Annotated in this window: 50 protein-coding genes and 3 tRNA genes; 15 read left to right on the top strand and 38 right to left on the bottom strand. The window is 69.8% G+C overall.

Going from position 1 to position 56,055, the window contains the following annotated elements; all coding sequences use genetic code 11:
- The first annotated feature begins 29 nt into the window (after positions 1 to 29).
- The 3 genes from thiD (at position 30) to ABKA19_RS13135 (ending at position 1,828) form a co-directional block, all read left to right on the top strand.
- The gene (gene thiD / locus ABKA19_RS13145) at positions 30 to 851 is read left to right on the top strand and encodes a bifunctional hydroxymethylpyrimidine kinase/phosphomethylpyrimidine kinase (protein ID WP_353689276.1); all 822 of its coding nucleotides are present in this window, start codon (positions 30 to 32) and stop codon (positions 849 to 851) included.
- Positions 848 to 1,711, top strand: a complete 864-nt coding sequence (locus tag ABKA19_RS13140; RefSeq protein WP_353689275.1) for an alpha/beta hydrolase family protein — start codon at positions 848 to 850, stop codon at positions 1,709 to 1,711. Before thiD ends, ABKA19_RS13140 begins: the two co-directional genes overlap by 4 nt.
- Positions 1,712 to 1,751: 40 nt before the next feature.
- A tRNA-Arg gene (locus ABKA19_RS13135) sits at positions 1,752 to 1,828 on the top strand.
- 62 nt (positions 1,829 to 1,890) lie between these two features.
- On the opposite strand, the gene ABKA19_RS13130 is transcribed toward ABKA19_RS13135, so the two are convergent.
- From ABKA19_RS13130 to ABKA19_RS13100, 7 genes are all read right to left on the bottom strand, one after another.
- Complete coding sequence (locus tag ABKA19_RS13130) at positions 1,891 to 2,448, bottom strand: DUF4136 domain-containing protein (RefSeq protein WP_353689274.1); 558 nt, start codon at positions 2,446 to 2,448, stop codon at positions 1,891 to 1,893.
- A 59-nt stretch (positions 2,449 to 2,507) separates the two neighbouring features.
- Positions 2,508 to 3,575: an HAD family hydrolase gene (locus ABKA19_RS13125; protein ID WP_353689273.1), complete on the bottom strand. Its 1,068-nt coding sequence runs from the start codon at positions 3,573 to 3,575 to the stop codon at positions 2,508 to 2,510.
- Positions 3,576 to 3,909: 334 nt separating this feature from the next.
- On the bottom strand, positions 3,910 to 4,293 hold the full coding sequence (locus tag ABKA19_RS13120; RefSeq protein ID WP_353689272.1) for a DUF1622 domain-containing protein: 384 nt from the start codon (positions 4,291 to 4,293) through the stop codon (positions 3,910 to 3,912).
- 3 nt (positions 4,294 to 4,296) lie between these two features.
- On the bottom strand, positions 4,297 to 5,220 hold the full coding sequence (locus ABKA19_RS13115) for a formylglycine-generating enzyme family protein (RefSeq protein WP_353689271.1): 924 nt from the start codon (positions 5,218 to 5,220) through the stop codon (positions 4,297 to 4,299).
- A 234-nt stretch (positions 5,221 to 5,454) separates the two neighbouring features.
- On the bottom strand, positions 5,455 to 7,068 hold the full coding sequence (locus ABKA19_RS13110; protein ID WP_353689270.1) for an arylsulfatase: 1,614 nt from the start codon (positions 7,066 to 7,068) through the stop codon (positions 5,455 to 5,457).
- A gap of 103 nt (positions 7,069 to 7,171) precedes the next feature.
- Positions 7,172 to 7,852 carry a YidH family protein gene (locus tag ABKA19_RS13105; protein WP_353689269.1) on the bottom strand — a complete coding sequence of 227 codons (681 nt, stop codon included), beginning with the start codon at positions 7,850 to 7,852 and terminating at the stop codon, positions 7,172 to 7,174.
- Positions 7,853 to 7,889: 37 nt separating this feature from the next.
- Positions 7,890 to 8,294: a hypothetical protein gene (locus ABKA19_RS13100; RefSeq protein ID WP_353689268.1), complete on the bottom strand. Its 405-nt coding sequence runs from the start codon at positions 8,292 to 8,294 to the stop codon at positions 7,890 to 7,892.
- Between the two features lie 418 nt (positions 8,295 to 8,712).
- Between ABKA19_RS13100 and ABKA19_RS13095 the strand changes: the two genes are divergently transcribed.
- A complete protein-coding gene (locus ABKA19_RS13095) occupies positions 8,713 to 8,901 on the top strand; it encodes a hypothetical protein (RefSeq protein ID WP_353689267.1) in 189 nt (62 codons plus the stop codon).
- Complete coding sequence (locus tag ABKA19_RS13090) at positions 8,898 to 9,878, top strand: hypothetical protein (RefSeq protein ID WP_353689266.1); 981 nt, start codon at positions 8,898 to 8,900, stop codon at positions 9,876 to 9,878. The genes ABKA19_RS13095 and ABKA19_RS13090 overlap by 4 nt, the downstream gene beginning before the upstream one ends.
- Before the next feature lie 295 nt (positions 9,879 to 10,173).
- Here the strand turns inward: ABKA19_RS13090 and ABKA19_RS13085 are convergent.
- The 6 genes from ABKA19_RS13085 to lexA all read right to left on the bottom strand — a co-directional run bounded on the left by ABKA19_RS13085 (position 10,174) and on the right by lexA (position 16,055).
- Positions 10,174 to 10,266, bottom strand: a tRNA-Ser gene (locus ABKA19_RS13085).
- Positions 10,267 to 10,346: 80 nt separating this feature from the next.
- Entirely contained in the window at positions 10,347 to 10,553 is a 207-nt protein-coding gene (gene csrA, locus ABKA19_RS13080; RefSeq protein ID WP_162377535.1) for a carbon storage regulator CsrA, read from the bottom strand.
- A gap of 180 nt (positions 10,554 to 10,733) precedes the next feature.
- Positions 10,734 to 13,382, bottom strand: a complete 2,649-nt coding sequence (alaS, locus tag ABKA19_RS13075; protein ID WP_353689265.1) for an alanine--tRNA ligase — start codon at positions 13,380 to 13,382, stop codon at positions 10,734 to 10,736.
- 136 nt (positions 13,383 to 13,518) lie between these two features.
- Positions 13,519 to 14,061, bottom strand: a complete 543-nt coding sequence (recX, locus tag ABKA19_RS13070) for a recombination regulator RecX (protein ID WP_353689264.1) — start codon at positions 14,059 to 14,061, stop codon at positions 13,519 to 13,521.
- A 127-nt stretch (positions 14,062 to 14,188) separates the two neighbouring features.
- A complete protein-coding gene (recA, locus tag ABKA19_RS13065; RefSeq protein ID WP_162377532.1) occupies positions 14,189 to 15,217 on the bottom strand; it encodes a recombinase RecA in 1,029 nt (342 codons plus the stop codon).
- Between the two features lie 184 nt (positions 15,218 to 15,401).
- On the bottom strand, positions 15,402 to 16,055 hold the full coding sequence (gene lexA / locus ABKA19_RS13060) for a transcriptional repressor LexA (RefSeq protein ID WP_162377531.1): 654 nt from the start codon (positions 16,053 to 16,055) through the stop codon (positions 15,402 to 15,404).
- Positions 16,056 to 16,164: 109 nt separating this feature from the next.
- On the opposite strand from lexA, the gene ABKA19_RS13055 reads away from it, so the two are divergent.
- Positions 16,165 to 16,746, top strand: a complete 582-nt coding sequence (locus tag ABKA19_RS13055) for a hypothetical protein (RefSeq protein ID WP_353689263.1) — start codon at positions 16,165 to 16,167, stop codon at positions 16,744 to 16,746.
- Complete coding sequence (locus ABKA19_RS13050) at positions 16,746 to 16,955, top strand: helix-turn-helix domain-containing protein (protein ID WP_353689262.1); 210 nt, start codon at positions 16,746 to 16,748, stop codon at positions 16,953 to 16,955. Before ABKA19_RS13055 ends, ABKA19_RS13050 begins: the two co-directional genes overlap by 1 nt.
- Positions 16,956 to 17,015: 60 nt before the next feature.
- Here the strand turns inward: ABKA19_RS13050 and ubiB are convergent, their stop codons facing one another.
- The 5 genes from ubiB to ABKA19_RS13025 form a co-directional block, all read right to left on the bottom strand.
- On the bottom strand, positions 17,016 to 18,698 hold the full coding sequence (gene ubiB, locus ABKA19_RS13045; RefSeq protein WP_353689261.1) for a 2-polyprenylphenol 6-hydroxylase: 1,683 nt from the start codon (positions 18,696 to 18,698) through the stop codon (positions 17,016 to 17,018).
- A 40-nt stretch (positions 18,699 to 18,738) separates the two neighbouring features.
- The gene (locus ABKA19_RS13040; RefSeq protein ID WP_353689260.1) at positions 18,739 to 19,236 is read right to left on the bottom strand and encodes a CinA family protein; all 498 of its coding nucleotides are present in this window, start codon (positions 19,234 to 19,236) and stop codon (positions 18,739 to 18,741) included.
- An 858-nt stretch (positions 19,237 to 20,094) separates the two neighbouring features.
- Positions 20,095 to 22,641, bottom strand: coding sequence for a TonB-dependent receptor (locus ABKA19_RS13035; protein ID WP_353689259.1), 2,547 nt, complete (start codon positions 22,639 to 22,641; stop codon positions 20,095 to 20,097).
- A 191-nt stretch (positions 22,642 to 22,832) separates the two neighbouring features.
- Positions 22,833 to 23,882: a cation diffusion facilitator family transporter gene (locus ABKA19_RS13030; protein ID WP_353689258.1), complete on the bottom strand. Its 1,050-nt coding sequence runs from the start codon at positions 23,880 to 23,882 to the stop codon at positions 22,833 to 22,835.
- Between the two features lie 78 nt (positions 23,883 to 23,960).
- Complete coding sequence (locus tag ABKA19_RS13025) at positions 23,961 to 25,172, bottom strand: dipeptidase (RefSeq protein WP_353689257.1); 1,212 nt, start codon at positions 25,170 to 25,172, stop codon at positions 23,961 to 23,963.
- Between the two features lie 361 nt (positions 25,173 to 25,533).
- On the opposite strand from ABKA19_RS13025, the gene ABKA19_RS13020 reads away from it, so the two are divergent.
- Complete coding sequence (locus ABKA19_RS13020; RefSeq protein ID WP_353689256.1) at positions 25,534 to 26,493, top strand: TerC family protein; 960 nt, start codon at positions 25,534 to 25,536, stop codon at positions 26,491 to 26,493.
- 406 nt (positions 26,494 to 26,899) lie between these two features.
- Positions 26,900 to 29,461: a DNA mismatch repair protein MutS gene (mutS, locus tag ABKA19_RS13015; protein WP_353689255.1), complete on the top strand. Its 2,562-nt coding sequence runs from the start codon at positions 26,900 to 26,902 to the stop codon at positions 29,459 to 29,461.
- Positions 29,462 to 29,942: 481 nt separating this feature from the next.
- Here mutS and ABKA19_RS13010 read toward each other — a convergent pair whose 3' ends face one another.
- The 3 genes from ABKA19_RS13010 to ABKA19_RS13000 form a co-directional block, all read right to left on the bottom strand.
- Complete coding sequence (locus tag ABKA19_RS13010) at positions 29,943 to 30,347, bottom strand: GFA family protein (RefSeq protein WP_353689254.1); 405 nt, start codon at positions 30,345 to 30,347, stop codon at positions 29,943 to 29,945.
- A gap of 14 nt (positions 30,348 to 30,361) precedes the next feature.
- Positions 30,362 to 31,006, bottom strand: coding sequence for a glutathione S-transferase family protein (locus tag ABKA19_RS13005; RefSeq protein WP_353689253.1), 645 nt, complete (start codon positions 31,004 to 31,006; stop codon positions 30,362 to 30,364).
- Positions 31,007 to 31,183: 177 nt separating this feature from the next.
- Complete coding sequence (locus ABKA19_RS13000) at positions 31,184 to 31,876, bottom strand: helix-turn-helix transcriptional regulator (RefSeq protein WP_353689252.1); 693 nt, start codon at positions 31,874 to 31,876, stop codon at positions 31,184 to 31,186.
- A 319-nt stretch (positions 31,877 to 32,195) separates the two neighbouring features.
- On the opposite strand from ABKA19_RS13000, the gene katG reads away from it, so the two are divergent.
- On the top strand, positions 32,196 to 34,436 hold the full coding sequence (gene katG, locus ABKA19_RS12995; RefSeq protein WP_353689251.1) for a catalase/peroxidase HPI: 2,241 nt from the start codon (positions 32,196 to 32,198) through the stop codon (positions 34,434 to 34,436).
- 169 nt (positions 34,437 to 34,605) lie between these two features.
- Entirely contained in the window at positions 34,606 to 35,211 is a 606-nt protein-coding gene (locus ABKA19_RS12990) for a DUF937 domain-containing protein (RefSeq protein ID WP_353689250.1), read from the top strand.
- 119 nt (positions 35,212 to 35,330) lie between these two features.
- Here ABKA19_RS12990 and ABKA19_RS12985 read toward each other — a convergent pair whose 3' ends face one another.
- The 7 genes from ABKA19_RS12985 to ffh form a co-directional block, all read right to left on the bottom strand.
- Positions 35,331 to 35,735, bottom strand: coding sequence for an RNA-binding S4 domain-containing protein (locus tag ABKA19_RS12985; RefSeq protein ID WP_353689249.1), 405 nt, complete (start codon positions 35,733 to 35,735; stop codon positions 35,331 to 35,333).
- 138 nt (positions 35,736 to 35,873) lie between these two features.
- Positions 35,874 to 36,281: a 50S ribosomal protein L19 gene (gene rplS / locus ABKA19_RS12980; RefSeq protein ID WP_162377517.1), complete on the bottom strand. Its 408-nt coding sequence runs from the start codon at positions 36,279 to 36,281 to the stop codon at positions 35,874 to 35,876.
- A 155-nt stretch (positions 36,282 to 36,436) separates the two neighbouring features.
- On the bottom strand, positions 36,437 to 37,204 hold the full coding sequence (gene trmD, locus ABKA19_RS12975; RefSeq protein ID WP_353689248.1) for a tRNA (guanosine(37)-N1)-methyltransferase TrmD: 768 nt from the start codon (positions 37,202 to 37,204) through the stop codon (positions 36,437 to 36,439).
- An 81-nt stretch (positions 37,205 to 37,285) separates the two neighbouring features.
- Positions 37,286 to 37,816 carry a ribosome maturation factor RimM gene (gene rimM, locus ABKA19_RS12970; protein WP_353689247.1) on the bottom strand — a complete coding sequence of 177 codons (531 nt, stop codon included), beginning with the start codon at positions 37,814 to 37,816 and terminating at the stop codon, positions 37,286 to 37,288.
- Between the two features lie 53 nt (positions 37,817 to 37,869).
- Positions 37,870 to 38,130: a 30S ribosomal protein S16 gene (rpsP, locus tag ABKA19_RS12965; RefSeq protein ID WP_162377514.1), complete on the bottom strand. Its 261-nt coding sequence runs from the start codon at positions 38,128 to 38,130 to the stop codon at positions 37,870 to 37,872.
- A 122-nt stretch (positions 38,131 to 38,252) separates the two neighbouring features.
- Positions 38,253 to 39,077, bottom strand: a complete 825-nt coding sequence (locus ABKA19_RS12960; RefSeq protein WP_353689246.1) for an aminotransferase class IV family protein — start codon at positions 39,075 to 39,077, stop codon at positions 38,253 to 38,255.
- Positions 39,078 to 39,120: 43 nt separating this feature from the next.
- On the bottom strand, positions 39,121 to 40,494 hold the full coding sequence (gene ffh, locus ABKA19_RS12955; RefSeq protein WP_353689245.1) for a signal recognition particle protein: 1,374 nt from the start codon (positions 40,492 to 40,494) through the stop codon (positions 39,121 to 39,123).
- Between the two features lie 232 nt (positions 40,495 to 40,726).
- Between ffh and ABKA19_RS12950 the strand changes: the two genes are divergently transcribed.
- Positions 40,727 to 41,515: a cytochrome C assembly family protein gene (locus ABKA19_RS12950; RefSeq protein WP_353689244.1), complete on the top strand. Its 789-nt coding sequence runs from the start codon at positions 40,727 to 40,729 to the stop codon at positions 41,513 to 41,515.
- Between the two features lie 48 nt (positions 41,516 to 41,563).
- On the opposite strand, the gene ABKA19_RS12945 is transcribed toward ABKA19_RS12950, so the two are convergent.
- Positions 41,564 to 42,145, bottom strand: coding sequence for a phosphatase PAP2 family protein (locus tag ABKA19_RS12945; protein WP_353689243.1), 582 nt, complete (start codon positions 42,143 to 42,145; stop codon positions 41,564 to 41,566).
- Complete coding sequence (gene radA, locus ABKA19_RS12940) at positions 42,142 to 43,590, bottom strand: DNA repair protein RadA (protein WP_353689242.1); 1,449 nt, start codon at positions 43,588 to 43,590, stop codon at positions 42,142 to 42,144. Before radA ends, ABKA19_RS12945 begins: the two co-directional genes overlap by 4 nt.
- Positions 43,591 to 43,695: 105 nt before the next feature.
- Between radA and ABKA19_RS12935 the strand changes: the two genes are divergently transcribed.
- Both ABKA19_RS12935 and ABKA19_RS12930 read left to right on the top strand, forming a co-directional pair.
- Positions 43,696 to 43,771: transfer RNA gene (locus tag ABKA19_RS12935), tRNA-Thr, on the top strand.
- Between the two features lie 167 nt (positions 43,772 to 43,938).
- A complete protein-coding gene (locus tag ABKA19_RS12930) occupies positions 43,939 to 46,281 on the top strand; it encodes a DUF3772 domain-containing protein (RefSeq protein WP_353689241.1) in 2,343 nt (780 codons plus the stop codon).
- Between the two features lie 113 nt (positions 46,282 to 46,394).
- Here ABKA19_RS12930 and ispH read toward each other — a convergent pair whose 3' ends face one another.
- The 5 genes from ispH to murJ all read right to left on the bottom strand — a co-directional run bounded on the left by ispH (position 46,395) and on the right by murJ (position 53,706).
- Positions 46,395 to 47,345, bottom strand: a complete 951-nt coding sequence (gene ispH, locus ABKA19_RS12925; protein ID WP_353689240.1) for a 4-hydroxy-3-methylbut-2-enyl diphosphate reductase — start codon at positions 47,343 to 47,345, stop codon at positions 46,395 to 46,397.
- Positions 47,346 to 47,533: 188 nt separating this feature from the next.
- Positions 47,534 to 48,055 (bottom strand): signal peptidase II, encoded by a 522-nt coding sequence (lspA, locus tag ABKA19_RS12920; protein WP_353689239.1) that lies wholly within the window; start codon positions 48,053 to 48,055, stop codon positions 47,534 to 47,536.
- Between the two features lie 2 nt (positions 48,056 to 48,057).
- On the bottom strand, positions 48,058 to 50,904 hold the full coding sequence (gene ileS, locus ABKA19_RS12915; RefSeq protein ID WP_353689238.1) for an isoleucine--tRNA ligase: 2,847 nt from the start codon (positions 50,902 to 50,904) through the stop codon (positions 48,058 to 48,060).
- A gap of 5 nt (positions 50,905 to 50,909) precedes the next feature.
- Positions 50,910 to 51,995: a bifunctional riboflavin kinase/FAD synthetase gene (locus ABKA19_RS12910; protein WP_353689237.1), complete on the bottom strand. Its 1,086-nt coding sequence runs from the start codon at positions 51,993 to 51,995 to the stop codon at positions 50,910 to 50,912.
- A 100-nt stretch (positions 51,996 to 52,095) separates the two neighbouring features.
- Positions 52,096 to 53,706 (bottom strand): murein biosynthesis integral membrane protein MurJ, encoded by a 1,611-nt coding sequence (murJ, locus tag ABKA19_RS12905; RefSeq protein WP_353689236.1) that lies wholly within the window; start codon positions 53,704 to 53,706, stop codon positions 52,096 to 52,098.
- Between the two features lie 131 nt (positions 53,707 to 53,837).
- On the opposite strand from murJ, the gene rpsT reads away from it, so the two are divergent.
- Positions 53,838 to 54,107 (top strand): 30S ribosomal protein S20, encoded by a 270-nt coding sequence (rpsT, locus tag ABKA19_RS12900; RefSeq protein WP_052633033.1) that lies wholly within the window; start codon positions 53,838 to 53,840, stop codon positions 54,105 to 54,107.
- 109 nt (positions 54,108 to 54,216) lie between these two features.
- On the opposite strand, the gene obgE is transcribed toward rpsT, so the two are convergent.
- The 3 genes from obgE to rplU form a co-directional block, all read right to left on the bottom strand.
- A complete protein-coding gene (gene obgE / locus ABKA19_RS12895; protein ID WP_353689235.1) occupies positions 54,217 to 55,272 on the bottom strand; it encodes a GTPase ObgE in 1,056 nt (351 codons plus the stop codon).
- 173 nt (positions 55,273 to 55,445) lie between these two features.
- Positions 55,446 to 55,706 (bottom strand): 50S ribosomal protein L27, encoded by a 261-nt coding sequence (rpmA, locus tag ABKA19_RS12890; protein WP_052633028.1) that lies wholly within the window; start codon positions 55,704 to 55,706, stop codon positions 55,446 to 55,448.
- Positions 55,707 to 55,725: 19 nt separating this feature from the next.
- Entirely contained in the window at positions 55,726 to 56,034 is a 309-nt protein-coding gene (gene rplU, locus ABKA19_RS12885) for a 50S ribosomal protein L21 (RefSeq protein ID WP_162377501.1), read from the bottom strand.
- Positions 56,035 to 56,055: the final 21 nt, after the last annotated feature.

The raw sequence follows: 56,055 nt of genomic DNA, 5'->3' as shown, positions 1-56,055 counted from the left end.
TCGCAGTGGCGGCGGTGCACAATAGCCGCATGAACGATCATCGCGCCGATTCGCGCCCGGTTTCCGTCCTGACCATCGCCGGCTCCGATTCCGGTGGCGGAGCGGGCATCCAGGCCGACCTGAAGACCTTCGCCGCCCATGGCGTGCACGGGCTGTCGGCGATCGCCGCGCTGACCGCGCAGCACACCCGGGGGGTCACCGCGGTGGAGGTGCCGAACGTGGCGTTCCTCGACGCGCAGATCGATGCATGCTTCGACGACTTCCGCATCGGCGCGGTCAAGCTGGGCATGCTCGCCAGCACCGCGGTGATCGAGACCGTCGCCCGTGCCCTGGCGCGGCATCGACCCGCGCAGGTGGTGGTCGACCCGGTGATGATCGCCACCAGCGGCGCGCGGCTGCTCGCCGAAGATGCGCTGGACGCACTGCGCACGCGCCTGCTGCCGATGGCCACGGTGATCACGCCCAACCTTCCGGAAGCCGAACTGCTGCTGGGCTGGCGGATCGACAGCCTTGCGTCGATGTCGCAGGCCGCCACGGCGCTGCGCGCGCTGGGCGCTCCGGCGGTCCTGCTCAAGGGCGGCCACCTGGCCGGGCCGGGCGAGGTGGTCGACATCCTCGCCGACGCCGACGGCGAACAGCGCACGGCCCATCCGCGCCTGCGCCTGGAGGCGCACGGTACCGGCTGCACGCTGGCGTCGGCGGTCGCGGCCAACCTGGCACGCGGCCTGGCCCTGCGCGCGGCCTGCACGGCGGCGGCCGACTACGTGCACGCCGCGCTGCGTGGCGGTTACCGCCCCGGCCGCGGCGAAGTGGAAGTACTCGATCACTTCGCGGCGATGCCCGGCCGATGACGTCCACGCCCACCGAGACGACCGCCACCGCGACCGACGGACACCGCTGGACCCTGTTGGCGCATGAACCGGTGCGGCCGCGCGCGCGCCTGCTGTGGCTGCCGGCGCTGGGCGTGGCGGCGCGCCATTACCTGCCGCTGGCCGAGGCGCTGGCCACGCACGGCGTCGCCACCCACCTGCACGAATGGCGCGGCAACGGCAGCAGCACGCTGCGTCCCTCGCGAACGCAGGACTGGGGCTATCGCGAACTGCTGGCGCTGGACCTGCCGGCCAGCATGGCCGCCCTCGGTGGCGACGACGTGCCGTTGCTGCTCGGTGGCCACAGCCTGGGCGGGCAGCTGGCGTGCTGCTTCGCCGGCCAGAATCCCGACGCGGTGTCCGGCCTGTGGCTGGTCGCCAGCGGCACGCCCTACTGGCGCACCTTCCCGGCACCGCGCGGCTGGCTCCTGCCGCTGGTGTACCGCTTCCTGCCGTGGCTGGCCCGGCAGCAAGGCACCCTGCCCGGCCGGACGCTGGGCTTCGGCGGCACCGAGGCGCGGGGCCTGATCGCCGACTGGGCCCGGGTCGGCCTCAGCAACCGCTACCGCGCCGCCGGCTTCGATGCGGACCTGGACGCGGACATGGCACGCGTGCGTGCACCGGCCTGCGGAGTGGTCCTGGCCTCGGACTGGCTGGCCCCGGCCACTTCGATGCAAGCGCTGCTGGCCAAGCTGCCGTATGCGCCGGCCCGGGTCGTGCAGCTGGATTCGGTCGCCCTGCAGGCCCCGGCCGACCACTTCGGCTGGATGAAACAACCGGCGACGGTGGCCGCAACCCTCGCCACGACAGGCTTGCCGAAAGAATCCGCGGACAAGCGTTGACGGCCGCCAGCGGCTCACGCATAATTCCGCGCCTTGAAACGCGCCCGTAGCTCAGCTGGATAGAGTACCTGGCTACGAACCAGGCGGTCGGGAGTTCGAATCTCTCCGGGCGCGCCATTTCAGAGGGCCTGCGACTTGTCGCAGGCCCTTTTTTTTCGTCCGCGTCGTTCAGGCCGCGATCACCTGGCCGCCGGCGCACTGCCCGGCGGAAAGCCCTCGAACATCTCGGCGATGCCGGCGCGCAACAGGGCATCGCCCTTGGCCGGGTCGTCGGGCACGGTGTCGCTGGCGGTGCCGCGCCAGATCGCCTGCTTGGTCTTGGTATCGAACAGGTCCACCACCAGCGTGCCGACCGTATAGGTGCGCACCCGCGTGGTCGCGCTGCCCATGCCCATTCCGCCATACCAGCCCGGCCCCCAACCCCAGCCGCCATACATCGGGCCCGAATACATCGTGTCCAGGCTCTGCTGCTGCTGGGTGGCGACGTGGGCGACCACGGCCACGTCGCCATTGGGCGACTCCGTCCAGCCCTTGGCATTGAGCTGGGCATTGACGTAGTCCACGATCCGCTGCGCGGCCAGCGGCGGCACGCCCTGCTTGTCCGGCTTGTTGAGCCAGGTATAGGTCCGGTAGCCGCTGAAGTTGGCCGACGGGTCGGCGTCGGTATGCACCGTGGGCGTGCTGGCGCAGGACGCCAGCAGCAACGCGGCAAGGATGACGGGGATCAGGCGTGTCATGGGTCTCTCCTCTGTTGTACGGGGGTGGGTGGAAAAAGGGCGGCGCCCAGGCGCTGCGGTCACGGCCCGGGCTCCGGGAAGACGCGCTCCCAGTCGTTCCTGATGCTCACCACGTGCCAACGCCCGGCCTTCGCGGCAGCCAGCGAGGCGCCATCGGCCTCGCCGTAGGCAAACTCGCGCTCCCCGTCGTCGTGGTTGACCAGCAGCTGGAACGAGGGATACGGCGACGCCTGCGAATAGGCGAGCTGGGCGATGTCGCCGCCGCTGCGCACGTTGCCGGCGACGAACACGGGGACCTTGCCGGCATGGGCCAGCACGCCTGCGACCTTGCCTTCATGGTCGTTGACAGCACCCAGCCGCGCCGCCTTGAGCACGGCGACCTTGCCGTCGACCAGGCTGACGTCGTACTGGCCGCTGGATCCGATCACCTGCTGCGGCGGGATACCGTAGAACGGCCCGCTTATCGGACGCATGAAGTCGATGCCGCCGCCGCTGCCGATCCAGGTCTCGAAACCGTTGGCGCGCAGGTACCCGAGCAGTTCCAGCATCGGCTGGTAGGTGGTCTGCCGGTACGGTACGCCCAGGGTCGGATGCCTGGTGGTGGCGAAGAAGGCTTCGACCTCGCGCGCGTACTCGTCCGGCGACATGCCGGTGGAGGACAGGGCCAGCAGCTGCATCGCATGCTTCTCGCCGTCCTTGCCCTGGAAGAACGCCGTGTCCTTGGCCAGCAACGCCTTCACCGCGGGGTTGGCGGCCAGTTCGGGCTTTTCCTTCGCCATCGCCGCGATGCGCGTTCCGACGAACTCCAGCTGCACGATCGGCTGCTCCGCCCAGAGCGTGCCGTCGTTGTCGAAGATCGCGAAGCGCGCTTCCGGCGGAACGAAGCCCGGTCCACCCCCGGTGGTCGCCGCCTGCACGTAGTCGATGATCGCCTGCTTGTTGGCGCCCGTGCGCCAGGAGGGCAGCGGATCGGCCCTGGCCGCGTCTGCCGGCGCCGTCGTGGCACCGGCTTCGGCAGCGGGTGGCGCCGGTTGCGCTGCCGACGGCGGCCTGCAGCCCGCAACGGCCAGCACCAGCACCGACGCCAGCAGCAGCCAGCCGGGCCGAGCGGGCTTCACCGAAAGCATGTTCCCCATTTCCCACCTCGTCCGGTTCGGGGACCGCCGCCGGCTGGCGGCGGTCCGATGGTCCGGCCCGCTTCAGCGGGGCGGATTGACCACTACGTACTGCACCGTGGTTCCGGCGTACTGCGGCTGGTACCAGGTCGAACCGCATTGCACCGCGCAGAGTACGGCAAGGGACCGCCATTTGCGTTGCACGTGCATGCTCACTCTCCTGCTGCTGGGTTGGGCTTCGGGATCGAGCGGATCGGGTGTGGGGCCCTGCGGCCAGCCCGGCGAAGCGGCCGCCTTCGTGGCCCGCTGTCGGCCGGATGCCACGGGCTGGCGGGCTCGCCATGCGTCAGTCCTTGTGCGCGCCTTCGGCCGGATGGCGGAATGCCACGTCGCGCTCGCGGATCTCGACCACGTCGCGCTCCAGGAAGTAGTTGAGGAAGGTCCGGATCACCGCCACCGCGCCGAGCTGGCCGATCGCTTCCCAGGACGGTGCGATCGAGGATTCGATGATGTCCGCCGCGAGCTGGAAGGTCAGTCCCGCCACCAGCCAGCGTGCGTAGCCCAGCCACAGCACCCGCCGCCGGTGGCCATCCCTGGCCCTGCCCGACAGGACCAGCGCGATCACGGTGACGAAGGTATACACCGTGGCGCCTGCGATCAGCACCAGGGCCATCAGGTCGATCGCGGCGATCACCGGTTCGCTGAGCGCATAAAGCCATTGCCTGAGCATCGCCTACGCTCCTGGCTGCCCGCGCACGACGCAACGGAAGCCCACGTGGCTGGTCGACGTGTCCACCGGCTGCGCCATCCGCGCGGCCGGCCGGTATCGGCGGCAGTAATTCGGGGCGCAGGCATGGGAGCCACCCTTGGTCACCCGCCTGGGGATGGACGCCTGCTCGCGCGGATCGATGCTGGCGGCCTCCTCGCCGCCGCGTGGATTGTCCAGCGTGCAGCAGCTGTGCTGGATGCGGCCATGCTCCTGGTACCAGTCGCAGGTCCACTCCCAGACGTTGCCAATCATGTCGTGCAGGCCGTAACCGTTCGCCGGGAAGGAGCCGACCGGGGCGGTGAACATGAAGCCATCGAGCTGCTGGTTTTCCCAGGGGAACTCGCCCTGCCAGGTGTTGGCCATGTAGCGCCCCCCGGGCACCAGTTCATCCCCCCAGGCGAACTCCGTGCCCTCGCTGCCGCCCTTGCTCGCGTATTCCCATTCGGCCTCCGTCGGCAGTTCCTTGCCTGCCCACAAGGCGTAGGCCAGCGCATCCTCGTAGGCGACATGGACCACCGGATGCTCGTCCATGCCTTCGATCGAGCTGCCGGGGCCGCGCGGATGGCGCCAGTCGGCGCCGGCCACGTACTGCCACCAGTTGTAGTGGTTGCGCAGGTCGACCCGCGCAGGCGGCGGCACCAGTACCACCGAGGAGGGCACCAGCAACGCGGGGTCCGCGCTGGGATAGTCGGCCGGGTCGGCCGGCCTCTCCGCCAGCGTGACATGGCCGGTCGCGGCCACGAACCGTCCGAACTGGCGGTTGGTCACCGCATGGCGATCGATCCAGAACCCGTCCACCCGAACCTGATGCGCCGGCTTCTCTTCCGGGTAGTGCGCGTCCGAGCCCATGGTGAAGACGCCGCCCTCGACGCGGGCCATATCTTCCATCGACGGCGTCATTCCGGTCTCCCTGCCCATCGTCACTCCCCGAGTTCCATGTTCCCGTCGACAGGCGGGCCAGCGCCTCCAGCGCGGCAGCGGGCGACAGCACCACTGCCGGCCTTCGCGGCGCGCCCGGAGCCTCCCCGCGTGGCGGCGGCATGTCGCCCCCGCCTGCGCCGCGCCGTGAACGTGGCCATGCAGGCGGCTTCGCCGCCTGCATGGAATTCGTGCAGCACGTAATCAGCCACCGCCCGCCGCCTCGCTCATCTTCGCCATCGCATCGTCGATGGTGAAGCTGTTGGGCTTCTGCACCGCCGGGAAATCCCTGAAGGTCTCGGCGAACTTTCCGGCCACCGCCTGCACGGCATAGATCAGGTAGGCATGCTGCATCATCCAGTCGTCATAGGTATTCGACGTCACCGGCGCGAACTCGTACGGGTCCGTCCGCAGGTTGTAGATGACTGGCGCCCTCAGGCGCACGAATGGATCGCGCCAAACCGCTAGCCGCCCGGCCGTGCGCTGTTCCATGAACGTGATCTTCCAGTTGTCCATCCGCACGGCCAGCACGTCTCCGTCGTCGCTGAAGTAGAAGAAGAAGTTGCGCGGACTCTTCTTCTCCTTGCCGGTGAGGTAACCCGCGAGGCTATACCCGTCGATGTGGTTCTTGTAGGTCCGCCCAATCGCCTTGTAGCCCTTCTTGAGCTTGTCGACCACATCCGGCGCCCCGGCGATGTCCAGGAAGGTCGGCAGCCAGTCGTGGTGCTGGACGATCTCGTTGCTGATCGAACCGGCCTCGATGCGCCCGGGCCAGCGCACGATCATCGGGATCCGGAACGCGCCTTCCCAGTTGGTGTTCTTCTCGCTGCGGAACGGCGTGGTGCCCGCGTCCGGCCAGGAGTTGCGGTGCGGACCGTTGTCGGTGGAGTACTGGACGAAGGTATCGTCGGCGATGCCGAGTTCGTCCAGGAAATCGAGCATCTGACCCACGTTCTTGTCGTGGTCGACCATCGTGTCGTGGTATGGCGACTGCCAGCGTCCCGCCTGACCCCGGCTCTCCGGCTTGGTGTGGGTGTACAGGTGCATGTGCGTGGTGTTTATCCATACAAACCAGGGCTTTCCGGCCTTTTCCTGGCGCTTGATGAAGTCCTTGGCGGCGGCGACGAACTCGTCGTCGCAGGTCTCCATCCGCTTGCGGTTGAGCGGCCCGGTGTCCTCGATCTTCTGCTTGCCGACCCGGCCCCAGCGCGGGTGGGTGGTCGGGTCGTCCTTGTCGGTGGCCCAGGTATGGAGCACGCCGCGCGGGCCGAAGGTCTCGCGGAACTTCGGGAAGTCCTCCGGCGACGGATAGTCGTCCATCTCCGGCTCTTCCTCGGCATTGAGGTGGTAGAGATTTCCGAAGAACTCGTCGAAGCCGTGGTTGGTGGGCAGCATGTGGTTGAGGTCGCCGAGGTGGTTCTTGCCGAACTGGCCGGTGGCGTAGCCCTGTTCCTTGAGCAGCGCGGCGATGGTCACCAGCTTCTCGTTCATGCCGATCGGCGCACCCGGCAGGCCCACCTTCGAGAGGCCGGTGCGGTACACGCTCTGCCCGGTGATGAAGGCCGAACGCCCGGCCGTGCAGCTCTGCTCGCCGTAGCTGTCGGTGAACATCATGCCTTCCTCGGCGAGGCGATCGATGTTCGGGGTGCGGTAGCCCATCAGCCCGTGCGAGTAGCAGCTCAGGTTCGAGATGCCGATGTCGTCGCCCCAGATCACCAGGATGTTGGGCTGCTTGCCCGGACTTCCGCCTTTGCCCTTTGCGGCGGCTTTCGTTGCCGGCTTCGCGGCCGCCTTCGGTGCCTCTTTCACCTTTGCCATTTCGCTTTCTCCTTGAACACGGTTGCATGCGTCTGGAAATTCCACCGGGGGTTGGTGGACGCGGCAAGGTCGTCCCGGCTTGGGGCGGCCAGGTTGGTACCTCCTATCCGAACGGCGCCACGCCGAACACCATGCTGACGATGGCCAGCAGGCCCAGCATCAGCAGCGCCGTTGCGGTCAACAGGGTGAAGGAGACGGGATAGCCGGTCTGGCCGTGGACCAGGCCCGCGCCCATCATCGCGTTGCGCTCTGCGCGCAGTTCCTTCATGTAGTTGACGTGGTAGACCATGCCCAGTACCAGCATGGCGATCCCCAGGGCCACCAGCGCGATGCCGAAGTTGCGGGGGGCGTGGCTTCCCAGCTGCACCCCGGGCGCCTGCAGCAGCTTGCCTAGCACCTGGTAGATGGTGAAACCGAAGCCGATCAACGACAGCGACGTGCGGATCACCGACATCAGGGTGCGCTCCGCGCTCAGGCGCGTTCGCTGGAACGACATGCCGGTACGCCGCATCGACATGTCGGTGCGGTCGGTGGACAGGTCGGTGCGGTGTTCCGACAGCGAGGTGCGGTACTCGGACAGGTCGGTGCGATGGTCCGACAAGCCGGTGCGGTGGTGCGAGAGCTGGGTACGGTAGGCCGAGTACTGGACCGAGGCCACGTCGGGACTGGATGCATCGACCGACGGGATAGGCGGCAGCTGCCAGGCTGGCAGCGCCTGCGGGCGCTTGGGGAGTGCGTCGTGGTCGACCGGGTTCCGTTCGAACGCTTTCGTACTGGGGGCCATGCTGCATCCTCTGGAAAGAATGGCAACCGACAGGTACTCAGTGCTGCGTGCTGCGTCGCTGCACCAGGCGCGTGAACAATCCACGCAGGAGCAGGTAGGGGACCAGCGCCAGGAGCAAGGCGATGACGAAGGTCTCGACCGGATACTTGAACGCGCCGAACACCTTGAACTGGTAGATCACGTCCATCGCCACGCCCAGCAGCAGGATGCGGGCCACTGCCGTCACCGCTTGCCGCCATGCCGCCAGCCGCTCCACGCGGTCGGCGTGACGAATGCGCACCCAGTACGGTTCGCGGCCGATGCGCGCGTCCCTGGTTCCATCGCGCCATGCCATCAGCGCAGCCATGATCGGCTGCAGGAAGAACCGGAACGTCATCGGCCCGTCGGACCGTGCGATCAGGTCCGACCAGAATCGGTGCAGGTACTCCAGAAACGCATCCATGGCGTCCTCCTGGTGCAACGATAGGTGCAGCGTCAGCCGCCCGTCCCATCGCCGTCCAGGCCGCCTCCGATGGCGTCCAACAGGCCGGGAGCCGAACTATGCTCCGCCGATGGGCATGGCGCAACGTATGATCGACGCCGCCGCGCCTGCCACCCCGCGCTGCCTTCACGCGATCTTTACGGCCAAGGCATGGGAGGAACCATGCAGTGCTCTGCCGATCCCTCCACCGGTTCCAGGCGACCATCGCCTCTGGCAGTACCGGGTCGCGTCACTCCCCCGACGCACGTCCGTGGCCCCGCCCAGGCAAGGCGGATAAATCGTTCATGCCGGACCCGACGCGGGCGGGCCGCCGGGACATCGGGCGGCCCACCGGGCGATGCGATAGCGGCGAAGGCCTGTATCAACGAGGAGCGGATCGATGATCGATGACGGCCTTTCGCTGATGCGTGGCGGCCCGGTTTACCGGCTGCTGCGGGCCCTGGGCCTGATCGGTCCCCACCGGCGCACCTCCCGCCTGGTCGCCGTCCTGTTGACCACCATCGCCGTGGGCCCGCTGCTGGCGCTGACCGCACGCGACGGCAACTGCTCCCGGGATTCAGCCGGGTGACGATGCCGCTGCTGGGCGACTACGCATTGATCGCCCGGTTCCTGATCGCCATGCCACTGCTGGTGCTGGCCGCGCCGGCATGCGACGCGTTCGTGCGCCAGGCCCTGATCCATTTCTCGCAGTCGCGCATCGTCCAGCCGGACCAGCGCGTGCGGTTCGACGCGGCGCTGGCGCGGATGAAACGCCTGCGCGATTCCAATGTGCCGGAGTTCGCCTGCTTCGTCCTGGCGGTGGCGCCGGTGTTCTTCGATGCGATGCCGGTGGGATTGCTGCGTGGCGTCAGCGATTGGGCCCATGTCGGCGGCCAGGCCACGCCAGCCGGCCACTGGCTGGCGTTCGTGTCGACGTCGATCTTCCGCTTCGTCAGCGCAATCTGGCTGTGGCGGTTCGTGTTATGGGCCTGGCTGCTGTGGCGTTTCTCGCGCCTGGACCTGGACATCCGCGCCGCGCATCCGGACAACGCCGGCGGGCTGGGCTTTTTCGGCGTGATCCAGCAGCGCTTCGGCATCGTCGCGTTCGCCGGCGGCATGTTGCTGACCGGGTACTGCATGAACCACATGATCTACCTTGACGCCGGCATCGCCGCCTTCAAGCACCTGCTGATCGGCTACGTGTTCACGGCCATGGCCTTGATCCTGGCGCCGCTGCTGGTGATGAGCCCCCTGCTGGCCAGAGCCAAGCGCAACGGGATCCTTCTGTACGGCATGCTGGGTCACGAGGCTGCCCACGCCTTCGATCGCCGCTGGCTCGCTGCCGGCCGCTCCGATGCGCACACGCTGCTGGACGTCGGCGACGCGTCTGCGATCTGCGATTTCACCAGCGTGTATGCCACGGTACGGGGCATGGCGATCGTGCCTGTATCGCGCTGGAGCGTTGCCTGGATCGGCCTGTGCGCGGCCTTGCCGCTTGCGCCCCTGGCGTTCGTGGCGCTGTCCTTCGATGAAGTCCTGCAGCACCTGGCTTCGATCCTGGCGTAATGCCTCCCGGGTTCAGGGCGCGCGCGGGCCGGACCAGGGCGCAATGCGTCCCCGGATCGCGCGTTGTCGATCGGCCGGCGTCGGTGGAGTCGGCCAGACGAATGCGTAGTGGCTGCAGGCGTGCCCCGTGACCAGCAGCAGTGCTCCGCCGCGGGCTGGAAGGAGCAGGACCTACTCGCCGCTGCGTGGCCCCCCTGCGGCCGCGCCGCGCAAGCCCCACGCGGCTGTCGACTCCGGGGTTCGCATGTGCACCGCCAGATACGAAAAAACCCCCTTGCGGGGGTCGTTTCGCGTCTGGCGGAGTGAGAGGGATTCGAACCCTCGATAGAGCTTTTGACCCTATACTCCCTTAGCAGGGGAGCCCCTTCGGCCTCTCGGGCATCACTCCGTTCGACCCGCACCGCACCTCGGTGCCCGCGGGCCGCGAAAGGATACCGTCTGCGCCGTTTCGCGGCAAACGTTTTGCCGTCATCCGGCCGGATCGCCCTCGCCGCCTGCGTTCCCGGGAGCTTCGCCCCGCTGGATCCGCTGGTAAATTTCCTCCCGGTGCACCGACACGTCCTTCGGCGCGGTGATGCCGATGCGCACCTGGTTGCCCTTGACCCCGAGCACGGTGACGGTGATCGAATCACCGATCATCAGGGTTTCGCCTACGCGGCGGGTCAGAATCAGCATTGTCTTTCTCCATGGCGCCGGCATGCCTTCGCCGGCCCGCGTGGCCTTCCGGAAAAGGCCACGCGCGTCCACTCAGCAGCGTATGGAAGGGTCAAACGGCTTCGGATCGTACTTCTCCCGGCTGTGGGCCGGCAAGGGCCCGATCAGCGGGGGCCGGGGCCAGCCGGGCGACCCTGCCAGTCATTGCAGGCGCTGGCCGACCCATGCCGGGACCTCGTCGAGGGCAAGGGCAAGGGCGGGCCCGTCCTCGCCACCACCCTGGGCGAGGTCCGGGCGACCGCCGCCCTTGCCTCCAATACGACCGGCCACGTGGGCCAGAAGTTCGCCCGCCTTGACCCGACCCGTTGCGCTGCCGTTCACGCCTGCGACCAGGGCGGCCTTGCCGTCCTGGGCACCGGCCAGCAGGACCACGGTATCGCCCAGCTGCTGCTTGAGCCGGTCCACCGCTTCGCGCAGGCCCTTGGCATCGATGCCCTCCAGGCGGGCGGCAAGCACCTTGATTCCGGCCACGTCGACGGCGGCCGCGGCCAGGTCGGCGGCCGCGCTGCTGGCGGCCTTGGCCTTGAACGACTCGATCTCGCGCTCGAGCCGGCGGATGCGGTCGGCCAGGGCGCGGGCCTTGTCGGCCACGTCGCCACGGTTTCCGCCCAGCACGGCGGCGGCTTCGTCCAGGCTGCGCTCCTCGGCGGCGATGTAATCCAGCGCACCCTGTCCGGTCACCGCCTCGATCCGGCGCACGCCGGCCGACACGCCGCCTTCGCTGGTGATCTTGAACACGCCGATGTCGCCGGTACGGCCCACATGGGTACCGCCGCACAGCTCGGTGGAGGTGTCGCCCATGCGCAGCACGCGCACGTGTTCTCCGTACTTTTCGCCGAACAGGGCCATCGCGCCGAAGTCCAGCGCTTCCTGCATCGCCATGTGGTGCACTTCGGCCGCGTGGTTGGCGCGTACCTGCGCGTTCACGCGGCGCTCGACCTCGGCCAGCTCGGCCGCCGTCATCGGCTGGAAGTGGGAGAAGTCGAAGCGCAGGCGATCCGGCGCGACCAGCGAGCCCTTCTGCTGCACATGGGTGCCCAGCACCTCGCGCAGCGCGGCGTGCAGCAGGTGGGTGGCCGAATGGTTGAGCACGGTCGCCGCGCGGCGCTGGCCATCGGCCGTGGCCGACAGCGTGTCGCCGACCGCGATGCGCCCCTGCTCCAGCCGGCCCACGTGGCCGTGGAACTGGCCGGCGAACTTCTGCGTGTCGGCGACGGCGAAGCGGGTTTCTGCCTCGGCCAATACGCCGGTGTCGCCCACCTGGCCACCGGACTCGGCATAGAACGGAGTACGGTCGAGGAACACGATGCCCTCCTCGCCGGCCTCCAGTGCGCCGGCCGGCCGGCCATCGCGCAGGATCGCCACGACCTGCAGGCCATCGGACTCCAGGCGGTCATAGCCGAGGAAGGCCGTCGGCTGCAGCTGGGCGACCAGCTCGGCCGGCAACGTGGTGCCGCCGCCGAACTTGCCGGCCGCGCGCGCGGTCTCGCGCTGCTGCTCCATCGCCGCCTCGAAGCCGTCCATGTCCACCGTCATGCCACGCTCGCGGGCCATGTCCGCGGTCAGGTCCACCGGGAAGCCGTAGGTGTCGTACAGGCGGAACACGTCCACGCCCGGGATCATTCCGCCGGTGGCGCGCGTGGCGACGTCGTTGAAGATGCGCATGCCCGAGTCCAGCGTCTCGGCGAAGCGCTCTTCTTCGGCCTTGAGCGCGCGTTCGACCAGCTCGCGGGCGGCCGGCAGTTCCGGATAGGCCTCGCCCATCAGGTCCGACAGGGTTCCGACCAGCTGGTGGAAGAACGGCTGGCGTACGCCCAGCATCCAGCCGTGGCGCAGCGCGCGGCGGATGATCCGGCGCAACACGTAGCCACGGCCTTCGTTGGACGGCAGCACACCGTCGACGATCAGGAAGGCGCTGGCGCGGATGTGGTCGGCGATCACGCGCAGCGACTTGTTCTCCAGGTCGGCGGTGCCGGTCAGCGCGGCGGCCTTGCCGATCAGCGCCTGGAAGATGTCGATCTCGTAGTTGCTGTGCACGTGCTGCAGGATCGCCGCCAAGCGCTCCAGCCCCATGCCGGTGTCCACGCACGGGGCCGGCAGCGGCACCAGGGTGCCGTCGGGCTGGCGGTCGAACTGCATGAACACCAGGTTCCAGATCTCGATGTAGCGGTCGCCGTCCTCGTCCGGCGAGCCCGGGGGGCCGCCGGCGATGTGGGCGCCGTGGTCGTAGAAGATCTCGGTGCACGGCCCGCAGGGGCCGGTGTCGGCCATCTGCCAGAAGTTGTCGGAGGCGAACGGCGCACCCTTGTTGTCGCCGATGCGGACGATGCGCTCTTCCGGCACGCCGACCATGTCGCGCCACAGCGCGTAGGCCTCGTCGTCGGTGTGGTAGACGGTGACCAGCAGGCGCTCGGCGGGCAGCTTCCACACGCCGGTCAACAGCTCCCAGGCCCAGGCGATGGCGTCCTTCTTGAAGTAGTCGCCGAAGGACCAGTTGCCCAGCATCTCGAAGAAGGTGTGGTGGCGCGCGGTGTAGCCGACCGAGTCGAGGTCGTTGTGCTTGCCGCCGGCACGCAGGCAGCGCTGGACGTCGGCCGCGCGCACGTAGCTGCGCTTCTCGGCGCCCAGGAATACGTCCTTGAACTGGACCATGCCCGAGTTGGTGAACAGCAGGGTCGGATCGTTGCCCGGCACCAGCGGGGCCGACGGGACGATGGTGTGCCCCTTGCCCTGGAAGAATTCGAGGAAATCGCTGCGGATGCGGGCGGTGCTGAACGGTGTGGAGGTCATCGGGCTTCGCTGGCGGACGGGTCCGGGCCGGGAAGGCGCGCTAGCGGCCCGGCAGGACGGGGATGGGACCCGCAAAGGGTAGCAGAGCCGGGGGATGGGACGGCTGGCTCGACGCCAGGGGTCCGGGAACGTGCGCTCAGTCGTCCGGGTCCCAGCGGGTCGCCCGGCGGATGGTGTCGCCGTCGAATCCACGCCGGGCCAGCAGGTCGGCGGCCTTGCGTCGCCGGGCCAGGTCCAGGGAGTCGGCCGGACCGAAGCGGCGCCGCACGAGATCCCGGGCCACCTCCAGCCAGTCGCCCTCGAAGGTCGCCAGGGCAGTCGCTATCGCATCACTCCCCAGACCGTGGGTGCCCAGTTCGGCCCGGATGAACAGCGGACCGTAGCTGTTGGCGGCACGGCTGCGCACCAGGAACTCGGCGAAACGCGCGTCGTCCTGCCAGCCCTCGCCCGCGAGCCGGTCGACGGTGGCCGTCGCCTCGCCGGAGTCCACGCCCTTGGCTGCCAGCTTGCGGGCCAGTTCCTTGCGCGAATGCTCGCGCCGGACCAGCAGGCCCATCGCGCGCTGCGCCGGGGTGGGTTCCGGGCGACGCTTGCGGCCAGCCGGAGCGGGCCCATCAATCTGCGCGCCATCGCCGTCGCCCGATGGACCGCCCTTCGGATCGCGGAACTCCTGACTCATTGTTCGCCCGGGAAATATGCGCCATCCATGGCGCCTGCCCTCCTGGCTTTCAAAGACCGCTCCCCGCCATCGCGCCACTGACAGCACTCCGGCGGGGAACGGTTACCCGTTGCACCCTCGTGGATGCTCAGTCCTCGCCGCCGTCTTCGCTGCGCGGGGCCTCGCCCGGCTGGAACTTCTCGCGCAGCTCGGCCTCGAGCTTGGCCGCCACCGCCGGATTCTCGCGCAGGTACTGGCGCGAGTTGTCCTTGCCCTGGCCGATGCGCTCGCCGCCGTAGCCGTACCAGGCACCGGACTTGTCGACCAGCTTGGCTTCCACGCCCATGTCGATCAGCTCGCCCTCGCGGCTGATGCCTTCGCCGTACAGGATCTCGGTGACGATCTGCTTGAAGGGGGGCGCCAGCTTGTTCTTGACCACCTTGATCTTGGTCTGGTTGCCGATGATCTCGTCGCCCTTCTTGATCGCGCCGATGCGGCGGATGTCCAGGCGCACCGAGGCGTAGAACTTCAGCGCGTTGCCGCCGGTGGTGGTCTCCGGGCTCTGGCCGGGCATCATCACTCCGATCTTCATGCGCAGCTGGTTGATGAAGACCACCAGGGTGTTGGAGCGCTTGATGTTGCCGGTCAGCTTGCGCAGGGCCTGGCTCATCAGGCGGGCCTGCAGGCCCGGCAGCTGGTCGCCCATCTCGCCTTCGATCTCGGCCTTGGGGGTCAGCGCGGCGACCGAGTCGACCACCACGATGTCCACCGAGCCGGACCGGACCAGCATGTCGGCGATTTCCAGCGCCTGCTCGCCGGTATCCGGCTGCGAAACCAGCAGGTCGTCGACATTGACGCCCAGCTTGGCCGCGTAGATCGGGTCGAGCGCGTGCTCGGCGTCGATGAAGGCCGCCGTGCCGCCCTGCTTCTGGCATTCGGCGATCGCCTGCAGGGTCAGGGTGGTCTTGCCCGAGGACTCCGGACCGTAGATCTCGACCACGCGCCCCTTGGGCAGGCCGCCGATGCCCAGGGCGATGTCCAGCATCAGCGAACCGGTCGGAATGACCTCGGTCGGCTCGATGACCTTGTCGCCCATGCGCATCACCGAGCCCTTGCCGAACTGCTTGTCGATCTGGCTCAGGGCCGCAGCGAGTGCGCGCTTCTTGTTCTCGTCCATCGTGGAATCCTCGGTGTCAGTGGTGTGGCGTGAAGTCTGGCGGGCCGTGGTCGCACAGGCTGCGACGGTGGCCGGGGAACACAAAACTAGGCGAGCCGATGCGGACTTCCCATCGCCCGGCGACGCGCCCGGCTGTGGGAAAACGCCGCGCCGCCGGCCGGATTGCGGGCAGCCGGCGCGGCCATCAGCGGTTGGGCCGGACCAGGCCGCAATACAGGCCCTCGATGGCGAAATCCTGGTCCGGCAGGACCTCGATCGGCGCGTAGTCCGGGTTGCGCGGCAGCAGGCGGATGCGGTCCTTGCCGACCTTGAGCAGCTTGACCGTGATCTCGTCATCCACCCGCGCCACCACGATCTGGCCCGAGCGCGCGTCGCGGGTACGGTGCACGCCGATCAGGTCGCCGTCGAAGATCCCCTCGTCGCGCATCGAGTCGCCCTGCACCTTGAGCAGGTAATCGGGCGAGGGCGAGAACAGCACCCGGTCCAACACCAGGAAACTCTCGGCCATGTCGGCCGGCACGTCGGCGCCGATCGGCGCGCCGGCGGCGACCCGGCCTAGCACCGGCAGGCGCAGCGCGTCGTCGTTCATGGCCGGCGGCAGGGCCAGCTCGCCCTGCGGCAGTTGCGGTGCGACCTTGACCCGGATGCCACGGGCCCGTCCCGGCAGGCGCTCGATCGCCCCGGCCGCCTCCAGCGCCTCCAGGTGGTACTGCGCCGCGCGCACGCCCTTGAAGCCGAAGGCACGGGCGATCTCGGCCTGCGAAGGCGGCATGCCCTCCGCTTCGATCCGCTCGGCGATCAGGGCGAGGATGGCTTGCTGGGTGTCGGTCAGGTCCATGGTTAGTAGTAATACTACTAACTGCGTGCGCGTGCAACGTCCCTCGCACTCGGACCACTTGCAGTTTACGTCAATTGATTTATGTTTTACGTAAACATGGAGGTGCGACATGCAGCAGATCTATGCCATCAGCGAAGAACAGATCCGCCGCGGCGGCGGGCGATTGAAGGGGCTCGCCCTCCTAGGGCAGGCCGTCGCTACCGCAATCGCAACTGTCGTTGTCTTCCTCGCGTTCTGCTGGACATATTTGCGCGGCGGCGCAGAGCTCTTCGGCATTGCAGCGCCGCCCACGCCTTGGGAATTCCTCGCCAGCGACGACGTCATCCTCTACCTGTTCTACTGCTTCGGCCAGCTCGCTGGCTTCTACCTACTGCTGGAGGGCGTCCGCCGCCTGGGCGCCTCCCTCGCAGGCAACAACCCACTGGGCGCATCGACCCTTCGATGTCTGCGCCTGCTGCGCTGGGGCTGCATCGCCCTCGCACTGCTGATGAGCGTCGAGCCGACGCTGGTGAGTACATCGGAAGTTGACGTCGACATGGATCTAGAGCAATGGGTGCCCCCCAGCCTGGCTATCGGCGTGAGCCTCTGGCCGCTCTATTTCAGTGCACTCGCAATGATCGGCATATCGATCTTGCAGCGGATCGTCGGCCAGGCGGTCGCGCTGCGGATGGAAAGCGAGAGCTTCGTCTGATGCCCATCATCGTCAACCTCGACGTGATGCTGGCGCGGCGCAAGATGAAGTCGAAGGAGCTGGCCGATGCCATCGGCATCAGCGAGACCAACCTCTCGCTGCTCAAGCAGGGGCACGTCAAGGGCGTGCGCTTCGGCACGCTGGAGTCGATCTGCAAGGTACTGGAGTGCCAACCCGGGGATCTTCTGGAGTATCGAGCGGAGGACTAGCGGAAACAGCGCAGGAACGCGAAGCAGCGGGGCAAGCCCCGCTCTACGCAAGAAGTGAGCCTACCGCCGCCCGCTCCGCCAGATCGACAGCAGGATCCACAACCCGGTCAGCGCGGCGCCGACGAAGCCGGCCACGCCCAGCGCCAGCAGCCAGCGGCTGGGAACCCCACCCCCCGCACTGTTCATCACGATCGACGAGCCGATTACCAGGGCGGCGGTGACCACGCCCATGGTCAGGCGGTTGGCGGCGCGGTCGACCTGCTCGCCGAAGGCCTTCAGCGAGGTGACCTCGATCTGCATGTTCAACCGCCCGCGGCGCGCGGCGCGCAGCAGGCGGCGCAGCTCGCGCGGCAAATCGCCGGCCAGCTCCAGCGCGTCGATAGCACCGCGCCGCCCGCGCCGCAGCAGTGCGCGCGGCGAGTAGCGGGCCAGCAGCACCTTTTCCACGTACGGGCGAGCGGCGCCGGCCATGTCGAAGTCCGGGTCGAGCTGGCGACCGAAGCCTTCCAGGGTCAGGAACGCCTTGATCATCAACGCCAAGTCGGGCGGAAGGCTCAGGCCGTGGTCGCGCAGGATCGTGGTCACGTCCAGCAGCATCGCGCCCATGCGCAGGTCTTTCAGCGGCACGCCGCGGTACTGGTCGACGAAGGCGCCGATGTCGGCCTGCAGGCGCGTCTCATCCGCTTCCCAGGCGCCCTCGCCCCATTCCATGAGCACGTCGGTGACCGCTTCGGCTTCGCGCTCCACCAGCCCGTGCAGCAGCTGCACGATCTGGATGCGGCGCTGCTCCGAGACCCGCCCGACCATGCCGAAGTCGATCACGCCGATGCGCTCGCCCGGCAGGTAGAAGATGTTCCCCGGATGCGGGTCGGCGTGGAAGAAGCCGTCCTCCAGCACCATCTTCAGAACGATGCCGGCCCCGACCTGGGCCAGGTGTTTCCGGTCCATGCCCGAGGCATCGACCGCGGCCAGGTCCGGGCCGGGGATGCCGGCGACGAAGTCCTGCACGTTGAGCCGCTCGCAGGTCCACTGCCAGTGCACGCGCGGCACCACGATCTCGTCGTGGCCGGCGAAGTTGGCGGCGATGCGTTCGGCGTTGCGGCATTCGGCGGCGAAATCCAGCTCGCGGCGCAGCGACTGGGCGAACTGCTGGACCACCTCGCGCGGGCGGTAGCGGTGCAGGTCCGGCGCCTGGGCCTCGACGATCTCGGCCAGCCGCGCCAGCAGCCTCAGGTCGGCCTCGACGGTGTCGCGGATGCCGGGGCGGCGGATCTTCAGCACCACCGCGGTGCCGTCGGCCAGCCAGGCGCGATGGGTCTGGGCCAGCGAGGCGGCGGCGATCGGTGCTTCATCCAGCTGCGCGAATACCGCCTCCGGTTCGGCGCCCAGGTCCTCGACCAGTTGCGGCCGCACGCGCTCGAAGGGCAGCGGCGGCACCGCGTTCTGCAGCTTCCCGAGTTCGGCGATCCACTCCGGGCCGAACAGGTCCACGCGCGTGGCCAGCACCTGGCCGAGCTTGACGAAGGTCGGGCCGAGGTCTTCCAGCGCGCGTCGCACGCGCTCGGGCGGGGCCATGTGCGCCATCGCCTGCGGGTCCTGCCAGTGCAGCAGGCGGCCGGCGCGTTCGAGCGCGCCAGCCAGGCCAATGCGGCGGACCATGTCGCCGAAGCCATACCCGACCAGGACCGAGGCGATCTGCTGCAGGCGGCCGAGGTCGCGGACGGTGCCCAGGGTCTCCCACATCAGCGCGCACTCCGCGCGCCGGCAACGGCACCGGGCGTGGTCATGGCAGCAGCTCCGCGATCCCGGCCAGCGCCTGGCCCACGGTCTGCCGCCGCACCGCCTCGCGGTCGCCGTCGAAATGGAACACCTGCGCGCGCGCGTACCCGCCGCGGCGCTTCCAGGCGATCCACACCGTGCCCACCGGCTTGTCGAGACTGCCGCCACCGGGCCCGGCGATGCCGGTCACCGCCACCGCCACGCTGGCGCCGGAGTGGACCAGCGCGCCGGAGACCATCTCGATCGCGGTTTCGCGGCTGACCGCGCCGTGCTCTTCCAGGGTCTGCGGCCGCACCCCGAGCAGGCCCTGCTTGGCTTCGTAGCTGTAGACGACCATGCCGCAGTCAAACCAGTCCGAGGATCCGGCGATGTCGGTCAGGCTCTTGGCGATCCAGCCGCCGGTGCAGCTTTCGGCGGTGACCAGGTGGTCGCGGGTGGCGCGCAGGCGCTCGCCGAGGGCATCGGCCTGTTCGCGCAGCTGCGCATCGGAAGGAATCGGCATTGTCCGGGGTACCACGGGGGAATGCCCCACCTTTTAGCCCAAACGCCGTCGCGTGTCTGCCGGTGCGGCGGCGGTTCCGGCGATCGCGCGCGGAAGCACTTGCTTCGGGTCGGCAGGTGGAAGCATCGGCCTCAAGGCTGGCTGGTCGAGGCATCGACTTCAGGGCTGGCTGGCTGAAGCTCGGGCTTGGGAGCTGGCGGGCCGGAGCCGCGGCCTCGGTGCTGGCTGGTTGGAGCGGCGGCTTCGGAAGGGGCCGCCGTGCCCTGGGGAGAGGGCCCATCCCTCGGGACGACATCCTGTCTTTACTCGGGTCGTGGCACATCCATGTGCCACTTGGGCCCTCTCCCCAGGACACGGCGTCCTCGGTGAGCTTCAGGGTCGTGGCTTCGATCGACGAGGGGACGTCGGGAGGGGACAGGGCGTTGCCATAAGCAGTTGGCAGTTGGCAGTTGGCAGTTGGCAGTTGGCAGTTGGCCGCTTGCCTCGTTCCTTGCGCAAAGCCCGATCGCTCCAAGCGGCGGAAACGATCGAACCCACGCACCTGACGCGCCAGAAGGCCGCCGTTCTGTCGCCATGGGGGGCGAGCGGCACAGGGATGTGCCGCGGTCGCGAGCTGAGGCAGGGATGCCGGCGCGAGCGACTACCCCCATGGCGGCAGAACGGCGGCCCCGTCCGGAGCCGGCGCCGCTCCCAAGCGGCTCCGATTCGATCTGACGACCGAAGAACCGGCTACTCCTCGTCCAGCTTGGTACTGGCCGCGGGCCGCCCTTAAAGGGGTCCTGTTCGGCAAACGGGAGAAGCACATCGACAAAAAGGGGCCGCCAATGGCGGCCCCTCCTTTTCCCTCCCCGCCTGCGCTCAGTAGCGCACGCGCAGGGTCACGCCGTACAGCCGCGGCGAGCCGAGGAAGGCGTTCCACGAACCGGTCTGGATCGGCGCGTCGATGCCCACCTGCTTGTAGGTCTCGTCGGTGAGGTTCTGGCCCCACAGCTCGACCGTCCAGCGCCCGCCCTGGTCGCCCAGCACCACGCGCGCGTTGAGCAGGGTGTAGGCATCCTGCAGCTTCTCCGGGTCCAGGTCCGAGCCGGTGTTGTACTCGGACATGTACTTGGCGCCGATGTTGAACCGGCCCACCAGGCTGGCGCCGATGTCCCACTCGTAGGTCATGTTGACGTTGCCCGACCACTCCGGCGCGAAGCTCATCTGGCTGCCCGGCAGCAGCACCAGGCCGGCGTCCGGCAGCGGGTCGTCGCCGTACTTGGTGTCGGCGTAGACCAGGCCGGCCTGCAGCGAGAGGCCGTCGATGCGGGTATTCCACAGCAGCTCGGCGTCCACGCCCTGCGAGGTGACCTCCGGGATCGAGCGCACCACGAAACTGGTGCCCAGGAAGCTGTTGAGCTGGAAGTCGGTGTACTCCTGGTAGAACAACGCAGCGTTCAGCAGCAGGTTGCCGTCGGCCCAGGTGGTCTTGGTGCCCAGCTCGTAGCTGTCGACGAACTCGCCCGGGAACGAGGTGTCGTCCACCGGGATGATGCCCTGGGTTCCGCTGGACAGGCCGTTGGATGACTGCACGCGGTCCAGGTTGAAGCCGCCGGCCTTGTACCCGCGCGCGTACGAGGCGTAGGTCATCACGTCGTCGGTCCAGTTGTAGGACAGCTTGAGCGTGCCGGACCATTCCTTCTCGTCGCGCTCCTGCTCGGTGGAGCGGCCGTTGTGGGCCACGTTCGCCCACGGCAGGCAGGTGAAGCCGATCACCTGCGGGGCGATCGCCGGCACCGCCGCGGCCGGCACGCCGCGCGAAACCAGGGCCGCGCCGATGCGCTGCAGCGCGGCCGGGTTGACCTGGCCGTTGGGCAGGAAGTACGAGGCGCAGGCCTGGCTGCCGTTGGGGTTGGTGTAGTCCGACTCCAGCGTCTTCTTCTCGCTGGTGTAGCGCAGGCCGACGGTGACGTCGAACGCGTCGGTGGCATGCCAGGTGTTATTGGTGAAGATCGCGGTACTTTCGGCGTTCTGCTTGTAGGTGTCCAGCGTGGCCAGCCCCGGGAACAGCGTGCCGAACGGCCGGCCGGTGGCCTGCGACAGGAACAGCGGCGCATCCGGGCGCGCGGCCAGCGCCGGGCTGATCTGGCCGATCAGCGCGGTCGACAGGTACGGCTCGTAGGCCGCGCCGTAGCGGTAGGTCTCGTTGCGGTCCAGGTCCTCGTTCGAGTAGAACAGGCCGACCATCCAGTCGATCGTCTCGCTCGAACCGGTCAGGCGGAACTCCTGGCTGAACGTCTCGAACTTGGTCAGCGACTCGTCCTCGTCCGGCGCGCGGTACAGCACGTCGGCGGCGCTGTAGTCGAAGTCCAGGCCGTTGATCGCCTGCCACTCGCGCCAGCCTGTGATCGACGTCAGCACCGCGTCGTTGGCCCACGGCGTGGTCCAGTTCACTTCCGCCTGGAAGCCCTTGTCCTTGATGTCCTGTTCGGTGCTGCGGTTGCTGTAGGCCAGGCGGCGGTCGGGGTCGGCCACCGGGATCACCGCTTCGCCGCCCGGGGTCAGGGCATTGAGGATCGCCGCGGTGGGGCCGCGCACCGTGGTCACGGTAACGCAGCAGTTCTCCTCGCGGCTGGTGTAGTCGGCGGCGAAGTTCACCTCCACGGTATCGGCCGGCTCCCAAAGCAGCTGGCCGCGCAGCGTGTGCATGTTCTGGTCGCCGTCGTCCGTCTCCCGGCGCGGGCCGTTGGCGACGCGCACGTCATCGACGCCGTCGCGGGTGCGCTGGGCCGCATAGATGCGGAACGCGCTGTTCTCGCCGAGCGCGTCGTTGTACGCGCCGGACACGCCCACCGCGCCGTAGTTGCCGACGGTGAGCTCGCCCTCCGCGCTCTGGGTGTAGCTCGGGCGGCGGGTGACGACGCTGATCACGCCGGCGGATGTGTTCTTGCCGAACACCGTGCCCTGCGGGCCCTTGAGCACCTCGATCCGCTCCAGTTCACCCAGGTCGGTGAAGCCGACGCTGTTGCGCGCCCGGTAGACGCCGTCGATGACGATGCCCACCGACGACTCCAGGCCGGCGTTGTCGCCTACCGTGCCGATGCCGCGGATGCGGGCCACGGTCTGCGCCGCGCTCTGCGTGCTGGTCACGGTCAGGCCCGGCACCAGCACCTGCATGTCCTTGATGTCGCGCACGCCGGTGTCCTGCAGCAGCTGCTCGCTGAGCACGTTGACCGTGATCGGCACTTCCTGCAGCGCCTGCTCGCGCTTCTGCGCGGTGACGGTGAGCGCCGAGAGCGTGACCGGTTCCTCGTCCTCCGCCGTCGGCGTGGCCGCCGCCTGTTGCGCGTGCGCGGCGGGAACGACCGCCAGCGCGGCGAGCACCGCGATCGAAAGTCCGGTGTGTTTCAGGGTTGCGCAGGCCATGGTTCCCTCCCCAGGGTGGTGTGATGGCGATGTATCGTCGATGTCGATGCTGCAGGCGCCCTTCCCAGGCGGCGGCCCGGCGTCCATTCGGACCGGTATCCACGTCACGGACGTTAAACCCGCTTTACAAATACCGCATTTTGCGCTGCGACGATACGGCTACGCCCTTTTTGGGATGGAACCTGCGACGCTCAGGGGTGGCCGCAGCGCACCCCGGCGCAAGCCGCTTCCCCGGGCCGTTCCATCTGCAGGGTCACGTGCGCGACCCCATGCCGGGCCAGCAGGCCCGCCAGTTCCTGCCGCACGACGGCCGGGTCGCTCCCGTGCGCGACCACCACGTGCGCGGTCATGGCCGGGGTGCGCGAGGCCAGCGCCCAGACGTGCAGGTCGTGGATGCCGGCCACCTGCGGGTGCGCGCCGAGATCGGCGCGCAGGCGGGCCAGGTCCACGCCATGCGGCACCCCTTCCATCAGCACGTTGAGCGCCTCGCGCACCAGTACCCAGGTCCGCGGCAGCACCCACAGGCCGATCAGCACGGCCAGCAACGGGTCCACCCACAGCCAGCCGGTGAATCGGATCACCAGCGCGGCGATGACCACGGCCAACGAGCCGAGCATGTCGCTCCACACTTCCAGGTAGGCGCCCTTGAGGTTCAGGCTCTGGCCGCTACCGGCATGCAGCAGGCGCATCGCCACCAGGTTGCAGGCCAGGCCGACCACCGCCACCACCAGCATGCCCAGGCTCGCCACCGGCAACGGCACCCGGAAGCGCTGCCACGCCTCCCAGAGGATGTAGCCGGCCAGGGCGAACAGCAGCATGCCGTTGGCCAGCGCGCCCAGTGCTTCGAAACGCGCATAGCCGTAGGTACGCCGCGCGTCCGGCGGGCGCCGCGCGAGGCGTACCGCGACCAGGGCGATGGCCAGCGCCAGGGTATCGGTGGCCATGTGCGCCGCGTCGGAAAGCAGGGCCAGGCTGTTGGTCAGCCAGGCGCCGGCGATCTCCACCAGCAGGACCGTGGCCGTCAGCCCCAGCGCCCACCACAGCGGTCGCTCGAAGCGGATCTCCGTGGGCACGTGGCTGTGCCCGCCGGGGCCGTGGTGGTGGCCGTGGCCATGGGAGTGCGTGGGACCGCACTCGGCGGGATGGGCGTGGCCACCATGGCCGTCGCCATGGGCATGGCCGCTGTCGTGGCCGGCCCGCGCGGGCGGCGTTGCAGGGTGGGCGTCGTGCTCGTGCGTCATGCCGACACTATTCCGGGCCGCCGCGCCGGAGACTATTACACCGCCGGGGCATGCGACCCGCGGCCGCCATGCCGGCGATCAATCCCGCCGACGCGCACTGCCCGCTTCCACCGCGGACCAGACGCGCAGCAGGTTGCCGCCCAGGATCTTGCCCAAGTCCTCGTCCGAGTAGCCGCGCGCCTGCAGCGCGGCGACGAGGTTGGGGTAGTCGGCGACGTTGCGCAGGCCTTCGGGCAGGTTGCCCGAGACGCCGTCGAAGTCCGAGCCCAGGCCGACGTGGTCGATGCCCAGCAGCTTGACCCCGTAGTCGATCTGGTCGGCCACCGCGTCGATCGCCGTCGGGCGCGGGGGATGGGTGCGTTCCCATTCGTCCTCGAACGCGGCCTTGTCCTCCTCCGGCCTGCCGGCCGCGCGCGCGGCGGCATTGCGCTGCTCCAGCGCAGCGGCGGCGACGAAGTAGGCCTGGGTGTCGGCGGCCATCTGCGGATTGACGAACGCGCTGCCGAAGGTGACCTGGACCACGCCGCCGCGGGCGGCGATGGCCTTGGCCAGTTCGTCGCTCAGGTTGCGCTCGAACCCCGGGGTGAAGTGGCGGAAGCCGGAGTGGCTGGCGATCACCGGCACCCGGCTGAGCGCGACCGCCTGGCGCACCGCGTCGTCGGACAGGTGCGAGACGTCGACCATGATCCCGAGCCGGTTCATCTCCGCGACCACCTGCCGGCCGAACGGGCTCAGCCCCTGCCACTGGCGCTGCCGGCCGTAGGACGAATCGCTGATCCGGTTGCTCTCGCTGTGGGCCAGGGTGATGTAGCGCACCCCGCGCGCGTGGAAGCGCTCCAGTTCGGCCAGGTCGTCGCCCACCGGCGCGCCGTTCTCCATGCCCAGCGCCAGCAGCACCCGGCCACCCTCCTGCAGGCGGCCGACGTCGCCGGGCGAGGCCAGCAGCGCGAACTTGTCCGGATGGCGGCCGACCATAGCCTCCACCGCGTCGATCTGCTTGTGCGCGATTTCGCGCGCGGTTCCGGCCCGGTCCTGCCCGGGCGAGGTGTAGATCGACATGAAGGCCACGTCCAGCCCGCCTTCGCGCGCCCGCGGGTAGTCGAACTCGCGGTCCGGGGTGAGCGCGCCCAGGTCCCGCCAGCCATCCATCAGTTCGCCCGGCGCATCGATGTGGGTGTCGACGATCAGAGCCTCGCGGGCCAGCTGGCGCGGATCGGTGCGAGCGTCGGCGGCGAACAGGTTTCCCGTGGCCAACAGCACGGCCAGGCAGACGGGGAGGCGATGGGGCATGGGTCTTCCTGCGGATATGCGGGGTCCCGATGCTATCGCCTATCCGGCCTGCCGATCGAGGCCGCCGGTCACGGGCTGCGCGGCAGCCCGAGCTGCCGGCAGCGCGGCCAGGCCAGTGAACCCCGGGATCGCCCCGGTTGACCGGACCGCGCCGGCGATGAACAATCGTTGCCGAAGGGGAGTAGCTCCCGACGTGTCGACCGTCATTTCGAGCCTGCGTGCTCCGGTCCCACGGCAGCCCGACGGGCTGTGAGCGAGACCTTCGCCGCGACGGCGAAGGCATGTCCCCGGATCCCCGTTCCCACGGTTCCCGAGATGTCCGCGCCCGCGGCCGTCCTCCACTTCATGCGCGGGAATCTCGATGGAAACGATTGGCAATCCCTGGTTGTGGGCCAGCTTCGGCGGCCTGGTGGTGGTCGCCTTGATGGTCGACCTGGTGCTGATGCGCCACGGCGGCGCACACAAGGTGACGTTCAAGGAGGCGATGTGGTGGAGCCTGGGCTGGGTGGCGCTCGCGCTGGCCTTCAACGGCGGACTGTGGTGGTACGTCCACGAGACAGCGGGGCTGGCCCAGGCCAACCGCGTGGGCCTGGAGTTCCTGACCGGCTACCTGGTCGAGAAGTCGCTGGCGGTCGACAACATCTTCGTGTTCCTGATGCTGTTCACCTACTTCGCGGTGCCGGAGGAGCAGCGCCAGCGCGTGCTCGTGATCGGCATCCTGCTGGCGATCGTGCTGCGCGCGATCCTGATCTTCGCCGGCGCGGCGCTGCTGGCGAAGTTCCACTGGATGCTCTACGTGTTCGGCGCGTTCCTGCTGCTGACCGGGGTGAAGATGTGGTTCGCCGCCGGCAAGGAACCGAGCCTGGAGAACAACCCGGTGCTGCGCTGGCTGACCGCGCACGTGCCGTTCGTGCGCCGCTACCACGGCGGCGCGCTGTGGCTGGGCAGCGGCCGCCGGCGCAAGTTCACTCCCTTGTTCATCGTGCTGGTGATGATCGGCATCACCGACGTGATCTTCGCGGTGGACAGCATCCCGGCGATCTTCGCGATCACCTACGACCCGTTCATCGTGCTGACATCGAACGTGTTCGCGGTGCTGGGCCTGCGCGCGATGTTCTTCCTGCTGGCCGGCATGGCCGACCGCTTCCACCTGCTGCCGTACGGGCTGGCGGTGGTGCTGGGCTTCATCGGCGCCAAGATGCTGCTGGTGGACGTCTACAAGATTCCCGTGCTGTGGTCACTCGGCGTGGTGGCGCTGATCCTGGGGACGACCATCGCCTTGAGCCTGGCCCGCCCGGCCCGGCGCACCGCGGACGGGTGACGCCCGGACAGGCAGCGCCTGCCCTGCCGGCGCGTGGGTCCACGACCTCGTGCCGGCAGGCGGTCGATGCGTGCCGGGCAGCGCCGGGCAAGGGCGGCGCCTGGCGGGCGCCGCATGCCGTCGGGATCGGGTCGACCGACCATGCCGCCACTCCGGTGGCCTGGCCGGCGTGCGCTGCGCATGCACGCAGCCGGCCAGCGTCGGCGATACTTCCATCCTTGGCGTTCGACCTCGCCACGCGCGACCTGCGCCGGCCAGCGAGGCTCGATCTTCCGACCGTCGAGATCGCCTCCAGATCGCTCACGCCCACTTCGAGCCCGTAATGCAAGACCCAAGACAGCCGCAAGTCGTTGAAAAGGAACAAGGCGCGCGGAAGCCGCCGGGCGCGCCCGAACACACGCCGCTGATGAAGCAGTTCTTCGCGGCCAAGTCCGAGTATCCGGACCTGCTGCTGTTCTTCCGCATGGGCGACTTCTACGAACTGTTCTACGACGACGCACGCAAGGCCGCGCGCCTGCTCGACATCACCCTGACCCAGCGCGGCAGCTCGGGCGGCGCGCCGATCCCGATGGCGGGCGTGCCGGTGCATGCCTACGAGGGCTACCTGGCGCGCCTGGTCGCGCTGGGCGAATCGGTGGCCATCTGCGAACAGATCGGCGACCCGGCGCTGGCCAAGGGCCTGGTCGAGCGCAAGGTGGTGCGGATCGTCACGCCCGGCACGGTCACCGACGAGGCGCTGCTGGACGAACGCCGCGACACCCTGCTGATGGCGGTGTCGCGCGGCAAGAGCGGCTACGGCCTGGCCTGGGCCGACCTGGCCGGCGGCCGCTTCCTGGTCAACCAGGTCGACGGCGAGGACCAGCTGCTGGCCGAACTGGCGCGGCTGGAACCGGCCGAATTGCTGGTCCCCGACGAGGAGGGCCTGCCGTCGATGAGCGCCGGCGCGCTGCGCCGCCGCCCGCCCTGGCTGTTCGACCCCGACAGCGGCCGGCGCCAGCTGCTGCGCTTCTTCGGCCTGCACGACCTCACCGGTTTCGGCATCGAGGACAAGCCGCTGGCCGTGGCCGCCGCCGGCGCCCTGCTCGGCTATGTCGAGGAGACCCAGAAGCAGCAGCTGCCGCACCTGACCGCGATCTCGGTGGAGACCGCGGGCGATGCGATCGCGATGAACGCGGCCACCCGCCGCCACCTGGAACTGGACAGCCGGGTCGACGGCGACACCCGCCACACCCTGCTCGGCGTGCTCGATTCGACGATCACGCCGATGGGCGGGCGCCTGCTGCGGCGCTGGCTGCACCGGCCGCTGCGCGATCGCGCGGTCCTGGGCGGGCGCCACCACGCGGTGGCGACGCTCGTCGAACGTGGCGCCGACCGCGACCTGCGCGAAAGCTTCCGCGGCCTCGGCGACGTCGAGCGCATCCTCACCCGCGTCGCCCTGCGCTCGGCGCGGCCGCGCGACCTGTCCACCCTGCGCGATGGGCTGGCGATGCTGCCGGCGCTGCGCGAGGCGCTGGCGCCGCTGGATTCGCCGCGGCTGCAGGCGCTGGCCGACGAGATGGGCCGCCACGACGAGACCGCGCACCTGCTGGCTTCGGCGATCGCGCCGCAGCCGCCGATGAAACTGGTCGACGGCGGCGTCATCGCCGAAGGCCATGACGCCGAGCTCGACGAACTGCGCCGGCTGTCCACCCACGCCGACCAGTTCCTGGTCGACCTGGAGGCGCGCGAACGCGAGAGCAGCGGGATCGCGACCCTCAAGGTCGGCTACAACCGCGTCCACGGCTACTACATCGAGATCAGCAAGGGCCAGGCCGACAAGGCGCCGGTGCACTACACCCGTCGCCAGACCCTGACCGGCGCCGAGCGCTATATCACCGAAGAGTTGAAGGCGTTCGAGGACAAGGTGCTGTCGGCGCGCGACCGTTCGCTGTCGCGCGAGAAGTTCCTGTACGAGGCGCTGCTCGATTCGCTCAACGGCGTGCTCGAGCCGCTCAAGCGCTGCGCCGCCGCACTCAGCGAACTGGACGTGCTGGCCGGCTTCGCCGAGCGCGCGCAGGCGCTGGACTGGTCGCGCCCGGAACTGGTCGAGGCGCCCTGCCTGCGGATCGAGCGCGGCCGCCATCCGGTGGTCGAGGCGGTACGCGACGAGCCATTCGAGCCGAACGATCTCATCCTGCACGCCGAAAGCGTGGACAACCCCGAGCTGGCGCCGCGGCGGATGCTGGTGATCACCGGCCCGAACATGGGCGGCAAGAGCACTTACATGCGCCAGAACGCGCTGATCGTGCTGCTGGCCCATATCGGCAGCTTCGTGCCCGCGGCGCGCGCGCAGATCGGACCGATCGACCGCATCCTCACCCGCATCGGCGCCGGCGACGACCTCGCCCGCGGCCAGTCGACCTTCATGGTCGAGATGGCCGAGACCAGCTACATCCTGCATCACGCCACCAGCCAGTCGCTGGTGCTGATGGACGAGATCGGCCGCGGCACCTCCACCTACGACGGCCTGGCCCTGGCCGACGCGGTGGCCCGGCACCTGGCGTCGGTCAACCGCTGCTGGACCCTGTTCGCCACCCACTACTTCGAGCTGACCGCGCTGGCCACGCCCGACAGCGGCATCGCCAACGTGCACCTGGACGCGGTGGAGCACGGCGACGCGCTGGTGTTCATGCACGCGGTCAAGGACGGCGCGGCCGACCGCAGCTTCGGCCTGCAGGTGGCGGCGCTGGCCGGCCTGCCGAAGGCGACCCTGCAGCAGGCGCGCCGCCGGCTGGCCGAGCTGGAACAGCGCGGTCGCGAAAGCCACGCCTCTGAGATGGCGCCACAGGCGCTCGACGCACCGCAGCAGTTCGGCCTGTTCGCCGCAGCGCCCTCGGCGGCGCAGGAAGCGCTGGCCGCGCTGGACCCGGACGAGCTGACGCCGAAGCAGGCATTGGAAGCGCTGTACCGGCTAAAGTCGCTGCTGTAACGACGCCGGAGCACGGCGTGGCGTAGCGACCGCAAATGCCCTGCCCCGTAGAGCCGGGCTTGCCCGGCTGCTTCCTCGGATAGAGCCGGTTTGCCCGGCTGCGCACTTCCGTGGAGCGACGTCGCGTCAAAGCAGCGGGGCAAGCCCCGCTCTACGACAGCACGGGCTACCGCCGTCGTGGCGCTTGCCAGAGCCGACGGCTCTCATCCCGAAGAAGCGACGACCCTCGAGCCGCGCGGAGACGTGGCGGGTCGGGTGGGTCGTGGCAGCGGACATGGATGTCCGCGGTAGCGAGTGCGCACATGGATGTGCCCCGAGCGGCCACGACCCACCCGGCCCGCCGCGGCTCCCGCCGGAGCCGACGCTTTCCATACGCCCTGCCGCCATCGCGCCTTCCACCAGAGCCGACGCTTTCCGCGCGCCCTGCCGCCATCGCGGCTCGCAGCTGACCGACGCCTTTCATCCCCGTGCCACTGGGCGATCACATCGCGCGCGTGTCCGCCGGCGGATTCATCCAGTTGTCGTGGCGGCCATCGGCATGGTGGACCGGGCCCGACACCAGGTCGTCGATGCTGGCATCGTCGAGCGTGTTGACCAGCACCGAGACGAACCCGCCGCCGGCTTCGGCGATGTAGCCGTGGCCGTAGAGGTTGACCCCGCAGCGGCTGCAGAAGCGGTGGTGGATGTTGCCCTCGCCCCAGTCCTTGCCGTAGTCGCCGAGCAGCGCTTCGCCATCGAGCAGTTCGAAGTCGGTCGCCCGCGTGCTCCAGCTGCGGATCTTGCTGCAGTAGGTGCAGTTGCACTTGCCGGTGCCGGCGGCCAGGTCGAGCGTCGCCCGGTAGCGGATCGCTCCGCAGTGGCAGCTGCCGTGGTAGGTCTTTTCCATGTCGTCGACCCCCGTCAGTTCCCGGCGCCAACCATGGCCGGATGCGGATGCGCCGGCGCCAGCGCGTCGTCGCGCGCGTTGGCGGCGAGCGCCGCCGGTCGCCGCCCATGCCGGCTGGCGAATTCCACGAATGCCGGCTTCTTCTCCAGCATGCCGATCATCATGTAGTAGCCGAGGAACGCGGCCATGTACAGGTCGGCGGTGGTGAAGCGGTCGCCGACCAGGTGTTCGCGGCCGGCCACGGCCTGTTCGAGCACGCGCAGCACGTCGGCCTCGCTGCCGTAGCCGGCGTTCATCGACGCGGCGAACGCACCGGCGTGCTTGGCGGTGAACATCGCTTCGACCGGCCCGGCCAGGAAGAACAGCCAGCGGTAGTAGTCACCGCGTTCGGGTGAACCTGCCGGCGGCGCCAGGCCCTTCTCAGGCACCAGTTCGGCCAGGTAGGCGCACACGGCGGCGTTCTCGGTGACCACGGTGTCGCCGTGGCGGATCGCCGGGACCTTGCCCATCGGGTTGATCGCCAGGTAGTCGGGCGCCTTCATGGTGGTGCCGAAGTCGAGCACCACCTCCTCGTAAGGCAGGCCGGTCTCCTCCAGCATCCAGCGGGCGATGCGGGCGCGGGACATCGGATGGGTGTAGAAGGTCAGCGTCTTGCTCATGGTCGCTTCGTCACTGGAAGGGAGCCGGCAGTGTGCGCCGCGCCTGCTGACAGCAGGTGTCAGCAGTGCGCACGCGGGCACCGCGCGCCGGAGCGCGATGGCTGGAACGGGCGATCGGTGGTTGCGACCGGCGCGCGGATGCGGGCCCCGGCGGCGACCCGGCGCCAGCGGCCACGGTCAGTCGCCGGTCCGGCGCAGGCGCTGCCGCTCCCAGCGCCGGATCAGCCGCTGGCGCTGCTCCGGATAGCGCCGACCGGTGTCCTCCAGCGCCAGCACGCGGTCGGCGCGGAAATGGCGGAAGTCCGCGCGTGATTCGCACCAGGCGGCCAGCAAGCGCATGTCGGCGAGGAAGGCCATCGCGAACGGCCAGACGAGGCGCTCGCTTGCCCGGCCCTGGGCATCGCGATACCACAGGCGCACCGCGTTGCCCTCGCGGATCGCGCGGCGCAGCGCCGGCAGCCATGGCTCCGGCGGCACCGGGCTCCAGTCCGGCGCGAACAGGCCGCTGGTCTCCACCTGCAGGCGCAGCCCCTCCGGCAGCACGCCGACGACACGGTCCAGCGCACGACCGGCCGCCTCGGCCAGTTCGGGATCGGCATGCGAGGCCACCCAGCGCGCGCCCAGCACCAGCGCCTCCAGCTCGTCGGGCGAGAACATCATCGGCGGCAGCATGAAACCGGCGCGCAGCTGGTAGCCCACGCCCGGGTCGCCGGCGATGACGGCGCCCTGCGCTCGCAGCGCATCGATGTCGCGATAGAGCGTACGCAGGCTGATCCCGAGCTGGTCTGCAAGCTGGGCGCCGCGGACTGGCCGCCTCCGGCGGCGGAGGTCGTCCAGCAGATGGAGAAGGCGGGTGGCGCGGGTGGTCATGGTCGGCAGGCTCCGCGCGCATGCCGCGACGCAGCATGACCTGCGTCCGCCCGGCATCCCGGTCGGCTCATCGGTCGCACGAATGGATGCCACGCATAGCGATAGTCAATGCACATGGGATCTTTAGGATCATTCGATTTCACCTCGGCTGCACCGCCGGCATAAGGTGGGCTGGCTTACACACGCACGGGCGACGCAACGCTGGGCGCAAGGGAGTACAACCCCGACCCTGAAACGTCATCGCCAGGCGATTCCATCGTACGGTCCCCGGTCGCGATCGCGACCGGGCCAGCGCACACGCGAACCAAGGAACGATGCCATGTCTACCGATAACAAGTGCCCGGTCAACCACGCCGCCGCCGGCGGCGGCACCAGCAACCGCTTCTGGTGGCCGAACCAGCTGCGCCTGGACCTGCTCAACCAGCACTCCGCGCGCTCCAACCCGCTGGGCGAGGACTTCGACTACGCCGCCGAGTTCGGCAAGCTCGACTACCACGAGCTGAAGAAGGACCTGCGCGCGCTGATGACCGATTCGCAGGACTGGTGGCCCGCCGATTTCGGCCACTACGGCGGACTGATGATCCGCATGGCCTGGCACAGCGCCGGCACCTATCGCATTGGCGATGGCCGCGGCGGCGGCGGCCGCGGCCAGCAGCGCTTCGCCCCCCTCAACAGCTGGCCCGACAACGTCAGCCTGGACAAGGCGCGCCGGCTGCTGTGGCCGATCAAGCAGAAATACGGCCAGAAGATCTCCTGGGCCGACCTGATGATCCTGGCCGGCAACGTCGCGCTGGAGACGATGGGTTTCCGCACCTTCGGCTTCGGCGCCGGCCGCGAGGACACCTGGGAGCCGGACCTGGACGTGTACTGGGGCCGGGAGACCAAGTGGCTGGGCGGCGACGAGCGCTATTCGCGCGGTTCCCCCGGCGTGGACGACAAGCATGGCGTGCTGGTCAAGGACGACGACAGCATGGTCAGGCACACCCGCGACCTGGAGAACCCGCTGGCCGCGGTGCAGATGGGCCTGATCTACGTGAACCCCGAAGGCCCGGACGGCAATCCGGATCCGTTGCTCGCCGCCAAGGATATCCGCGACACCTTCGGCCGCATGGCGATGGACGATGAGGAGACCGTGGCCCTGATCGCCGGCGGCCACAGCTTCGGCAAGACCCACGGCGCGGCCAGCGCCGAGAACGTCGGCGTCGAGCCCGAAGCGGCCGACCTCGAGTTGCAGGGGCTGGGCTGGGCCAACCGCCATGGCAGCGGCAAGGGCGCGGACACCATCACGTCCGGCCTGGAGGTCACCTGGACCCAGACCCCGGCGCTGTGGAGCAACAAGTTCTTCGAGAACCTGTTCGGCTTCGAGTGGGAGCTGGAGAAATCGCCGGCCGGCGCCCACCAGTGGGTGGCCAAGGACGCGCCGGAAGACGTGCCGCACGCGCACGACCCGGGGAAGAAGCAGCGGCCGAAGATGCTCACCACCGACCTGTCGCTGCGCTTCGACCCCATCTACGGGCCGATTTCCAAACGCTTCCTCGAGAACCCGCAGGCGTTCGCCGATGCTTTCGCCCGCGCCTGGTTCAAGCTGACCCACCGCGACATGGGACCGCGCGCGCGCTACCTCGGCCCGGAAGTGCCGAAGGAAGAACTGATCTGGCAGGATCCGGTCCCGGCCGTGGACCACCCGCTGGTCGAAGCGGGCGACGTCGACGCGCTGACGAAGAAGATCGCCGACGCCGGCCTGTCGGTCGCCGAACTGGTATCCACCGCCTGGGCCTCGGCCTCGACCTTCCGCGGCGGCGACAAGCGCGGCGGCGCCAACGGCGCCCGCATCGCGCTGGCCCCGCAGAAGGACTGGGCGGTCAACCAGCCGGCGCAGCTGGACAAGGTGCTCAAGGCGCTCAGGCGCATCCAGGCCGACTTCAACATCGACGGGCCCGGCGGCAGGAAGATTTCCCTGGCCGACCTGATCGTGCTGGCCGGCGGCGCGGGCGTGGAGCAGGCGGCGAAGGCCGCCGGCTTCGAGGTCCGCGTGCCGTTCTCGCCCGGACGCACCGATGCGCGCCAGGACCAGACCGACGTGGAATCGTTCGCGCTGCTGGAGCCGTATGCCGACGGCTTCCGCAACTACCTGCGCGGAACCTCGGCGGTGCCGGCCGAGCACCTGCTGGTCGACAAGGCGCAACAGCTCACCCTCACCGCACCGGAGATGACCGCGCTGGTCGGCGGGCTGCGCGTGCTCGGCGCCAACGTGGATGGCTCGTCGGCCGGGGTGTTCACCGAGCGCCCCGGCGTACTGGGCAATGACTTCTTCCGCCACCTGCTGGACATGGGCACGGAATGGAAGGCGACCGGCGCCAACGCCTATGAGGGACGCGACCGCAGGACCGGCCGGGTGAAGTGGACCGGCAGCCGCGTGGACCTGGTGTTCGGTTCCAACTCGGTGTTGCGCGCGCTGGCCGAGGTCTACGCCAGCAGCGACGGCGAAAGGAAGTTCGTCGACGACTTCGTCGCCGCCTGGCACAAGGTCATGGAGCTCGACCGCTTCGACCTGCGCTGACGCCCGGCGACCACACCGGCGTGGCCCGGCGCGTGCAACGCATTGGGCCACGCCATTCGCCTCCTGCCCGCGCGGGCGTGGCCAACCGCACCGTCCGCCGGTCGGCGCGCGCCCCATCGGCCGGCGCGGCAGGCGTATCTTGGCCTCCCGACCGGGCAAGGAGAACGCCATGAACCAGCCCCTGCTCACCGAAGAACTGCTCGCCCAGCTGCAGGGCGCCCCGCTGCAGCAGCTGTCGCGCCAACTGGGCACCGACCCGGACCAGACCGGCAACGCGGTCGCCGCCGCCCTGCCGCTTCTGCTTGGCGCCCTGGGCCGCAACAGCGCCCAGCCGCAGGGCGCGCAAGCCCTGTACGGAGCGCTCCAACGCGACCATGGCGGCGGCATGGACCTGGGCAGCGTGCTGGGGGCCGTGCTCGGCGGCGGCACTTCGCGGCAGACCGATGGCGCCGCGATCCTCGGCCACGTCCTGGGCAGGGCGCAGCCGCGCACCGCCCAAGGCCTGGGCCAGGCCACCGGCCTGGGGAGCGGCCAGGCGATGCAGCTGCTGGCGATGCTCGCGCCGATCGTGATGTCGTTCCTGGCCAACCGCAGCGCCCGCCAAGGCCTGGATGCCGGCGGCCTGGGCGAGCTGCTCGGCCAGGAACGCACGCAGGTGCGCCAGCGCGCAGGTGGCGGCGCGCTCGATGCGCTGCTCGACCAGGACGGCGACGGCGACGTCGATGCCGGCGACCTGCTCAACCTGGGCATGGGACTGTTCGGCGGGAGACGCTGAAGGCCTGTCGGCGCCGTATGCAGCGGATTGGCCCCGCTACGCTGCCCCGCCTCCTTCCACTCGCCGCCGGGCGGCGCCGGATAGCCGGGCCGGCTCTACGGGCACCGGCCGATGAGGGCCTAGAGCGCGTCGATGTCGCCCAGCGCCTGGATCAGGCGACGGGCGCGCTTGTCCGGCTTGTGTTCGGGCGGCCTGTAGCCATCGCGCATGGCAGCGCGCTGCAAACGTTGCTGCTCGCGGCGCGCCCGGGACGCATCGGTTTCGGCGTAGAGCGCCTGGGCCACGGGTGCGGGGCCACGCGTGTCGCTCAGGTCGAGGACGACCACATCGAAGACTTCCTCGCCGCGGGTGACCTGCAACGTGTCGCCCACGCGTACCGCGCGCGAAGACTTGGGGCGCTGGCCGGCCACGTCCACCTTGCCGGTTTCCACCGCCTGCTTGGCCAGGCTGCGGGTCCTGAAGAAGCGCGCGGCCCACAGCCACACGTCCAGCCGCACCGGGTTCGGAGGAAGCGCGTCAGTCATCTCGTTCTCCGCGGGTTCCTTGCCGGCCGTGCCGCGCCGGGCCCGGGTCCAGGGTAGCGGCAGGTGCCGTCGTCGCCCCTGAACGCGAACGGCCGCCCTGGGGCGGCCGTCGCGGTATCGCAGCGCGGAAGGGCGCGATCAGCCGGCGGCCTTCTCGGCCTTGGCTTCGGCCTTGGCCTTGGCCACCGCAGCCAGGTCTTCCTTGATGCGGGCGGCCTTGCCTTCCAGGCCACGCAGGTAGTACAGCTTGCCGGCGCGGACCTTGCCGCGACGCTTCACGTCGACCGAGTCGATGGTGGCGCTGTGGGTCTGGAACACGCGCTCGACGCCATAGCCGTGCGAGATCTTGCGCACGGTGAACGAGGAGTTCAGGCCGGCGTTCTTGATCGCGATGACCACGCCTTCATAGGCCTGCACGCGCTCGCGGTTGCCTTCCTTGACCTTGACGTTCACCACGACGGTGTCGCCCTGGCTGAACTTCGGCAGTTCGCGGGTGATCTGGGCGGATTCGAATTCCGCGACGATGGACTTGTTCAGCTTGCTCATGGTGACCGACTCAATGTGTTCGGGTGGGCGTGTCGTGGTCGACAACTCGGGCCGATGCAGTCGCAGGATTGCGCCGCACGTGATTGTTATGGGGTCCAGCCAGGGCGGAGCGGCCCGCAGGAACCCGGCATTGTAGCCGCTTTGGCGGCCCCGGGCTACCTGCCCTGGAACCCGTCCGGCGCGTCCCCGGTGTGCTCCTGGCGCCAGTCGTCCAGCAGCTTCTGGTCGGCCTTCGACAGGACCCGGCCCTCGAGCAGGTCCGGGCGCCGCAGCCAGGTCCGGCCCAGTGCCTGCTGCCGGCGCCAGCGGGCGATGGCCGCATGGTTGCCCGAGCGCAGCACCTCCGGCACCGTGCCATAGGCGTGCTCGACCGGGTGGCTGTAGTGCGGGCAGTCCAGCAGGCCGTCCTCGAAGCTGTCCTGCTCGGCCGAACCGGCGTCGTTCAGGACCCCGTCCTGCAACCGCGCGACCGCATCGACGACCACGGCCGCGGCCAGTTCGCCGCCGGACAGGACGTAGTCGCCGATCGACAGTTCCTCGTCGACCTCGGCCTGGACCAGGCGTTCGTCGATGCCCTCGTAGCGCCCGCACAGCAGGGCCAGGCGCGGCATCGCCGCCAGGTCGCGGACCCGCGCCTGGTCCAGCCGGCGCCCCTGCGGGCTCAGGTAGACCACGCGCGGCCGCACCGGATCGGCCCCGCGCATCGCCGCCAGGCAGCGACGCAGCGGCTCGACCAGCATGACCATCCCCGGCCCGCCGCCGAAGGTGCGGTCGTCCACCTTGCGGTAGTTGCCCTCGGCGTGGTCGCGCGGGTTCCAGCCGTGCAGCGACAGCAGCCCGCGTTCGCGCGCGCGACCGACCACGCCGAACGCGGCGCATTGGTCGACGAACTCGGGGAACAGGCTGACGATGTCGATGCGCATCGCGACTCCCGCCGGCGAGGCCGGCACGGCGTACTGGCTGGTGTACTGGCAACAGGCGATCCGCCACGCGGGCGGATGCCCTCAGAACTCGGGATCCCAGTCGACGGTGATCGTGCCGGACTCGAAGTCCACCGACTTCACGTAATCGGGCTGGACGAACGGCAGCATGCGCTCGCGTTCGCCGCGCACCACCATCACGTCGTTGGCGCCCGTCGACAGCAGGTGCGAGACCTCGCCCAGGGCCACGCCCTCGACGGTGACCACGCGCAGGCCTTCCAGGTCGACCCAGTAGTACTCGCCCGGTGCCGGCGGCGGCAGGGCTTCGCGCGGGACCAGGATCTCGGTGCCGCGCAGGGCTTCGGCCGCGTCGCGGTCGCTGACGCCGGGCACCGTCGCGACAACGTGCTTGCCGCCGTCACGACCGCGCACGCCCTGCACCTCGCGCTCGACGCCGTTGGCCGAGCGCAGGATCCACGGCTGGTAGCGGAGGATCTGCGCGCGCGGCTCGGTCCAGGACTGCAGCTTGACGTCGCCACGCACGCCGACGGCGCCCGACACCGCGCCCAGCAGGATCAGCTTGCGGGGCGTGGTGGAGCGCGCGTCGTCGTTCATGCAGTGCGTTCCGGGAGGAACAGGGCCACCGGCGAACCGGCGGCCGGGCCGGATCAGGCGGCGGTCGCCTGGGCCTTGGTCGCTTCCTTGTACAGGTTGCGGACCTTGTCGGTCAGCTGCGCGCCGTTGCCGACCCAGTGGTCGACGCGGGCGATGTCCAGCACGATGCGCTGGTCGTTGCCGGAGGCGACCGGGTTGTAGTAACCGACGCGCTCGATGTTGCGGCCGTCGCGGGCGCTGCGCGAGTCGGTGACGATGATGTGGTAGAACGGGCGCTTCTTGGCGCCGCCGCGGGTGAGACGGATCTTGACCATGGTGGTTTCTCGGTGTTGCCCAGTCGCCAGGGTGGCGAGGTAAGCCGGCAATTGTAGGGGACCGGGCCGGGGTGGACAACCCGCGCCCGCCCGTACGGCCCCCGGGATTCAGCCCTGGGCGCCTACAGCGGCTCCCAGGGCGCCCTGCCCCCGGCATCGGCCAGCAGCGCCAGGAGTGCGTCCTGCACCGCCGCCGCGTAGCCGATCCGGTCGATCGACGCGACGGGCTGGACGCCGTTGGCGTTGGTGGCGAAGGCCGCGAGGAAATCGCCCAGCCCGGCCCGCGTCACGGGCCGGACCACCTGGGCGATCCCGGCCTGGGCCAGGCCCTGCTGCAGCAGCCGCTCGCTGGTGCCGCGCAGCGCGGGCGCCTGCGGCCAGACCACCTGGTCGCCGTCCCAGAAGCCGATGTTCCAGAACGATCCCTCCGAGACCGCCGCCCCGGGGCCCTCCCCATCCACGAACAGGGCGTCGTCGAACCCGGCCTTGAGCGCCTGGCGGCGGTGGTGGGATAACGGGAACGTGCCCACGTGCTTGAGCTGCGGGACCGGGCGGACGAAGCAGCGGGTCTGCAGCCGCAGCGGGGCGGCGGTCGGGACCAGTGGCGCGGACGCGGCCACCAGCACGTCGACCGCCACCGGCCGCAAGGGCTGGCGATGGTCGAACCGGCGCGAGAACAGCGTTACCCGCATCGAGCAGTCGCCCCCCCGGGCCAGGGCGGCCTGGCGCATCCAGCCGACGACCGCAGCGGCATCCAGGCCGGCATCGAACAGTTCGGCATTGCCCTGGCGCAGGCGGTCCAGGTGCATGTCCAGCCCCTGCACCGCACCACCGCGCACCTGCAGGGAAGTGAAGTGCCCGTAGTTGGACTGGGCGAGGACGCGCAGCGCGTCGGCGCCGGCCTGCTGGCCGTTGAGCAGGACGACAGGTTCGCCCGGCGAGCTCACCGCAGCGAAGCCAACGCCGGAGCCGCCGCGCGCACCGGACGGCTCAGCGGAACGGCATGCGGCCCATGCCGCCGCCCATCATGCCCTGCAGCCCGCGCATCATCCCCTTCATGCCGCCGCGGCCCAGCTTGCCCATCATCTTTTCCATCTGCTGGTACTGCTTGAGCAGCTTGTTGACGTCGGCCGGGGTGGTGCCCGAACCGCGCGCGATGCGGGCCCGGCGCGAGCCATTGAGCAGGTCCGGGTTGCGCCGCTCCTTGGGCGTCATCGAGCCGATGATCGCCATCATCCGCGGCACTTCCTTGCTCTGCGACACCTGTGCCTTCAGGTGCTCCGGCACCTGGCCCAGGCCGGGCAGCTTGTCCATCAGGCCGGCGATGCCGCCCATGTTCTGCATCTGCTCGAGCTGGTCGCGCATGTCGTTGAGGTCGAACTTCTTGCCCTTGGCGACCTTGGCGGCGAGCTTGGCCGCCTTTTCCTGGTCGACGGTCTGCTCGACCTGCTCGACCAGCGAGAGCACGTCGCCCATGTCGAGGATGCGCGCGGCCACGCGGTCTGGATGGAACACATCCAGGCCGTCGACCTTCTCGCCCGTACCGACGAACTTGACCGGCTTGCCGGTGATGTAGCGCACCGACAGCGCCGCGCCGCCGCGGGCGTCGCCATCGGTCTTGGTCAGGACCACGCCGGTCAGCGGCAGCGCCTCGGAAAACGCCTTGGCGGTGTTGGCCGCGTCCTGACCGGTCATCGCGTCGACCACGAACAGGGTCTCGACCGGATTGACCGCCGCGTGCAGCGCCTTGATCTCGGCCATCATCGCCGCGTCGATGGCCAGGCGGCCGGCGGTGTCGACGATCAGCACGTCGGCGAAGGACTTGCGCGCATCGGCGATGGCGGCGCGGACGATGTCCTCGGGCTTCTGCCCGGCGTCGGACGGGAAGAACAGCACGCCGGTCTGCTCGGCCAGGGTCTTGAGCTGCTCGATCGCGGCCGGGCGGTAGACGTCGGCGCTGACCACCATCACCTTCTTCTTGCGCTTGTCCTTCAGGTGCCGCGCCAGCTTGCCCGCCGTGGTGGTCTTGCCGGCGCCCTGCAGGCCCGCCATCAGGATCACCGCCGGCGCGGGCACGTTGAGGTTGAGGTCGCTGGCGGCCGAGCCCATCACCGCGGTCAGCTCGTCGCGCACGACCTTGATCAGGGCCTGGCCCGGGGTCAGCGACTTCAGCACCTCCTGGCCGACCGCGCGGACCTTGATCCGCTGGATCAGGGCCTGGACGACCGGCAGGGCCACATCGGCTTCGAGCAGCGCGATGCGCACCTCGCGCACGGCCTCGGTGATGTTGGACTCGGTCAGCCGTCCGCGGCCACGCAGGCGCTCTAGGGTGCCGGACAGGCGCTGGGTCAGGGATTCGAACATGGGGCGGACCGGTGCGGGGAAAGCGGCCGCAGATTATAGCCGGCGCCGGCAACCGGCCCGGGCGCGCATGCGCCCGCTCTGGCGATGCCACGATTCGACGACCGGGGCGGCGCGTGCCACCGGCACCAGCCGGGGTCGTGACGATCGGGACGCTTCCGGCCCCGGGGCCGCCGGGGGGCCCGTGGCAACGCGGCCATTCCGCCGCCTCGCGACCTTGTGCGACACTCGTTCGATGACAATCGTTCTCATCGCCGTGCTTGCCTACTTCGTGGCCACCGGGCTGCTGCTGCGTTCGGTCCCGCGCGAGCGGCCGGATGGTAGCGGGGCCTGGCGCTGGCTGGCGCTGGCGGCCGTGGTCCTGCATGCCGGCTACCACGCGATGGTCGCCTGGCGGACGGCCGGCGGTCCGGACCTGCACTTCTATTCGGCGCTATCGCTCGTCGCGCTGGGCATGGCAGCGATGACCGTGCTGGTCGGCGCGCGCGGCACGGCGGCGGTGGGCGTGGTGGTGTTTCCGCTGGCGGCCGCGATGCTGCTGATCTACCACGGCCACGGCCACGCCCCCTCGCCGGCTCTGGACTGGCGCCTGCAGCTGCACGCGTGGCTGGCACTGCTGGCCTACGCCACCCTGGCCATCGCCGCGTTGCTGGCGACGATGCTTTGGCTGCAGGAACGCGCGCTGCGCCGGCGTGAGTTCCACGCCTGGTTGCGCGCCCTGCCGCCGCTGACCCAGCTCGAGACGGTGCTGTTCCGCACGATCGCCGTCGGCTTCCTGCTGCTGACCCTGACCCTGCTGACCGGCGTGCTGTTCGTCGAAGACTTCCTGTCCCAGCACCTGGTCCACAAGACCGTGCTCAGCGTGCTGTCATGGCTGGTGTTCGGCGGCCTGCTGGTGGGCCGCTGGCGCTACGGCTGGCGCGGGGTGCGCGCGGTGCACTGGACGCTGACCGCGATGGCGCTGCTGCTGTTGTCGTTCTTCGGCAGCAAGTTCGTGCTGGAGCTGGTGCTGGGCCGGCCCTGACTGCGGCGACCCGCTCCGGGACGCGCCAGCAGCGGGGCGAGCCCCGCTCTACGGGAGCAGGGGTGCGCCGGCCAGCGCACCCAGCACCGAACCGCCCAGCACCTCGACCCACGAATGACGGGCCAGGCGCAGCCGCGACCAGGCCAGCAGCGGCACGCAGGCCAGCAACACCAGGCCCAGCGGTCGCCACAGGCCGAGCAGCACCACACCGGCGAACACCAGGCAGGCCATGTGCAGCGACAGCTTGATCCAGCGGTTGGCCAGCCCGGCGATGCACAGCATGGCGATGGCTGACAGCACCCCGGCCGACATCGCCGAGGCGCGGCCCCCGATCCACAGCCAGTAGGCGCCGGCCAGCGACAGCGCGATCGCATACAGCAGCGGCCGCTCCTGCGCGCGCGAAGCATCGACCGTGCTCCAGCGCCCGCTGCGCCAACGCCACCACGCGAACGCCCACACGATCGCCACCGCCACCGCCATGCCCGCCATCGCGCGCGGCAGCGCGGCCGGGTCCAGACGCCATGCGGCGACCAGGGTGAGCAACGCGAACACCGCGAACGGGTGCAGCAGCAGCGAGGGCCAGCGCGCCCACCACGGCGCAGGCGCCGCCGGCGGCGGCGCGTGGCTCACGCCTGTTCCAGCGCGTCAGCGAGGCGTTCGACCGCGATCACTTCCATGTCCTTGAAGCGCGCGGCCTTGGGCACGTTCGCCTTCGGCACGATCGCGCGACGGAAGCCGTGCGTGGCCGCCTCGCGCAACCGCTCCTCGCCATTGGGCACCGGCCGGATCTCGCCGGACAGGCCGACCTCGCCGAAGGCCACGGTCTTGTCCGCCAGCGGCCGGTCGCGCAGCGACGACAGCACGGCCAGCAGCACCGGCAGGTCGGCCGCGGTTTCCTGCACGCGGATGCCGCCGACCACGTTCACGAACACGTCCTGGTCGCCGACCACGACCCCGCCGTGCCGGTGCAGCACCGCCAGCAGCATCGCCAGCCGGTTCTGCTCCAGGCCCACCGCGACCCGGCGCGGATTGGACAGCGGCGAGGCATCGACCAGCGCCTGCACCTCCACCAGCAACGGCCGGGTGCCTTCGCGGGTCACCATCACGCAGCTGCCGGGTTGGCGCGAACTGCCGGACAGGAAGATCGCCGAAGGATTGGGCACTTCCTTCAGGCCCTTGTCGCCCATCGCGAACACGCCCAGCTCGTTGACCGCGCCGAAGCGGTTCTTGAACGCGCGCAGCACCCGGAATCGGCTGCCACTCTCGCCCTCGAAATACAGGACCGCGTCGACCATGTGCTCGAGCACGCGCGGGCCGGCGATGCCGCCCTCCTTGGTCACGTGCCCGACCAGGAACACCGCCGTGCCTGTCTCCTTCGCGTAGCGCACCAGCCGTGCCGCGCTCTCGCGTACCTGGCTGACCGAACCGGGGGCGGCGGTCAGGGTTTCGGTCCACAGGGTCTGCACCGAGTCGGCCACGATCAGCCTCGGCTGCGCTGCCGAGGCGTGCTGCAGGATCGCTTCGATGCCGGTCTCGGCCAGCGCCTGCAGGTTGTCCAGCGGAAGGTCCAGGCGCACGGCGCGGCCGGCGACCTGGGCCAGCGATTCCTCGCCGGTGACGTAGAGCGCCGGCAGTTGCGCGGCCATCTTCGCCAGCGCCTGCAGCAGCAGGGTCGACTTGCCGATGCCCGGGTCGCCGCCGACCAGTACCACCGCACCCTCGACCAGGCCCCCGCCCAGCACCCGGTCCAGTTCGCCGATGCCGGTGGACACGCGCACTTCGGCGGCCTGGCTGACATCCTTCAGTGCGGTGACCCTGGGCGGATCGACCTTGCCTGCCCAGCCGGAACGCCGCGATGCCGCCGGCCCGGCGCCGGCGCCCGCAGCGGCGGCCGGCTCCAGCAGCACCTGCGAGAGCGTGTTCCAGGCGCCGCATTCGCCGCACTGGCCCTGCCACTTGGTGTACTCGGCGCCGCACTCGCCACAGACGTAGGCGGTGCGGGCGGCGGACTTGGATGAGAGTTTGGCCACGGTACCGGCGAACAGGGAAAGCGGGAGGCCAATGTAGCGGTGCACCGTCTCCACTGGCGAGACTCGAGCGCCGCCGGCATCGTTCCGCTGGCCTGCCCGTCCGCGAACCGTTAGAATTCCGCCCCCGGACGCGCCCGCGCGGCCGGCCACGCCGGAATAGCTCAGTTGGTAGAGCGGCGCATTCGTAATGCGTAGGTCGCAGGTTCGACTCCTGTTTCCGGCACCAGATGCGCGACAAGGCCCCGCTTCGGCGGGGCCTTGCCGTTCCTGGGGCGGCCGGCCCCATGCACCGGGTGTCGCGTGCCCCGCGGCGCCGGCGAACCCGATCCCTGCACGGGGGATCACCGGGGCGGTGCTAACTTAGCCCCCCTTCCCCCGCCTCCCGCGTAACGCATGCGCTACCGCCTCCCGATCTTGCCGGCCCTGCTGACGATGCTGCTGCTGGCGGCCTGGACCTGGCCGGCGACGGCGCAGGCGCCATCGCTGGAACGGGCCCGGCAGCAGTTGGAACAGATCGGCGCCCGGCTCGACGAGCAGAAAGGGAAGGACGACGACCGTGCACTGCAGGAGACGCGCGAGGCCGTACTGAAGATCCAGGGCCAGGCCGAGCAGACCATCGCCGAGCGCAGCCCGGAGCTGCAGAGCCTGGACGCACGCCTGGCCGAGCTTGGCGAAAGCCCGGCCGGCCAAGGCCAGGAAGCGGCCGAAGTCACGCGCGAGCGCCGCGACCTGCAGCGCCAACGGAACCAGGTGGACGCGGAACTGCGCCAGGCCCGGCTGGCCTCGGTGGAAAGCGCCCAGCTGCTGGACCGCATCGCCGCCGCGCGCCAGGACAGCTTCCACCAGAGGTTGTCGGAGCGGACCACGCCGCCGTGGAGTCCTCGCCTGTGGCGCGACCTGGCCGACAGCCAAGCCCGCGACGAAGCGCGCTTCGCCGCCCTTTGGCGTGACGCCAGCCAGGCGGTGGCCATGCACTGGCGCGCCAGCCCGCAACGGTCGCTCGGTTACCTGGCGCTGGCGGTCCTCGTCGCCGTGGCGATCGGCTGGTTCGGCGCACGCCGCGTGCCGCGCCTGGTGGGCAGGTACATCCCCGCCGGGCCGCTGCGCCGGTCGGCACCCGCGATGGCGCGGCTGCTGCTTTCGACCCTGGCGGCGTTGTGGATCGTCGGCCTCCTGCGGGCGGCCCTGCTGCCGGCGGACGCCCCGCCGGCGGTCGCGCAGCTGGCCGATCTCGCCGGCGGGCTGCTGGTGTTCGCGACCTTCGTGACCACGCTGGGCGCGGTGCTGCTCGCCGTCCGCAGCCCCTCGTGGCGGTTGCCTGCGATCTCCGATGCCGGTGCGCGTGCGCTGCGGCCGCTGCCCCTGGCGGCCGCGCTCGCGATCGTGATCGCCCGCTTCCCCCAGGCGCTGGCCGAGCTGGTCAATGCCAGCCTGCCGTTGGCCGTCGCCTTCACCGCGCTGGCGGCACTGGCGTCCACTTGGGTGGTGCTGCTGGCACTGGTGCGCGTGCATCGCCTGCAATCGCGCTCGGAACGGGCGCCGGCACCCGCAGGCGAATCGCCGCCGTCCACGACCAAGCCGCATTTCCGCCCGTGGATCAACGTCGCCATCAGCATCGGCTGGGTCGGCGTATCGATCTGCCTGATCGGCCTGCTCACCGGCCACGTGGCGTTGTCCGGCTTCATCGCCCTGCAGATCCTGTGGACCGGCGTGGTCCTGGCAACGCTGTACCTGGGCATGCGCTTCATCGACGACCTGGTGTGCGCCCTGCTCGGCGCCAAGGGCGTGGCCGGCCGCCGCATCAACGACCGCTTCGGCCTGGACCCGCGCCATGTCGAGCGCATCGCGGTGGTCGCCTCGGCCCTGCTGCGCCTGCTGCTGGTGCTGCTGGGCCTGGTTGCGCTCGCCATGCCCTACGGGGCCAGCGGCGAAGGCCTGGTCGAGCGCGCGCTGGGCCTCGCGCGCGGCATCACCATCGGCCAGCTCGTGCTCAGCCCGGCCAATGTCGTCCGCGCGATCGGCGTGTTCCTGCTGGCGACCGGCGTTTTCCACCTGGTCAAGCGCTGGCTCGCCCGCCGCTACCTGCCGACCACGAAGATGGACGAGGGCATGCGCGCCTCGGTCGTCACCCTGTTCGGCTACGCCACCATGGTGCTGGCGGTGGCCATGGCCCTGGCGGCCATCGGCGTGGGCCTGGAGCGCATCGCCTGGATCGCCAGCGCGCTGTCGGTCGGTATTGGTTTCGGCCTGCAGGCGATCGTGCAGAACTTCATCTCCGGCCTGATCCTGCTGGCCGAGCGGCCGGTGAAGGTCGGCGACTGGGTGGTGGTGGGCGATGCGGAGGGGGACATCCGGCGGATCAACGTGCGCGCGACCGAGATCCAGACCGGCGACCGCACCACGGTGCTGGTGCCCAATTCCGAGCTGATCACCAAGACCGTGCGCAACCGCACCTTCTCCAATGCCGAGGGCCTGGTGAAGATCGTGCTGCCGATGCCGCTGACGACCGACTCGGACCTGGTGCGCGAGCTGTTGCTGGAGGCATTCCGCGAACACCCGGGCATCCTCGAGGCGCCGGCGCCGAGCGTGCTGATCGACGGCATCTCCGACAAGGGCCAGGTCATGTTCAGCGCAACCGGCTTCGTCGCCACGCCGCGCCAGGCGGCAGCCACCCGCAGCGCGCTGCTGTTCGAGATCCTGCGCAAGCTGCGCGAGCTGAACATCCGGATGGTGTAGCTGCGGTCGGTCGCACGCTTCGGCGGGGCCGTGGTCGCCGGTGATGCGGTAGAGCGGGGCTTGCCCCGCTGCTCCCGTGTGGCGAAGAGGCAAACAGCGGGGCAAGCCCCGCTCTACGACACCAGGCGCAGCCGCAATTCCTTGGGCAGGGCGAAGACCATGTCTTCCGGCTCGCCATCCAGCTCGCTCACCCCCTGCACGCCCAGCTCGCGCAACCGTGCGATGACGCCGTCGACGAGCACCTGCGGCGCCGAGGCCCCGGCGGTCAGGCCGATGTGGCGCTTGCCGGCCACCCACGCGGGGTCGATCTCGTGCGCGCCGTCGATCAGGTACGACTCCACGCCTTCGCGCCGGGCCAGCTCGGCCAGCCGGTTGGAGTTGGAGCTGTTCGGCGAGCCGACCACCAGCACCAGGTCGCAGCGCCCGGCCAGCTCGCGCACCGCATCCTGGCGGTTCTGGGTGGCGTAGCAGATGTCGTCGTGCCGCGGCCCCTGGACCGCCGGGAAGCGCGCCTTCAGTGCCTCGATGATGCCGCGCGTGTCGTCCACTGAGAGGGTGGTCTGGGTGGTGTAGGCCAGGTTCTCCGGCTGTTCGACCTGCAGGGTGGCGACGTCCTCGATGTCCTCGACCAGGTAGATGCGGCCGCTGGCCTCCTCGCGGCTCCACTGGCCCATGGTGCCCTCCACTTCTGGATGTCCGGCGTGTCCGATCAGCACCACGTCGCGGCCGGCCCGGCAATGGCGCGACACTTCCAGGTGGACCTTGGTCACCAGCGGGCAGGTCGCATCGAACACCTTGAGCCCGCGCCGGTCCGCTTCCTCGCGCACCGCCCGGGAGACGCCGTGGGCGCTGAAGATCACCGTGGCGTTGTCCGGCACCTCGTCCAGCTCCTCGACGAACACTGCGCCGCGGGCCTTGAGGTCGTCGACCACGAAACGGTTGTGCACCACTTCGTGGCGCACGTAGATCGGGGCGCCCAGGGTCTCGATGGCGCGCTTGACGATCTCGATCGCGCGATCGACGCCGGCGCAGAAGCCGCGGGGGTTGGCGAGGATGACGTCCATGGAATCCAGTCTACCGAAGAGAGCCATGCCACTGGGCTGAATGGGTGGGAGAGGCGCTCCTCCCAGCGGGCGAAGCGGCACCCGGCGCCAGCCAGCGGCGCCGCCCCGAAGGGCCCAGGCCCGTACGCGGAGGCGACGCCGGGCCGGCCGCGGGGGTTGCAGGACGGTTGCCGGCGAGCCGGCCGCGCTTACTTCCCTGCCCTCCCCGCTGCCGACGGCTTGCGCTTGCCGTCGAACACCCCGAACAAGGCGATACCGACGGCCCCGGCCACGATCGCCGCATCGGCCAGGTTGAATGCCGGCCAGTAATGCCCGCGCCAGTGCCACTGGATGAAATCCACCACGTGGCCGTGGACCAGGCGGTCGATGACATTGCCCAGGGCGCCCCCGATCACCAGCGAATACGGCAGCGCCTGGCGCCAGTCGCCGCGCGGGGTGCGCCACAGCCACCAGCCCAGCAGGCCGCAGATGGCGAAGGCCAGCACGGTGAAGAAGATGGCCTGCCAGCCGCCGGCATCGGCCAGGAAACTGAAGGCCGCGCCCGTGTTGTACGTGCGGTACCAGTTCCAGAAGCCGTCGATCACCGGCACGGCGGTGTACTCGGGCAGGCTGGACAGCACCCAGGCCTTGGTCCACTGGTCGGCGACAATAATGGCCGCCGACAGCAGCAGCCAGGACATCGCATTGGGCTTGGGTCGCGTCGTCTTCATGCTCAGAACCACCTGCGATCCTCGCCGGGACCCTGGATGTTGGATACGCAGCGCCCGCACAGCTCCGGATGCGACGCGTCCACGCCGACGTCCGCACGGTGGTGCCAGCAGCGCACGCACTTGGCCTTGGTCGTGGGCTGGGCGCTGACGAAGATGTCCTCGGTCTGCGCCGCCACCACGGTAACGTCGCCGCTGATGAGCAGGAAGCGCAGCTCCTCGGCCAGCGGCTGCAGGCCGGCGGCGGTGTCGGCACCGGCGGTCACCGTGATCTCCGCTTCCAGCGCCGCACCGATCTGGCCGTTGGCGCGCATCGGCTCGAGCACCTTGGCCACCTGCTCGCGCAGGACCAGCAGGCGATCGAAATCGGCCGCGCCCAGCTGGGCATCGGCCGGCAGCGGCGCCAGGCCCTCGTACCAAGTGGCGAACAGCACGTTGCCCGCGCGCGCGCCGCTTTCGGTGGTCGCCGGCAGGTAACCCCACAGCTCGTCGGCGGTGAAGCTGAGCACCGGCGCGATCCAGCGCACGAAGGCCTCGGCGATGCGGTACATCGCGCTCTGCGCGCTGCGCCGGCCGCGCGAATCCTCGCCCATCGTGTACAGGCGGTCCTTGGTGACGTCCAGGTACAGCGAACCCAGGTCCACGCTGCAGAAGTTCAGCAGGGCCTGCACGATGCCGGCGAAGTCGTAGCGCGCGTACGCGTCCTTGATCTTCTCCTGCACCTCGAAGGCGCGATGCACGATCCAGCGGTCCAGCGCGACCATGTCTTCCAGCGGGCGCAGGTCGCGCACCGGATCGAAGCCGTGCAGGTTGGCCAGCAGGAAGCGCGCGGTGTTGCGCAGGCGCCGGTAGGCATCGGCATTGCGCTTGAGTATCTCCTGCGACAGCGACATCTCGTTGCTGTAGTCGGCCGAGGCGATCCACAGGCGCAGGATGTCCGCACCCAGGGTCTTCATGATGTCCTGCGGCTCGATGCCGTTGCCCAGCGACTTGGACATCTTGCGGCCGTGCTCGTCCACGGTGAATCCGTGGGTCAGGCACTGCTTGTAGGGTGCCGCCTTGTCGATGGCCACGCCGGTGAGCAGCGAGGACTGGAACCAGCCGCGGTGCTGGTCCGAGCCCTCCAGGTACAGGTCGGCCGGCTTGCCCAGGCCGCGCTCCAGCAGCACGCCTTCGTGGGTCACGCCCGAATCGAACCAGACATCGAGGATGTCGGTGATCTTGTCGTAGTCGCCGGCCTCGGCGCCGAGCAGTTCGGCCGGGTCCAGCGTGTACCAGACATCGACGCCGCCCTGCTCCACCTTGTCGGCGACCTGGCGCATCAGTTCGGTGCTGCGCGGATGCGGCTCGCCGGTTTCGCGGTGCACGAACAGCGCGATCGGCACGCCCCAGGTGCGCTGGCGCGAGATCGTCCAGTCCGGGCGTCCGTCGACCATGCCGGCGATGCGGGCCTTGCCCCACTCCGGATACCACGTCACCGTCTCGATGGAGGCCAGCGCGTCGGCGCGCAGGTTGGCCTGGGTCATCGAGATGAACCACTGCGGCGTGGCGCGGAACGCGATCGGCGTCTTGTGCCGCCAGCAGTGCGGATAGCTGTGTTCGAGCCTGGTCGCCGCCAGCAGCGCGCCGCTGGCGCGCAGCACCTCGATGATCGTGTCGTTGGCCTTCCAGATATGCAGGCCAGCCAGCTCCACGCCATGCGCGGGCGGCGTCGACGGCAGGTACACGCCGCGTCCGTCGACCGGGTTGAGCTGCGCGGCGGTGTACCTGTCGACCAGGCCATAGGCCTTGCCGACCACGTAGTCGTCCTGGCCGTGGCCGGGCGCGGTGTGCACCGCGCCGGTGCCGTCGTCGGCCGACACGTGGTCGCCGAGGATCGCCGGAATGTCGCGGTCATCGTAGAAGGGATGGGCGAACAGCAGGTTTTCCAGCGCCGCGCCCTTGATCCGGCCATGCACGGTGACACCGGCCATGCCATAGCGCTGCAGCGCGCGCTCGGCCAGCGCGTCGGCCAGCACCAGCCAGCGACGCTGGCCGCCATGCGCCGGACCTTCGACCAGGGCGTATTCCAGGTCGGGCCCGAGCGAGATCGCCAGCGACGCCGGCAGCGTCCACGGCGTGGTGGTCCAGATCGGAATGGCGACCTCGACGTCGGCCGGCACCTGCACGCCGAACGCCGCGCCCACCGCCTGCGCATCGCGGGCGGCATAGGCCACGTCGACCGCCGGGGAGACCTTGTCCTGGTATTCGATTTCCGCCTCGGCCAGTGCCGAACCGCAATCGAAGCACCAGTGCACCGGCTTCACGCCACGGGTGAGGTGGCCGTTGTCGACGATCTTGGCCAGCGCGCGGATCTCGTCCGCCTCGAACCGGAAGTTCAGGGTCTTGTACGGATTGTCCCAGTCGCCGATCACTCCCAGGCGCTTGAAGTCCTTGCGCTGGATCTCGATCTGCGACTCGGCGTACTCGCGGCACTTCTGCCGGAATTCGGTGGCGTCGAGCTTGACCCCGACCTTGCCGAACTTCTTCTCGATGGCGATCTCGATCGGCAGGCCGTGGCAGTCCCAGCCCGGCACGTACGGCGCGTCGAAACCGGCCAGGTACTTGGACTTGACGATGATGTCCTTGAGGATCTTGTTGACCGCGTGGCCGAGGTGGATCGCGCCATTGGCATACGGCGGACCGTCGTGCAGGACGAACAGCGGCCGCCCCTTCGCGTTGGCGCGCAGCTGCGCATAGAGGCCGTCGGCCTCCCAGCGCGCCAGGGTGTCCGGCTCGCGCTTGGGCAGGTCGCCGCGCATCGGGAAATCCGTGGCCGGCAGATGGAGGGTGGCTTTGTAGTCTTGGGTCACGGCATCTACCGTCGCGCGGCGGTCAGGTTGTCAGATGGGGGATCCGCACGAGGACGTGCGGGCTTTTCCGAAGGATTCGCACTTTCGTCGGCCGCGCGGGGATGCGCGGAGTCCTGCAAGGAGCTGGCATCGTCGGCATCCGCAACCGGCGGCGCGGGAACCGTGGCACCGGCAAGGATGCGCCGCGCCTGCGCCGCATCGCGGTGCATCTGTACCGTCAGCGACTCCAGGTCGGCGAACTTCTCCTCGTCGCGCAGCTTGGCGACGAACTCGACCTGCAGGTGGCGCCCGTACAGGTCGCCGGCGAAGTCGAACAGGTGCGCCTCCAGCAATGGCTCCACTCCGTCCACCGTCGGCCGGGTACCGAAGCTGGCCACCGAGGGCAGCGGCTGCAGGCCGGCGCCATGCACCCAGGTCGCATAGATTCCCGACAGGGCCGGAGTCTTGGGGAAGCGCAGGTTGGCGGTGGGATAACCCAGCGTCCGGCCGAGCTGGCGACCACGCACCACCCTGCCACCGATCGCGTACGGGCGGCCCAGCAGCCGGGCTGCCTGGTCGAAGTCGCCGGCACGCAATGCCTCGCGGATGCGGGTGCTCGACACGCGCTCGCCCTCCACGTGCACGGGCGCGATCTCGCCGGCGGCGAAACCCAGCTCCTGGCCCATGGCCCGCAACAAGGCCAGGTCGCCGCCCCGGCGATTGCCGAACCGGAACTCGGGCCCGATCCAGACCTCGCGCGCATCCAGGCGCCCGGCCAGCACGCGACGGACGAATTCGTCGGCCGGCATCGCCGCGAGCGCCGTGTTAAAGCGCAGCAGTCCAAGCCGGTCGATACCCAGCGCCAGCAGCGCCTGGACGCGGTCGCGCGGCAGGGTCAGGCGCGGCGGCGGGTTGCCTCGGGCGAAGAACTCGCGCGGCAGCGGCTCGAAGCTCAGGGCAACCGCGGGCAGGCCCAGCGCCTGTGCACGCGCCACCGCGTGGCGCACCAGCGCCCGGTGGCCCAGGTGGAGGCCGTCGAAGGCGCCGATGCAGACCACGCTGCCGCGCGGGTACAAGGACCCGCCATCGACGTCACGGAACAGCCTGCTCATCTATCTGGTCATGATCGCTGGAGCGCCCGCGACGCCGACACGGCGCCGGTCCGGGACCGAACGCCGAAGTATAGCGGGAGGCGCCTGGCCGTTTCGGCCTTCAGCCGCGCAGGTCGCGCGGGCGCAGCCCTTGCAGCAGCAGCAGCCCGACGTAGACGGCCGCGCCGCCGCCGACCAGCAGCGACAGCCGCCAGCCGCGCGCCCACCAGCTCCAGCCGCTCCAGTCCGGCCATACACCGCGCAGGGCCAGCACCAGGACCACCAGGCCCAGCGCCGCCACGGCCACCTGCCGCAGCAGCCGCCCCCAGCCCGGCTGGCGCTGGTACACGCCCGCCCTGCGCAGCAGCCACGCCAGCTGCAGCGCGTTGACCCAGCCGGCGATGGCGATGGCCAGGGCCAGCAGCGCATGCGCGCCCTCGATCGAGGCCAGCGCCCGCAGCGGGCTGCCGGCATTGGCGTCCAGCGCGGCGCGGCCGGCGTCGGTGGCGAACACCAGCCCGGCGAACAGCAGCGCTGTCGCCGCCGCGTTGACCAGCACCGAGACCACGGCCGCGCGCACCGGCGTACGGGTGTCCTGGCGCGAGTAGAAGGCCGGGGCCAGCACCTTCACCAGCAGGAAGGCCGGCACCGCCGTGGACTGGGCCATCAGGCTCCAGGCGCTCATGCGCGCGTCGTCGGCACCGAAGCGGCCGTACTGGAACAGGGTCGCCACCAGCGGACCGGCGCACAGGATCAGGCCCAGCGCCGCCGGCACGCCAATCAGGACGCACAGGCGCAGGCCCCAGTCGAGTCCGCGCGAGAAGCCCTCCGGATCGGTGGCGGCGTGGCGCGAGGACAGGTGCGGCAGGATCACCGTGCCGATCGCCACGCCGAACATGCCCAGCGGGAATTCGAGCAGCCGATCGCTGTAGTACAGCCAGCTGACGCTGCCGCTGACCAGGATCGCCGCCACCCAGGTGTTGAGCAGCAGGTTGAATTGCACCACCGAGGCGCCGAACAGGGTCGGCACCATCAGCTTCATGATCCGCCGCACGCCTTCGTGCGCGGCACCCCAGCGCGGCCGCGGCAGCAGTCCCAGCCCCACCAGCGATGGCACGTGGAAGGCGAGCTGCAGGATGCCGGCGGCGAACACGCCCCAGCCCAGCGCCACCACCGAGCCGCCCATCAGCGGCGCCAGCCACAGCGCCGCGGCGATCATCGCCAGGTTCAGCAGGACCGGCGACAGCGCCGGAATGGCGAACCGCCGGTAGCTGTTCAGGATCCCGCCGGCCAGCGAGGCCAGCGAGATGAACAGCGCGTACGGAAAGGTGACCTGCAGCAGCTGCGCCAGCAGCGCCTGCTGGCCGGCGTCGAACTTGGGCGCCAGGACCCGGGCGATCTGCGGGGCCAGCACCAGGAACAGCGCGGTGATGGCCAGCAACGCCGCGGAGAGGGTGCCGGCCACCCGATCCACCAGCTGCTTGACCTCGGCGTGGGTGTGCTTTTCCCGGTATTGGGCCAGCACCGGGACGAAGGCCATCGAGAACGAGCCCTCGGCCGACAGCCGGCGCATGAAGTTCGGCACCCGGAAGGCGACGAAGAAGGCGTCCATCGCCCCGCCGGCGCCGAACACGTGGGCGTAGACCTGGTCGCGCACCAGGCCGGATACCCGCGACAGGAAGGTCATGGCCGAGATGACCGAGGTCGAGCGCAGCAGGCGGTGGCCGCTCATCGGCCGACCTCCCTCGGCCGGGCCTGCCCCCGGCCGGGGTTGTTGACCCAAGTGGTTGAATCCGCCATAATTTCGCGTTCGCTGTATCCCACCACACCGTATCCGCAACAGTTTTCCAGGAATCCACCGCCGTGGCCAACATCAAGTCCGCCAAGAAGCGCGCCAAGCAGACGGTCGTGCGCAACGCGCGCAATACCGCCCAGCGTTCGCAGCTCCGCACCGCCGTCAAGAAGGTCCTCAAGGCCCTGGACGCCAACGACGCCGCCGGCGCCGAGGCCGCCTACGCCGTCGCCCAGCCGCTGCTGGACCGCTTCAGCTCGCGCGGCCTGATCCACAAGAACAAGGCCGCCCGCCACAAGAGCCGCCTGACCGCCCGCATCAAGGCGATCAAGGCCGCCTGATCCGCGCACGCCGGCCTGCGGGCCGCGATCGCGAATCATCGGCGCAACGAAAAACCCGGCTCCGGCCGGGTTTTTCGTCGTCTGTCCTACCCCGATCCCGAGCACGGACTCAGTGCGCCTCGTCGCGCGCTTCGAGTTCGGCCGCCCGCTGCCGGTCCAGGAACGCCATCACCTCGAGCATGATCGGCCAGGTGCCTTCGCGGCCCAGCGCCGAGACCAGGAACCAGGGCTGCTCCCAGCCCAGTTCGGCCACGATCTGCGCCGCACGCTCGGCGGCCTCGTCCTCGAACATCATGTCGGCCTTGTTCAGCACCAGCCAGCGCGGCTTGGCCAGCAGCTCCGGATCGTGCTTGCCCAGTTCGCGCTCGATCGCGCGCACCTGTTCGGCCGGCGAAACGCCTTCGACGCCACCTTCCATCGGCGCGATGTCGACCAGGTGCAGCAGCAGGCGGGTCCGCTGCAGGTGGCGCAGGAACTGCGCGCCCAGGCCCGCGCCGTCGGCCGCGCCCTCGATCAGCCCCGGGATGTCGGCGATGACGAAACTGCGGTGCGCCTCGACGCTGACCACGCCCAGGTTCGGATAGAGCGTGGTGAAGGGATAGTCGGCGACCTTCGGGGTGGCCGCCGAGACCGCGCGGATGAAGGTGCTCTTGCCTGCGTTGGGGAATCCCAGCAGGCCGACGTCGGCCAGCAGCTTGAGCTCCAGCTTCAGCGTGCGCTGCTCGCCCGCCTCGCCCGGCGTGGCCTGGCGCGGCGAGCGGTTGACCGAACTCTTGAAGTGCATGTTCCCCAGCCCGCCCTTGCCGCCGCGGGCCACCAGCAGGCGGTCGCCGTGGCGGGTCAGGTCGCCGATCACCTCGTCGGTATCGACGTTGGTGATCACGGTGCCGACCGGGACGGTGACCACCTTGTCCTCGCCACCCTTGCCGTACATCTGCCGGCCCATGCCGTTCTCGCCGCGCTGGGCGCGGAAGCTGCGCTCGTGGCGGAAATCGACCAGGGTGTTGAGGTTCTCGTCGGCGACCAGCCAGACGCTACCCCCGCTGCCGCCGTCGCCGCCGTCCGGCCCGCCCAGCGGGATGAACTTCTCGCGGCGGAAACCGACGCAGCCGTTGCCGCCGTTGCCGGCGATCACTTCGATTTCAGCTTCGTCGACGAGTTTCATGGGAGCGGTGACCGGAAAGTGGGGGATGCCGGCGGCCGGCACAGTCTAGCGGCGACCGCGAACGGCGGCGCGCCATGGCGAGGCGGCCGCCGGAAATGGAAAGCCCCGCCGGAGCGGGGCCTTCGTTGCGCCAACCCAGCCTGGACCGTGCCGCGCCGGGCGCGGCATGGGGATCAGGCTTCGGCGACGACGCTGACGGTACGGCGCTTGGCCGCACCCTTGGTGCCGAACTCGACCTTGCCGTCGACCAGCGCGAACAGCGTGTGGTCGCGACCCAGGCCGACGCCGGCGCCCGGATGGAACTGGGTGCCGCGCTGGCGGACGATGATGTTGCCGGCCTCGACGGCCTGGCCGCCGAAGATCTTGACGCCCAGGTACTTCGGGTTGGAATCGCGGCCGTTGCGCGAGGAGCCTACGCCCTTTTTGTGTGCCATGACGGATTCTCCTTAGCAGTTAGCCGGCGATGCCGGTGATTTCGATTTCGGTGTAGTGCTGGCGATGGCCCTGCCGCTTCATGTGGTGCTTGCGGCGGCGGAACTTGATGATCCGGACCTTGTCGGCGCGGCCATGGGCCACGACCTTGGCGGTCACGCTCGCGCCCTTGAGCGCGTCGCCGATCTTGATCCCGTCGCTGTCGCCCAGCATCAGGATGTTGTCGAACTTGATCTCGCTGCCGGCATCGGCCTCGAGCTTCTCGACGCGGAGCGTTTCGCCCTGCGCCACGCGGTATTGCTTACCGCCGGTTACCAGAACTGCGTACATGACCAGGCATTCCTCTGTAGT

The sequence above is a fragment of the Pseudoxanthomonas sp. Soil82 genome, from assembly GCF_040446535.1.
GTDB lineage: Bacteria > Pseudomonadota > Gammaproteobacteria > Xanthomonadales > Xanthomonadaceae > Pseudoxanthomonas > Pseudoxanthomonas kaohsiungensis.
This window is presented reverse-complemented; position numbering and strand designations above follow the sequence as displayed.

Coding starts and splice junctions, on each gene's coding strand:
- ubiB (WP_353689261.1), bottom strand. CDS start 18,698: ATGTGGGAGACCCTGGGCACCGTCCGCGACCTCGGCCGCCTGCAGCAG.
- thiD (WP_353689276.1), top strand. CDS start 30: ATGAACGATCATCGCGCCGATTCGCGCCCGGTTTCCGTCCTGACCATC.
- ffh (WP_353689245.1), bottom strand. CDS start 40,494: ATGTTCGAATCCCTGACCCAGCGCCTGTCCGGCACCCTAGAGCGCCTG.
- trmD (WP_353689248.1), bottom strand. CDS start 37,204: ATGCGCATCGACATCGTCAGCCTGTTCCCCGAGTTCGTCGACCAATGC.
- ABKA19_RS13005 (WP_353689253.1), bottom strand. CDS start 31,006: ATGAGCAAGACGCTGACCTTCTACACCCATCCGATGTCCCGCGCCCGC.
- ABKA19_RS13095 (WP_353689267.1), top strand. CDS start 8,713: ATGATCGATGACGGCCTTTCGCTGATGCGTGGCGGCCCGGTTTACCGG.
- ABKA19_RS13010 (WP_353689254.1), bottom strand. CDS start 30,347: ATGGAAAAGACCTACCACGGCAGCTGCCACTGCGGAGCGATCCGCTAC.
- ABKA19_RS12985 (WP_353689249.1), bottom strand. CDS start 35,735: ATGACTGACGCGCTTCCTCCGAACCCGGTGCGGCTGGACGTGTGGCTG.
- ABKA19_RS12990 (WP_353689250.1), top strand. CDS start 34,606: ATGAACCAGCCCCTGCTCACCGAAGAACTGCTCGCCCAGCTGCAGGGC.
- obgE (WP_353689235.1), bottom strand. CDS start 55,272: ATGAAACTCGTCGACGAAGCTGAAATCGAAGTGATCGCCGGCAACGGC.
- ABKA19_RS13055 (WP_353689263.1), top strand. CDS start 16,165: ATGCAGCAGATCTATGCCATCAGCGAAGAACAGATCCGCCGCGGCGGC.
- ABKA19_RS13110 (WP_353689270.1), bottom strand. CDS start 7,068: ATGGCAAAGGTGAAAGAGGCACCGAAGGCGGCCGCGAAGCCGGCAACG.
- ABKA19_RS13125 (WP_353689273.1), bottom strand. CDS start 3,575: ATGCTTTCGGTGAAGCCCGCTCGGCCCGGCTGGCTGCTGCTGGCGTCG.
- ABKA19_RS13020 (WP_353689256.1), top strand. CDS start 25,534: ATGGAAACGATTGGCAATCCCTGGTTGTGGGCCAGCTTCGGCGGCCTG.
- rpsP (WP_162377514.1), bottom strand. CDS start 38,130: ATGGTCAAGATCCGTCTCACCCGCGGCGGCGCCAAGAAGCGCCCGTTC.
- rimM (WP_353689247.1), bottom strand. CDS start 37,816: ATGAACGACGACGCGCGCTCCACCACGCCCCGCAAGCTGATCCTGCTG.
- ABKA19_RS12910 (WP_353689237.1), bottom strand. CDS start 51,995: ATGAGCAGGCTGTTCCGTGACGTCGATGGCGGGTCCTTGTACCCGCGC.
- alaS (WP_353689265.1), bottom strand. CDS start 13,382: ATGACCTCCACACCGTTCAGCACCGCCCGCATCCGCAGCGATTTCCTC.
- ABKA19_RS13115 (WP_353689271.1), bottom strand. CDS start 5,220: ATGGAAGATATGGCCCGCGTCGAGGGCGGCGTCTTCACCATGGGCTCG.
- ABKA19_RS13130 (WP_353689274.1), bottom strand. CDS start 2,448: ATGACACGCCTGATCCCCGTCATCCTTGCCGCGTTGCTGCTGGCGTCC.
- ABKA19_RS13040 (WP_353689260.1), bottom strand. CDS start 19,236: ATGCCGATTCCTTCCGATGCGCAGCTGCGCGAACAGGCCGATGCCCTC.
- ABKA19_RS13120 (WP_353689272.1), bottom strand. CDS start 4,293: ATGCTCAGGCAATGGCTTTATGCGCTCAGCGAACCGGTGATCGCCGCG.
- ispH (WP_353689240.1), bottom strand. CDS start 47,345: ATGGACGTCATCCTCGCCAACCCCCGCGGCTTCTGCGCCGGCGTCGAT.
- recA (WP_162377532.1), bottom strand. CDS start 15,217: ATGGACGAGAACAAGAAGCGCGCACTCGCTGCGGCCCTGAGCCAGATC.
- rpmA (WP_052633028.1), bottom strand. CDS start 55,706: ATGGCACACAAAAAGGGCGTAGGCTCCTCGCGCAACGGCCGCGATTCC.
- ABKA19_RS13140 (WP_353689275.1), top strand. CDS start 848: ATGACGTCCACGCCCACCGAGACGACCGCCACCGCGACCGACGGACAC.
- ABKA19_RS12930 (WP_353689241.1), top strand. CDS start 43,939: ATGCGCTACCGCCTCCCGATCTTGCCGGCCCTGCTGACGATGCTGCTG.
- mutS (WP_353689255.1), top strand. CDS start 26,900: ATGAAGCAGTTCTTCGCGGCCAAGTCCGAGTATCCGGACCTGCTGCTG.
- ABKA19_RS13105 (WP_353689269.1), bottom strand. CDS start 7,852: ATGGCCCCCAGTACGAAAGCGTTCGAACGGAACCCGGTCGACCACGAC.
- ABKA19_RS13100 (WP_353689268.1), bottom strand. CDS start 8,294: ATGGATGCGTTTCTGGAGTACCTGCACCGATTCTGGTCGGACCTGATC.
- ABKA19_RS13035 (WP_353689259.1), bottom strand. CDS start 22,641: ATGGCCTGCGCAACCCTGAAACACACCGGACTTTCGATCGCGGTGCTC.
- lexA (WP_162377531.1), bottom strand. CDS start 16,055: ATGGACCTGACCGACACCCAGCAAGCCATCCTCGCCCTGATCGCCGAG.
- ABKA19_RS13050 (WP_353689262.1), top strand. CDS start 16,746: ATGCCCATCATCGTCAACCTCGACGTGATGCTGGCGCGGCGCAAGATG.
- csrA (WP_162377535.1), bottom strand. CDS start 10,553: ATGCTGATTCTGACCCGCCGCGTAGGCGAAACCCTGATGATCGGTGAT.
- rplU (WP_162377501.1), bottom strand. CDS start 56,034: ATGTACGCAGTTCTGGTAACCGGCGGTAAGCAATACCGCGTGGCGCAG.
- katG (WP_353689251.1), top strand. CDS start 32,196: ATGTCTACCGATAACAAGTGCCCGGTCAACCACGCCGCCGCCGGCGGC.
- ABKA19_RS13030 (WP_353689258.1), bottom strand. CDS start 23,882: ATGACGCACGAGCACGACGCCCACCCTGCAACGCCGCCCGCGCGGGCC.
- rplS (WP_162377517.1), bottom strand. CDS start 36,281: ATGAGCAAGCTGAACAAGTCCATCGTCGCGGAATTCGAATCCGCCCAG.
- lspA (WP_353689239.1), bottom strand. CDS start 48,055: ATGAAGACGACGCGACCCAAGCCCAATGCGATGTCCTGGCTGCTGCTG.
- ABKA19_RS13025 (WP_353689257.1), bottom strand. CDS start 25,172: ATGCCCCATCGCCTCCCCGTCTGCCTGGCCGTGCTGTTGGCCACGGGA.
- murJ (WP_353689236.1), bottom strand. CDS start 53,706: ATGAGCGGCCACCGCCTGCTGCGCTCGACCTCGGTCATCTCGGCCATG.
- ABKA19_RS12950 (WP_353689244.1), top strand. CDS start 40,727: ATGACAATCGTTCTCATCGCCGTGCTTGCCTACTTCGTGGCCACCGGG.
- recX (WP_353689264.1), bottom strand. CDS start 14,061: ATGAGTCAGGAGTTCCGCGATCCGAAGGGCGGTCCATCGGGCGACGGC.
- ABKA19_RS13000 (WP_353689252.1), bottom strand. CDS start 31,876: ATGACCACCCGCGCCACCCGCCTTCTCCATCTGCTGGACGACCTCCGC.